59 protein-coding genes and 1 riboswitch (1 of these 60 running past the window's edge) are annotated in these 57,671 nt (G+C 49.2%); of the genes, 42 read left to right on the forward strand and 17 right to left on the reverse strand.

Annotated elements, in window-relative coordinates; all coding sequences use genetic code 11:
• The first annotated feature begins 477 nt into the window (after nt 1-477).
• From SB752_RS30030 to SB752_RS30040, 3 genes are all read left to right on the forward strand, one after another.
• Nucleotides 478-1,272 carry a dioxygenase family protein gene (locus SB752_RS30030; RefSeq protein WP_410719096.1) on the forward strand — a complete coding sequence of 265 codons (795 nt, stop codon included), beginning with the start codon at nt 478-480 and terminating at the stop codon, nt 1,270-1,272.
• Complete coding sequence (locus SB752_RS30035; RefSeq protein WP_410719097.1) at nt 1,272-2,156, forward strand: RNA polymerase sigma-70 factor; 885 nt, start codon at nt 1,272-1,274, stop codon at nt 2,154-2,156. Before SB752_RS30030 ends, SB752_RS30035 begins: the two co-directional genes overlap by 1 nt.
• Nucleotides 2,157-2,231: 75 nt before the next feature.
• Nucleotides 2,232-2,678 (forward strand): carboxymuconolactone decarboxylase family protein, encoded by a 447-nt coding sequence (locus tag SB752_RS30040; protein ID WP_410719098.1) that lies wholly within the window; start codon nt 2,232-2,234, stop codon nt 2,676-2,678.
• A gap of 54 nt (nt 2,679-2,732) precedes the next feature.
• Here SB752_RS30040 and SB752_RS30045 read toward each other — a convergent pair whose 3' ends face one another.
• Together SB752_RS30045 and SB752_RS30050 are read right to left on the reverse strand one after the other, a co-directional pair.
• Nucleotides 2,733-3,278 (reverse strand): pyridoxamine 5'-phosphate oxidase family protein, encoded by a 546-nt coding sequence (locus SB752_RS30045; RefSeq protein ID WP_410719099.1) that lies wholly within the window; start codon nt 3,276-3,278, stop codon nt 2,733-2,735.
• Between the two features lie 168 nt (nt 3,279-3,446).
• The gene (locus tag SB752_RS30050) at nt 3,447-4,442 is read right to left on the reverse strand and encodes a metal-dependent hydrolase (RefSeq protein WP_410719100.1); all 996 of its coding nucleotides are present in this window, start codon (nt 4,440-4,442) and stop codon (nt 3,447-3,449) included.
• A gap of 166 nt (nt 4,443-4,608) precedes the next feature.
• On the opposite strand from SB752_RS30050, the gene SB752_RS30055 reads away from it, so the two are divergent.
• The 4 genes from SB752_RS30055 to spoIIP all read left to right on the forward strand — a co-directional run bounded on the left by SB752_RS30055 (nt 4,609) and on the right by spoIIP (nt 7,563).
• Complete coding sequence (locus tag SB752_RS30055; RefSeq protein WP_410719101.1) at nt 4,609-4,893, forward strand: hypothetical protein; 285 nt, start codon at nt 4,609-4,611, stop codon at nt 4,891-4,893.
• A gap of 30 nt (nt 4,894-4,923) precedes the next feature.
• Nucleotides 4,924-6,030 carry an A/G-specific adenine glycosylase gene (mutY, locus tag SB752_RS30060; protein WP_410719102.1) on the forward strand — a complete coding sequence of 369 codons (1,107 nt, stop codon included), beginning with the start codon at nt 4,924-4,926 and terminating at the stop codon, nt 6,028-6,030.
• Between the two features lie 143 nt (nt 6,031-6,173).
• Complete coding sequence (locus tag SB752_RS30065) at nt 6,174-6,707, forward strand: RNA polymerase sigma factor (RefSeq protein WP_410719103.1); 534 nt, start codon at nt 6,174-6,176, stop codon at nt 6,705-6,707.
• Entirely contained in the window at nt 6,697-7,563 is an 867-nt protein-coding gene (spoIIP, locus tag SB752_RS30070; RefSeq protein WP_410719104.1) for a stage II sporulation protein P, read from the forward strand. The genes SB752_RS30065 and spoIIP overlap by 11 nt, the downstream gene beginning before the upstream one ends.
• Nucleotides 7,564-7,631: 68 nt before the next feature.
• Here the strand turns inward: spoIIP and SB752_RS30075 are convergent, their stop codons facing one another.
• The 6 genes from SB752_RS30075 to SB752_RS30100 form a co-directional block, all read right to left on the reverse strand.
• Complete coding sequence (locus SB752_RS30075) at nt 7,632-7,790, reverse strand: YrzI family protein (RefSeq protein ID WP_103109227.1); 159 nt, start codon at nt 7,788-7,790, stop codon at nt 7,632-7,634.
• Nucleotides 7,791-7,927: 137 nt separating this feature from the next.
• Nucleotides 7,928-8,080: a hypothetical protein gene (locus SB752_RS30080; RefSeq protein WP_410719105.1), complete on the reverse strand. Its 153-nt coding sequence runs from the start codon at nt 8,078-8,080 to the stop codon at nt 7,928-7,930.
• Nucleotides 8,081-8,563: 483 nt separating this feature from the next.
• Entirely contained in the window at nt 8,564-10,117 is a 1,554-nt protein-coding gene (locus tag SB752_RS30085; RefSeq protein WP_410719106.1) for a YcdB/YcdC domain-containing protein, read from the reverse strand.
• Nucleotides 10,104-10,640: an RNA polymerase sigma factor gene (locus tag SB752_RS30090; protein WP_410719107.1), complete on the reverse strand. Its 537-nt coding sequence runs from the start codon at nt 10,638-10,640 to the stop codon at nt 10,104-10,106. The genes SB752_RS30085 and SB752_RS30090 overlap by 14 nt, the downstream gene beginning before the upstream one ends.
• Before the next feature lie 12 nt (nt 10,641-10,652).
• Nucleotides 10,653-12,152 (reverse strand): YcdB/YcdC domain-containing protein, encoded by a 1,500-nt coding sequence (locus SB752_RS30095; RefSeq protein WP_410719108.1) that lies wholly within the window; start codon nt 12,150-12,152, stop codon nt 10,653-10,655.
• A gap of 160 nt (nt 12,153-12,312) precedes the next feature.
• Nucleotides 12,313-12,537 (reverse strand): hypothetical protein, encoded by a 225-nt coding sequence (locus tag SB752_RS30100; protein WP_410719109.1) that lies wholly within the window; start codon nt 12,535-12,537, stop codon nt 12,313-12,315.
• 220 nt (nt 12,538-12,757) lie between these two features.
• Here SB752_RS30100 and fabL point away from each other — a divergent pair, with 220 nt between their 5' ends.
• The 7 genes from fabL (at nt 12,758) to SB752_RS30135 (ending at nt 19,701) form a co-directional block, all read left to right on the forward strand.
• The gene (fabL, locus tag SB752_RS30105) at nt 12,758-13,513 is read left to right on the forward strand and encodes an enoyl-[acyl-carrier-protein] reductase FabL (RefSeq protein ID WP_213025756.1); all 756 of its coding nucleotides are present in this window, start codon (nt 12,758-12,760) and stop codon (nt 13,511-13,513) included.
• Between the two features lie 111 nt (nt 13,514-13,624).
• Nucleotides 13,625-14,038 (forward strand): GNAT family N-acetyltransferase, encoded by a 414-nt coding sequence (locus SB752_RS30110; protein ID WP_213025755.1) that lies wholly within the window; start codon nt 13,625-13,627, stop codon nt 14,036-14,038.
• Nucleotides 14,039-14,085: 47 nt separating this feature from the next.
• Nucleotides 14,086-14,622, forward strand: a complete 537-nt coding sequence (locus tag SB752_RS30115; protein WP_410719110.1) for a DUF402 domain-containing protein — start codon at nt 14,086-14,088, stop codon at nt 14,620-14,622.
• A 57-nt stretch (nt 14,623-14,679) separates the two neighbouring features.
• Nucleotides 14,680-16,458, forward strand: coding sequence for an ABC transporter ATP-binding protein (locus tag SB752_RS30120; RefSeq protein WP_410719111.1), 1,779 nt, complete (start codon nt 14,680-14,682; stop codon nt 16,456-16,458).
• Between the two features lie 30 nt (nt 16,459-16,488).
• The gene (locus SB752_RS30125) at nt 16,489-17,706 is read left to right on the forward strand and encodes an MFS transporter (protein WP_410719112.1); all 1,218 of its coding nucleotides are present in this window, start codon (nt 16,489-16,491) and stop codon (nt 17,704-17,706) included.
• 119 nt (nt 17,707-17,825) lie between these two features.
• Nucleotides 17,826-19,064 (forward strand): MFS transporter, encoded by a 1,239-nt coding sequence (locus SB752_RS30130; protein ID WP_410719113.1) that lies wholly within the window; start codon nt 17,826-17,828, stop codon nt 19,062-19,064.
• Nucleotides 19,065-19,155: 91 nt separating this feature from the next.
• Complete coding sequence (locus SB752_RS30135) at nt 19,156-19,701, forward strand: flavodoxin family protein (RefSeq protein ID WP_410719114.1); 546 nt, start codon at nt 19,156-19,158, stop codon at nt 19,699-19,701.
• Nucleotides 19,702-19,783: 82 nt separating this feature from the next.
• Here SB752_RS30135 and SB752_RS30140 read toward each other — a convergent pair whose 3' ends face one another.
• The 6 genes from SB752_RS30140 to SB752_RS30165 all read right to left on the reverse strand — a co-directional run bounded on the left by SB752_RS30140 (nt 19,784) and on the right by SB752_RS30165 (nt 28,899).
• The gene (locus SB752_RS30140) at nt 19,784-20,656 is read right to left on the reverse strand and encodes an NAD(P)-dependent oxidoreductase (RefSeq protein WP_410719115.1); all 873 of its coding nucleotides are present in this window, start codon (nt 20,654-20,656) and stop codon (nt 19,784-19,786) included.
• A gap of 33 nt (nt 20,657-20,689) precedes the next feature.
• Entirely contained in the window at nt 20,690-21,556 is an 867-nt protein-coding gene (locus SB752_RS30145) for a pyrroline-5-carboxylate reductase family protein (protein ID WP_410719116.1), read from the reverse strand.
• Between the two features lie 54 nt (nt 21,557-21,610).
• Nucleotides 21,611-22,291, reverse strand: a complete 681-nt coding sequence (locus SB752_RS30150) for a zinc metallopeptidase (protein ID WP_410719117.1) — start codon at nt 22,289-22,291, stop codon at nt 21,611-21,613.
• A 249-nt stretch (nt 22,292-22,540) separates the two neighbouring features.
• The gene (locus SB752_RS30155; RefSeq protein ID WP_410719148.1) at nt 22,541-27,073 is read right to left on the reverse strand and encodes a glutamate synthase-related protein; all 4,533 of its coding nucleotides are present in this window, start codon (nt 27,071-27,073) and stop codon (nt 22,541-22,543) included.
• A 245-nt stretch (nt 27,074-27,318) separates the two neighbouring features.
• Entirely contained in the window at nt 27,319-27,459 is a 141-nt protein-coding gene (locus SB752_RS30160; RefSeq protein WP_162837772.1) for a hypothetical protein, read from the reverse strand.
• Nucleotides 27,460-27,606: 147 nt separating this feature from the next.
• A complete protein-coding gene (locus tag SB752_RS30165) occupies nt 27,607-28,899 on the reverse strand; it encodes a glutamate-1-semialdehyde 2,1-aminomutase (protein WP_410719118.1) in 1,293 nt (430 codons plus the stop codon).
• 155 nt (nt 28,900-29,054) lie between these two features.
• Between SB752_RS30165 and SB752_RS30170 the strand changes: the two genes are divergently transcribed.
• From SB752_RS30170 to SB752_RS30195, 6 genes are all read left to right on the forward strand, one after another.
• Nucleotides 29,055-29,897 (forward strand): PP2C family serine/threonine-protein phosphatase, encoded by an 843-nt coding sequence (locus SB752_RS30170; protein ID WP_410719119.1) that lies wholly within the window; start codon nt 29,055-29,057, stop codon nt 29,895-29,897.
• A 90-nt stretch (nt 29,898-29,987) separates the two neighbouring features.
• Nucleotides 29,988-30,998, forward strand: a complete 1,011-nt coding sequence (locus SB752_RS30175; RefSeq protein ID WP_410719120.1) for an ABC transporter ATP-binding protein — start codon at nt 29,988-29,990, stop codon at nt 30,996-30,998.
• Nucleotides 30,991-31,785 carry an ABC transporter permease gene (locus tag SB752_RS30180; protein WP_213025745.1) on the forward strand — a complete coding sequence of 265 codons (795 nt, stop codon included), beginning with the start codon at nt 30,991-30,993 and terminating at the stop codon, nt 31,783-31,785. Before SB752_RS30175 ends, SB752_RS30180 begins: the two co-directional genes overlap by 8 nt.
• A 3-nt stretch (nt 31,786-31,788) precedes the next feature.
• Nucleotides 31,789-32,586: an ABC transporter permease gene (locus SB752_RS30185; RefSeq protein ID WP_410719121.1), complete on the forward strand. Its 798-nt coding sequence runs from the start codon at nt 31,789-31,791 to the stop codon at nt 32,584-32,586.
• A 314-nt stretch (nt 32,587-32,900) separates the two neighbouring features.
• Nucleotides 32,901-32,951: a putative holin-like toxin gene (locus tag SB752_RS30190; protein WP_231504337.1), complete on the forward strand. Its 51-nt coding sequence runs from the start codon at nt 32,901-32,903 to the stop codon at nt 32,949-32,951.
• A 359-nt stretch (nt 32,952-33,310) separates the two neighbouring features.
• A riboswitch (FMN riboswitch) is annotated at nt 33,311-33,467 on the forward strand.
• Between the two features lie 315 nt (nt 33,468-33,782).
• Nucleotides 33,783-34,394: an ECF transporter S component gene (locus tag SB752_RS30195; RefSeq protein ID WP_410719122.1), complete on the forward strand. Its 612-nt coding sequence runs from the start codon at nt 33,783-33,785 to the stop codon at nt 34,392-34,394.
• A 94-nt stretch (nt 34,395-34,488) separates the two neighbouring features.
• Here the strand turns inward: SB752_RS30195 and SB752_RS30200 are convergent, their stop codons facing one another.
• Nucleotides 34,489-35,238, reverse strand: coding sequence for a DeoR/GlpR family DNA-binding transcription regulator (locus SB752_RS30200; protein WP_410719123.1), 750 nt, complete (start codon nt 35,236-35,238; stop codon nt 34,489-34,491).
• A gap of 382 nt (nt 35,239-35,620) precedes the next feature.
• Here SB752_RS30200 and SB752_RS30205 point away from each other — a divergent pair, with 382 nt between their 5' ends.
• The 14 genes from SB752_RS30205 (at nt 35,621) to proS (ending at nt 50,700) form a co-directional block, all read left to right on the forward strand.
• The gene (locus tag SB752_RS30205; RefSeq protein ID WP_410719124.1) at nt 35,621-36,517 is read left to right on the forward strand and encodes a sugar phosphate isomerase/epimerase family protein; all 897 of its coding nucleotides are present in this window, start codon (nt 35,621-35,623) and stop codon (nt 36,515-36,517) included.
• Nucleotides 36,518-36,535: 18 nt separating this feature from the next.
• Nucleotides 36,536-37,345 (forward strand): ABC transporter ATP-binding protein, encoded by an 810-nt coding sequence (locus SB752_RS30210; RefSeq protein ID WP_410719125.1) that lies wholly within the window; start codon nt 36,536-36,538, stop codon nt 37,343-37,345.
• A 16-nt stretch (nt 37,346-37,361) separates the two neighbouring features.
• Entirely contained in the window at nt 37,362-38,156 is a 795-nt protein-coding gene (locus SB752_RS30215; protein ID WP_410719126.1) for an ABC transporter permease, read from the forward strand.
• Between the two features lie 29 nt (nt 38,157-38,185).
• Entirely contained in the window at nt 38,186-38,983 is a 798-nt protein-coding gene (locus tag SB752_RS30220; RefSeq protein WP_410719127.1) for an ABC transporter ATP-binding protein, read from the forward strand.
• A gap of 21 nt (nt 38,984-39,004) precedes the next feature.
• Complete coding sequence (locus SB752_RS30225; protein WP_410719128.1) at nt 39,005-39,769, forward strand: ABC transporter permease; 765 nt, start codon at nt 39,005-39,007, stop codon at nt 39,767-39,769.
• Between the two features lie 30 nt (nt 39,770-39,799).
• On the forward strand, nt 39,800-41,113 hold the full coding sequence (locus SB752_RS30230) for an ArgE/DapE family deacylase (protein WP_410719129.1): 1,314 nt from the start codon (nt 39,800-39,802) through the stop codon (nt 41,111-41,113).
• Nucleotides 41,114-41,148: 35 nt separating this feature from the next.
• The gene (locus SB752_RS30235) at nt 41,149-42,318 is read left to right on the forward strand and encodes an ABC transporter substrate-binding protein (RefSeq protein ID WP_410719130.1); all 1,170 of its coding nucleotides are present in this window, start codon (nt 41,149-41,151) and stop codon (nt 42,316-42,318) included.
• A gap of 42 nt (nt 42,319-42,360) precedes the next feature.
• Complete coding sequence (locus SB752_RS30240) at nt 42,361-43,371, forward strand: Gfo/Idh/MocA family protein (protein WP_410719131.1); 1,011 nt, start codon at nt 42,361-42,363, stop codon at nt 43,369-43,371.
• A 27-nt stretch (nt 43,372-43,398) separates the two neighbouring features.
• Nucleotides 43,399-44,925: an FGGY-family carbohydrate kinase gene (locus SB752_RS30245; protein WP_410719132.1), complete on the forward strand. Its 1,527-nt coding sequence runs from the start codon at nt 43,399-43,401 to the stop codon at nt 44,923-44,925.
• A gap of 12 nt (nt 44,926-44,937) precedes the next feature.
• Complete coding sequence (locus tag SB752_RS30250) at nt 44,938-45,759, forward strand: BtpA/SgcQ family protein (RefSeq protein ID WP_103110368.1); 822 nt, start codon at nt 44,938-44,940, stop codon at nt 45,757-45,759.
• Between the two features lie 78 nt (nt 45,760-45,837).
• On the forward strand, nt 45,838-46,941 hold the full coding sequence (locus SB752_RS30255) for a M42 family metallopeptidase (protein WP_410719133.1): 1,104 nt from the start codon (nt 45,838-45,840) through the stop codon (nt 46,939-46,941).
• Nucleotides 46,942-46,961: 20 nt separating this feature from the next.
• Nucleotides 46,962-47,693: an SDR family NAD(P)-dependent oxidoreductase gene (locus tag SB752_RS30260; RefSeq protein ID WP_410719134.1), complete on the forward strand. Its 732-nt coding sequence runs from the start codon at nt 46,962-46,964 to the stop codon at nt 47,691-47,693.
• 30 nt (nt 47,694-47,723) lie between these two features.
• Nucleotides 47,724-48,686 (forward strand): acetylxylan esterase, encoded by a 963-nt coding sequence (locus tag SB752_RS30265; RefSeq protein ID WP_410719135.1) that lies wholly within the window; start codon nt 47,724-47,726, stop codon nt 48,684-48,686.
• 547 nt (nt 48,687-49,233) lie between these two features.
• Complete coding sequence (gene proS / locus SB752_RS30270; protein ID WP_410719136.1) at nt 49,234-50,700, forward strand: proline--tRNA ligase; 1,467 nt, start codon at nt 49,234-49,236, stop codon at nt 50,698-50,700.
• 116 nt (nt 50,701-50,816) lie between these two features.
• On the opposite strand, the gene SB752_RS30275 is transcribed toward proS, so the two are convergent.
• Nucleotides 50,817-51,434 (reverse strand): helix-turn-helix domain-containing protein, encoded by a 618-nt coding sequence (locus tag SB752_RS30275; RefSeq protein WP_410719137.1) that lies wholly within the window; start codon nt 51,432-51,434, stop codon nt 50,817-50,819.
• 395 nt (nt 51,435-51,829) lie between these two features.
• On the opposite strand from SB752_RS30275, the gene bcp reads away from it, so the two are divergent.
• The 5 genes from bcp (at nt 51,830) to SB752_RS30300 (ending at nt 55,113) form a co-directional block, all read left to right on the forward strand.
• Complete coding sequence (bcp, locus tag SB752_RS30280) at nt 51,830-52,300, forward strand: thioredoxin-dependent thiol peroxidase (RefSeq protein ID WP_410719138.1); 471 nt, start codon at nt 51,830-51,832, stop codon at nt 52,298-52,300.
• A 37-nt stretch (nt 52,301-52,337) separates the two neighbouring features.
• On the forward strand, nt 52,338-53,390 hold the full coding sequence (locus SB752_RS30285; protein ID WP_410719139.1) for a M42 family metallopeptidase: 1,053 nt from the start codon (nt 52,338-52,340) through the stop codon (nt 53,388-53,390).
• A 9-nt stretch (nt 53,391-53,399) separates the two neighbouring features.
• Complete coding sequence (locus tag SB752_RS30290; RefSeq protein WP_410719140.1) at nt 53,400-54,161, forward strand: class I SAM-dependent methyltransferase; 762 nt, start codon at nt 53,400-53,402, stop codon at nt 54,159-54,161.
• A 45-nt stretch (nt 54,162-54,206) separates the two neighbouring features.
• On the forward strand, nt 54,207-54,758 hold the full coding sequence (locus tag SB752_RS30295) for a cob(I)yrinic acid a,c-diamide adenosyltransferase (RefSeq protein WP_289140861.1): 552 nt from the start codon (nt 54,207-54,209) through the stop codon (nt 54,756-54,758).
• Between the two features lie 70 nt (nt 54,759-54,828).
• Nucleotides 54,829-55,113, forward strand: a complete 285-nt coding sequence (locus SB752_RS30300) for a hypothetical protein (RefSeq protein WP_410719141.1) — start codon at nt 54,829-54,831, stop codon at nt 55,111-55,113.
• Here the strand turns inward: SB752_RS30300 and SB752_RS30305 are convergent.
• Entirely contained in the window at nt 55,110-56,012 is a 903-nt protein-coding gene (locus SB752_RS30305; protein ID WP_410719142.1) for a complex I NDUFA9 subunit family protein, read from the reverse strand. The two genes, SB752_RS30300 and SB752_RS30305, sit on opposite strands and share 4 nt — an antisense overlap.
• A 131-nt stretch (nt 56,013-56,143) precedes the next feature.
• Here SB752_RS30305 and nth point away from each other — a divergent pair, with 131 nt between their 5' ends.
• From nth to SB752_RS30320, 3 genes are all read left to right on the forward strand, one after another.
• On the forward strand, nt 56,144-56,833 hold the full coding sequence (nth, locus tag SB752_RS30310) for an endonuclease III (RefSeq protein ID WP_410719143.1): 690 nt from the start codon (nt 56,144-56,146) through the stop codon (nt 56,831-56,833).
• Between the two features lie 146 nt (nt 56,834-56,979).
• Nucleotides 56,980-57,414, forward strand: a complete 435-nt coding sequence (perR, locus tag SB752_RS30315) for a peroxide-responsive transcriptional repressor PerR (RefSeq protein WP_410719144.1) — start codon at nt 56,980-56,982, stop codon at nt 57,412-57,414.
• A 229-nt stretch (nt 57,415-57,643) separates the two neighbouring features.
• A protein-coding gene (locus tag SB752_RS30320) for a glycosyl hydrolase family 18 protein (RefSeq protein ID WP_410719145.1) crosses the window boundary here: on the forward strand, nt 57,644-57,671 show its beginning. Its footprint extends 1,733 nt past the window's final position; only the first 28 of its 1,761 coding nucleotides appear in the window; it begins with the start codon at nt 57,644-57,646; its stop codon lies off the right edge, out of view.

Genomic DNA, 57,671 nt, shown 5'->3' on the forward strand with positions numbered 1-57,671 from the left:
GATGAACCGCCGTATACCGAACGGTACGTACGGTGGTGTGAGAGGACGGGGGCTAGCCACCCCCTCCTACTCGATTTTCCCAAGGATATTCTTCTATACTACTAATGAGACAACCCTCAAAAATGCCAGGAGGAAATCAAAAGCTGGCGAGAGGAAACAGGAGAAAATGCGAAGCTCTTTGGGACACCTACCGAGGCGCAATGGATAAAGAGAAACACGTCTTTAAGCGTCCACCTTTGAGAAGCCCCCTGAAACGGCTACTTTGGACGCGGTTTCTCTTTAGAAATGGAGCCGTCCAGTGAATCAACCAAGCTAGTGGCCCAAGAAGCTGTAGCATTTTCTACTGTTTCCTCTCATCCACTACCCCCCCGACAAAAAAGGGGATAGTAAACACAACAAATATGCGTTATAATACTTACAAAAAGTAACTAAGTTTATAAAGTAAAGCTATATACCCTTCAGAGGAGAGTGTTTCCCATGATGCCATCATTTTTTATCGCACACGGCGCTCCGTTGCTTGCGATTGAAAACAACGTATATACACAAGCCATGAATCAATTGCCAAGTCTTTTGCCGCGCCGTCCACGGGCGATCGTTATGTTCTCGGCGCACTGGGAGGCTTTTGAACAAAACGTGGGGTCTGTAGATACCTTCCCGACGATCCATGACTTTGGCGGCTTTCCGCAAGAGCTGTATGAAATTCAATACCCAGCCAAGGGTGACAGCGAAATTGCCAAAGAAACAGTCGAGCTTTTGCAAAAGGCGGGTGTACCTGTCAGCTTCAATTCAACGCGCGGGTTGGACCACGGACATTGGGTAGTGCTGAGACATGTATTCCCGGATGCAGATATTCCGGTCGTCGCACTGTCCGTCAACCCAAATCTGACGATCGAACAGCAATATGCGATTGGAAAGGCACTGAGTCCGCTGCGTGAGAAAGACGTACTCATTATCGGAAGCGGCGGTACCGTTCATAATTTTTCTCACATCGACATGCGTGAGACATCAGGAGGCGCTTTTGAGTGGGCACTCCAGTTTGAGGAATGGCTGGAAGAAACACTTACCGAATGGAAGGTAGACGATTTGGCGAAATATCGTGAGCTGGCTCCTCATGCGGACAAGGCGGTTCCTGTATATGGCAGCGAGCATTTCGTCCCGCTGGTTTATGTTATGGGAGCAGCAGATGATGCTCGCTTTGCGAAGCGAGTGCATATGAGTTTCCGTTACGGCAGTCTCAGCCATACGATCTGGCAGTTTGGTGAGGCCAAGTAATGCAGGATCGCATGGAGGATGTTTATCAAGAGTACAAGGCCCTCCTGTTTTCACTTGCTTATCGTATGCTCGGGTCGATTACCGAGGCAGAGGATATCGTACAGGAGACGTTTCTTGCTTTTGCGCAAAATGACATCAACGACATTCACCATGTAAAAAGCTATTTGTGTAAGGCAGTGACCAATCGTTGCTTGGATACATTAAAATCCGCACGTTGGAAACGGGAGCAGTATGTAGGGGAATGGCTGCCTGAACCGTTCATGGATGTAAAAAGCGACAATGATCCCTTGCACGCAGTGATGGAAAAAGAGGCAGTTTCCTACGGCTTGCTCGTTTTGCTTGATACGCTCGCTCCAGTTGAGCGTGCTGTCTACGTATTGCGTACCGCACTTGACTACGATTATCGTACAATCGCCGAGATGCTGGAAAAAACAGAGGATAGCTGCCGCAAGCTGTTCAGTCGTGCCGGCCAAAAGCTCAAGGGAGCCGGCTTGCAGACAGAGGCGCAGCCGGAGCGATCCACCCGTTTGGTGGCACAGCTCATCCAAGCGATTTCTCAATCTGACGCCAAATCGTTGATACGTTTACTGACTCACGATGCTGTTCTTGTGAGCGACGGCGGCGGAAAAGTGAAATCGGCTATCCGTCCTATTTACACGGATCAGCGTGTCGTTGCTTTTTTACTTGGGATCTGGCCCCGGTGGGCACCCAGCTCGACGATGCAGGTTTGCTCTATGAACGGTCAGGACGGAATCGCCCTGATTTCAGATGGCGAATTGAAAATAACTTTCCAACTCGTTCTGCATCCAGAGGAGGAGCGGATCGAACGGCTTTACATGATGGTCAATCCAGAAAAATTATCCCATCTTGTCGCGAAAGCATGATTTTTTGTCACAAGATCGAGTGGGTAGTCGTCTTTGAGGGTGTAAACCAATAAAAAGGCGAGAGGAACGATGATCATGAAAGCTAGAATGAACTATCGCAACGCTAATCCACAAGCATTTCAAACAATGCTTCAGCTCGAAAAATTTGTGCAAGAGAGTGGTCTCGACAAAAAGCTTATCGAGCTGATCAAAATTCGTGCTTCGCAAATAAACGGCTGCGCTTTTTGCCTCGATATGCATACGAAGGATGCGCGCAAGCTGGGAGAGACAGAGCAACGTATTTACTTGCTGAATGCGTGGAGAGAATCCGCCGTATACACGGACGCGGAGCGCTCTGTACTTGCCTTGACTGAGGCTGTGACAGTCATTACGAATGGCGGAGTGTCCGATGAGGTGTATGCAGAGGTCAGAGAGCATTTTGACGAGGGCCAATGTGTTGCACTCATTATGGCAATCAATACAATTAATTGCTGGAACCGGCTTGCAATCACTATGGGGATGACTGCTCCAGCCAATCTGTAAAAAAGAGAAAGACACGCTTGCATACGATGTGCGAGCGTGTCTTTTTTTGTTTAGCTACACATCTATCTCCACTTTTCTTCCCGGGTAATACTGCATTTTCTCGGAATGAGGGTTTCCTTTTGCCGAAATGGACGTTGGTGTAATTCTGAAAATAGCGGTGGCACTCCCCATGGAGGAACGATACTTGAGCACATGCTGCAAGGACAAAGGAGCGGAATAGTAGCCAGGCACGTATTTGTCGATCATGGCTTGCATGGCGTCACGCATCTCGTCGGGCTCCTGTACACGTTCGATCGTGCCAGATATAAATACACTCATGTACATTGTATCCAGATTGGCAGGGACAGGATCAGCCACCGTGCCATACTCTTCACAGACACTAAAGCACACGCGATTATTGGCGTTAATCATCTCGATTTTTCGGCCTGAATCAGCGCCATGAAAGTAAATACAGCCATTCCACCAGGCAAAATTCAAAGGGAGTATGTACGGCTCGAGCTCGTTTGCTAAACCGAGATTACCGACCTTGGCTTGGAGTAAAAAGGCGTCAATTTGCTCTTGATCAGTAATGGTGCGTTTGGAATATCGGATGGGAATCATGGCAGGTCCTCCAGTCAGTTTACGATTTAAGATTGCTTGTAAAACGATCGTAATCGGTTTCTGACTTGGTATAAAGGGGCAATTTTGCACAAATGAAGCGGGTCAGATGAGAAAGACAAAGACCGCCCAAAGCTTTTGCTTTTTGGACGGTCCTAGGTTTTCATATATCTACCCTAACTGCCGATTGGAATCCAATTTTTTGCTGAGCTGATCCTCACCGCGATGAATCCAGCCGACAAACGAATCGCGAATGGTCAGATCAAAGCCGAGATACACAACAGCGACAAACATGTAATGACTTTTTCCTTGAAAGCGGGAGCGATAGCGCAGATCGATCCATTTTACCTCGTAGCCAAAGGGACGTTCCTTGGTCTCCACATGCACATGATGGGTGAAGGCGAGGAAGGATTGCACCTTTAAGCTTTTTTTGGCAGCAGCGATTCGCTCATTTTCGGGCTTGATGGAAAATGTGTCGAGAATGACGACATCTCCGGAAACAACCTCGCCTACGTACCAGTGGTGCTCAGTCTTGGCAACAAAAGTCCAGTACGTCCACGAAAGTGTAGGGATGATCGTGTAGGTCCCGGCTTTTCCGATGCGTTGTCGTACCAGCTCTGTCGTTCGTTTTTGAACCTGAACCCGCCAGTAGTAATAGCCGGCGATAATGATGTAAATCAGTAGAAACGACCTGCCCGGATCGACGCCCGAAGCCCAGAGCAAGAAGCCGACGAGGTGAGCGGCGAAAATGAACGGGTCAAAAATGAAGATGGCGTTGAGAGCGACCCATTTATCGCGAAACGGGTACAAGCCCTTGGTGCCATACGAATTGAACAAGTCAACGAATACATGCAGGCAAACCGCTAAAAAGATCCAGCTGAGCAGATGGAACCAGTGTGTTTGCGGCATAATTGCCTGTATGAGGACAAAAATCGCTCCTGTCCAGAGAAACAGTGCCGGAACAGAGTGCGAAACTCCCCGATGGTTGCGTATATAGGCTGCGGTGCCACGGAGGCGGACCAAGCCATCCAGATCAGGTGCTTGCGAGCCGATGACCGTGCCGATCATGACGGCTCCTGCGAGTGCCGGAGTAGAAGCTACAACAGGATCGAGATAGGCGAGACCGGCTAATCCAAAGCCCATGGCAAAGTGTGTGGCGGTATCCATGGAATCGTTGTCTTCCTCCCTTCCTTACAGGCTGATCTTTATTGTTTATTATAGCGCGCGGGACGATATATTTCCCTCATTCTGCTGAAAAAAATTGTGAGCTTGTTCCCATTGGGCGAGAAAGGTATGATGTAGGGGATAAACCTCGAAGGGGAGGGCGCCTATTGTGATCACTGTTTTTATCGAATATAAATTAGAGCCTGAAAAGCGCACCTATGGGATGCTGCTACTCGCTGATATCGCTGCCCGCATGGAAGGAATGGGCGCAAAGCAGTATCGCTCCTGGGAAGGTGTGGATCAGCCAGGATTGTTCGTAGAAGCCTTTGATGTAGATACGTTGGAGCAATACGAGCAAATCAAGGCAGTCCGCCTCGCAGATCGGGACTTTTGCAACTGTGTGGCGGGAGCGGGCAAGCTGAATGTGTGGGCTTTTCGTGCAGCTGAGCTATAGCTTTTAACAAAAGGAGCAGACAAAAAAGAAATGGCTAGGAAAATAGAAACCAGTTTGCAATATACACTACCGGAAGAATTTCACGTATTCGGATTCGCCAAGGATTTGCTAGCCTGGTACGACTCTCAGAAGCGTGATTTGCCTTGGCGCATTAACCGCGATCCTTATCGTGTCTGGGTATCTGAAATCATGCTGCAGCAGACTCGGGTAGAGACCGTTAAACCTTATTATGCAAATTTCATGGAAAAATTTCCGACCGTAATTGATCTGGCCAAGGCACCAGAGGAAGATGTGCTCAAGGCATGGGAGGGGCTTGGTTATTACTCCCGCGCTCGCAATTTGCAAGCGGCTGCGCGCGAGGTAACGGTGCGTTACGGCGGTGTCGTGCCAGATACACCTGAGGAGATCGCGACGCTAAAAGGCGTTGGTCCGTATACAGCAGGAGCGATCCTCAGCATCGCGTATGAAAAGGCCGAGCCAGCCGTAGATGGCAATGTGATGCGGGTATTTTCTCGCTTGCTGTATTTGACCGATGATATAGCGAGGCCAGCCACACGAATCAAAATTGAGCATCTCGTAAGGCAAGTCATTCCTGTCGGGAGAGCTGGAGATTTCAACCAGGCATTGATGGAGCTAGGTGCGATGGTCTGTGTTCCACGGACGCCGCAATGCCTGACCTGTCCGGTGTTTGATTACTGTATGGCACGTCAGGAAGGCGTTCAGGAGGAGCTGCCGATCAAAGGCAAGGCAAAGCCGCCACGTCCTGTAAGCCTGCAGGTTGGTGTCATCGTGCGTGATGGCAAGGTATTGATCAACAAGCGTCCGGAGCAGGGGCTCTTGGCTGGGATGTGGGAATTCCCGATGGTGGAGTCCGATGCAGACAAGGACACAGCCAAACGCGAAGCACTTGCCAATGGACTGCGCGAGCGATTCGGTATCGATGTCGAGGTGCTGGAGCCGATTGGCGAGGTTCAGCATATTTTCTCCCACTTGCAATGGAACATGCAGGTCTGGTCCTGTGACTGGATTGATGGTGAGGAATTACCGACTCATGCCCGTTATGAAGCATGGGAAGAGCTGGACTCGTATACATTCCCCATGGCTCATCACAAGATCAGGCAGTTGCTGCAGAGATAATTAGATAGGTCAGCATGAGTAGAAAAGCTGTCGAGAGCATCTCGGCGGCTTTTAGTTTTATCTGACTCTTTTTAAAAAGTATTGTAACCTTTTTCTGAATTGTTCGACTAAAGAGTATCCCAATAAGAAGGGAGTGTCTCTGGTTGCAGGATCAAGCCCGTCTTTCGGAACAGATTAGGTGCATCTATGAGCAGTACTACAGAGATGTTTATCATTTTTTTCTACTGTTCACCGGAACCAAAAGTCAGGCGGAAGATCTAACTCAAGAAGTGTTTATCAAGGTATTAAAAGCATTACCTGCATTCGAAAAGCGATCGTCAATTAAGACATGGGTACTTTCTATTGCAAAGCATACAGGGATTGATCATTATCGCAGAAAAAAACTGATTCACTTCTCCAGCCAGCTTTTGCGCATCCTTCCTTCAAAAAATGGTCTGCCAGAACAAGCACTCGTAGAAAAGGAGGAGCGTGCGAAATTAGAACAATCCCTGTACAAGCTCAAGGCAAAATATCGAATAGTCATCATCCTTCGTTGTGTGAATGAGCTGAGTGTGAAGGAAACGGCCGAAATATTGGGGTGGAGCAAAGGAAAGGTAAATGTCAGCTATCATCGGGCATTAAAACAACTAAAGAGTGAGTTGTTTTTAGAGGAAGGAGAGTCTTTACATGCCAAATAAAGACAAGCTGGAGAAGCAAATCAAGGAATTGGCAGAAGAGCCGGACAGACAGTTTGTCGCGAGGCTGGGGGTGAAGCTGGTGAAGCAGGCAAACCAGATGGAAGCAAAAAGCGGAGCGCTGCGATACTTTAGCGTAGCATGTGGTATTATCACATGTCTGTTGCTGATTGTTACCCTCAAATTAAACGCAGAGTCCGAGGCTCCTGCCACAGTTGGAGAAGCGAATTCTCCCTCTGTTTTGATCTATCACACACATAGCCAGGAGTCATTTGTTTCTGAGACAAAAACATCTACTGAGATTCATTCTTTGAATGATCCACACCACAATATTTCGCTAGTAGGCAAAAGGTTGGCAGATGCCTTACAGTCAAATAAGGTAAGTGCAATCCAGTCGCCCATTGACTTTGCAAACGAGGCAAAAAACCAGCAAAGAGACTTCAATGAGCTGTATTTGATGTCACGTGAAAACGTAAAAGAGATGTTAGCGATTCATTCAGACATCCAAATGGTTTTAGATGTTCACCGTGACAATAGAAAAAGAAACATGACCACCCACAAGATCAATGACACCGAAGTGGCAAAAATCAGGCTGGTCATTAATCACTCCCATCCGAATTGGGGACGAAACCTGGACTTCGCACAAAAAATTAGCAAAAAGGCACAGGAAATGTACCCGGAGTTTCCTATCGAGGTGCTTGAGCAAAAGGGCATGAGTCCCGTCTACTGGAATCAGGATTTACATCCACATGCCGTCCTCGTTGAAATAGGCGGGATGGAGAATACGTTAGAAGAAGAATACGCGTCAGCGGACATACTCGCCAAAATCTTGGCAGAGCTTTTGCGCGAAGCAGACTAAAAATGAAGAAGATCACGTCCCAAAGAGACCTGATCTTCTTTTTTTTGCTTTTTAGCCGTCCACGTATATTAGCGATACAAATACTCAGGAAATTGCATCGCGATTTGATGCTTTTGCTCTTCCCACTCGGCAATTGCTTTCTTTTGCAAATAGTGTGCCTCCTGTTGCTCAGGAGTCACTTTCCGTTTCTCGATTATGATGGTGAAAAAAATCATCGGAATGTACATGAATGTATCCCTCCCATCCCTGTAGTGTGGTGCAGTCAGCTGCCATCTATCGCTTTGACTCCTGTAAATCTCATCATCTGACGTCTTTGTTTGGTTTTCATAAAAAAATCCCTCCTCAACGTAATTGTTTACCAAAATTAGATGTGGCTAATCAATTGTGCAGCTTGAATCGCGTGGGCTTCCGCACGCTCCTCAAGGTACCGTGTACGAGCGTACGTAGCAAGACGTTGCTCAGCATTTACGTGTTTGCGTTCAATCTTGATTGTGAACAACAAAAAGTTCAGTATCATATCCGATCACCTCCCTTCTAAGGGTAAAAATTGAATTCCATCCATTTTTTGATTTATAGAGAAAGAAAAAGACCACGGGCAAAACGCCAGCGGTCTTTTGGGAACACAAAGAAAATGAAAGACCACAAGCAACAACGCCTGTGGTCGGATATTTGACGAAAAGGGAATGTTTAAGATACGAATAACAACTACGATTCGTCGGTCCAGGAGGCGCTGCCATATTTAGTTGTAACAACGATAAGACGATCATAAACAGCAGAAATGGGTTGTAGTACATTCATCATCATCATTTGTCGCAGCCTCCTTTTCTTTCGTAGTGTTTTAGAACGTACTCTAAGAATATGGGAATTTCTTCTTGAAGTAAAGCACTTTTTCACCTATTTTCAAAAAGTAATTATTTTCTGACAATTTTTCATTTCTGTGAACAGGTTACAAAAAGTGGCGAAGCAAGCGAAACGCCACTTTTTGCAAGATAGGGCAGATTCATTTTTGCTGGTACACGAGCTGTGGAGCATCAGTTGAGTTTTCGTCATCCGAAGCCTTTTTCGGCCATATATAGACCAGCTCAAGCTTGTGCTGTGTCAAGTACTCGGAGATGGCAGCTTCTCTGGAGGTGGCTTCAAAGGACAGTGGCGGATTTTTGGAGGCATTCTTGCTGTATTCCATTCCGACGACTTTCCCGCTCTGATCAAGCGTAACGTGATAGGTACGACCCTTGAGCGGGATTCCGTCTACGAAAGCGCCAAAGGTGTACTGAATTTCTCGTTCATTCCAGCTTGATCCAAGGTAGCCAACCGCCGTTATCTGCTTGTCGAGATAACGTTGTAGATAGTTAATCGCCTTTTTTTGATCATCTTCTCGTGGGGCTCGCTTCGTTCCGGTGGTCTCATCCCCGGTTTCCTGAACATGATAGGCGGTCAGCAGGCCATTTGGGCTTATTTGAGCAGTAATCGTTTTATCAGCTCCAGCCCATGTGTATTCCGTTCCCGATCCTTTGCCATACGAGATGGAAGTGGGAGATGTGCCTCGCTCTCCATCAAAGGTGACGCCGAATTCCTGTTGAAGAAAAGTGATAACGTCATTCACAGAATGTACCGCGAGCTTTTTCCCTTGTGATTTCACAGGGATAGATGATTTGGGGGACGGAACCTGTGATAGTTGCTCCGGCTTTACGAGCATTTTTCCTGTTTTCGCATCCAAATAGCCGGGAAAATCCAGTTCGTAGCGCTTGGTCAGTGCGCCATTTTTGTCGTACCGATAGACAGGCTGCATCGTGCCTGCAATGATTTCCAATGCCTCTTTTTCAGAGAGAATGTTTTCCGGGGGAGGAAATTGAGACAAGTTGCGCTGCTTCTCAGGCAAACGATTGAATGTAAAATAGCTTACCGTATTATGCTCTACGCCTACCGAATAGCTGTCGTTATAAAAGGGAACACCATGAATCATACGACTGAAAACAATTTTCCCTTCCTTCAGATCGGTCTGCTTGTTATTAACCGTGTATTGCTGGCTTTCATCTCCGAGCATTTCGTTTAAATAAGCCTGGGCAATCTGGAGTGGAGGGGACTGCTTGTCTGGCTCGTCGTTATACTGCTCAGCGGGTGGCTGCTCTTTTACGTTAACTGTTGGCGAATTGGCTTGTGCTTCGGACACTCCTGTGTTGGCTGGAGGTGTTGGCACTTGTGCTTTTGTTTGTGTTTGCTCGGCAGGTTTAGGCTGCTCCGCGACATGGGTGGTAGCTGCTGGCTCTTGTGGATGATCAAGAGGTAGAGAAGCGATATTCGAAATTGCTGGGGCGGTAGATGCCTGCGGTGAAGGCTGCTGCCAAGGCATTGCTGTAACCCAGCTTCCCAGTAGTATGACGGCTGCTGCTGTTGCCGTATGAGTCAAGATGCGGCGATGACGTATCCGGCGTTTTACAGCGGTCGCTTCTTTTTGCAGTTTTTCATCCAAGTAAGCAATATATTCCGGTCGTGGTGACTGCTCCAGCTCAGGCAATCGCTTCAGTTGTCGTTCCAGTTCCTCAAACGAATTCATTTTGCCACCCTCCTTCCTTAGGTTCGATCATATAACGCTGGAGCTGTTTTAATCCGCGATGATAATCTACTTTTACTTTTGCTTCTGAAATCGCCAGAAGCTCTGCTGTTTCCTTGATGCTATATCCTTTGATACTGCGTAAAATAATGACCATACGATAGCTGGGCTTTAGCTTTTGCAAAGCTTTTTTCAATTCTACCAATTCTTCCTTGTGCGCTAGCTCGGCTTCTGGCACGCCCTCAGTTGTGACGATATTGCGCAGGAGTTTTTCGGAAAAGAACAGCTTCAGCTTTTGCTTGCGGTAATAATCGATAGCGATGTATTTGGCGATGGAAAACAGCCACGTCTTGATCACTACGCGCCCATCATAGCTCGGGAGTGAGCGCAACAAGCTCGTAAACACCTCTTGGGTCAAGTCCTCGGTCTCGTTTTGATTGTTTGTGAAATAGAGTAAAAAGGAGTAGACGTCCTTGTAGTGAGTCTGATAAATAAGACGAATTCTCTCGCTAAGCTCGTCATGCAAAACACTTCCTCCTTATTCGTTCTTCGGCACGATGATTTCTCCGGTTACGGCATTGATCTTGCTCAAAGAATAGCCTTGTGGAGCCTGATAGGTGAGGACAGCCTGCTTTCCGTTGTCTTTCGGATAGAAGTAAATCAGTTGCAGCGGGTTGTCCTTCAAAAATGCTTTTGCTGCTTGTTCTGCAGAAACAATCTTTATACCCTCAGATGGCTTGGATGCTAATGTAGCCTTGGTTAATCCAAAAAAGTCAGTAACTTGTTCCCCGTACACATTGACTGTAAATCCGTGAGACAGATTTGGAATTCCTTGATGTACCGGAACAAAGGTGAACATATTTCCGCGCCAGTTTTCACCGCGGTGATTTACAATTTCCATCAATTCATTTGTACCGCTAGGCAAATATTTTTCTACTTCTTTGATTGCCAAAAGTCTAGCTTGCTCGCGTGTCACGTTTTTTGCTGCATTCTGATCAGTATCGATGGTAAAGTAGGTGACAATTTCCCCGGTTGTTGCATCCGCTTGGACGAGTGCTTCCTGTTCGGTTCCTTCCTTCCACCAAAAACGTTTCTTTGTTTGATCCCGTGTAAATTCTTCCCGGATCTCTGCTGCCGTTGCTTTGATGCCGCGTTCTTTTTTCAAATAGGAGGCAGCCTCTTCCTTTGTTTTTACAGAAAAGGCTGTTCCACTTGGTGTTACTTTAATCAGTGGACCTGGGGTATCGTGTTTTGCTTGTTGAATTTCCAGATTCTTTCCTGTCTTGGCATCGATATACCCGGAGAACATGGGTTCATAGATGAAAGTATCACCGTCATGGGAGAGAGTCATCATGCTAGCAACCATTGATTCCATCTCTTCTACTGGAATCGCGTCTTTCGGGTCGTCAAACTCGGTTTCTTCCACGGGCGGCACTGGATAGTTAAAGTTGGAATCAGGCACGGGAGCTTGTCCACCCTCGGTAATTCGCCCAGCTGCGTCTACCGTTATTCGCAGGCTTTGACTAGGGTAAAAGAGACCATTTACGCTTTTGGAGAACGGGATGCCGAGCGTATGAGAGAGGTACGGATTATAACGATATCCCCGCATGTCTTCTCCATACCATTGCTTGAGAAAGGCAGTAGCCTGCTGGACAGCCTGTTCTTTCTTTGCCAGGCTCTCATCCGTATTTGCATCTTTTATTAAGCGGAACCGCTTTAATTCACCCGTTTTTTTATCGAACCAAAGCACGACGTTTGGCAGGATATTTTCTTCGTCTTCGGATTTTTTCAGCAAAACGCGAACGGTGTTATCGCCGCTTTCATCAATCGTCACAGTTTTATACGGATAGTCGCCCAAGTAAGGCAAAAGCGTTTTGGCCTTGGCTATAGAAGCATCAATCGTTTTCATAATATCCGCTACAGCCCCGGATTGAGCCTTCTCTGCTGTTTTATTGCTCTGCTGTGTCGCGTAAATAGGTGTTGCCGCCAGTAGACTGGTGGTTGCCAGCAGGCAGACGAGTTTGATCATTTTCTTCATGAATGGTTATCCCTCACTTTCTTCTGCCTACTTATCCGTAAAAAAGAGAAAAAGGTTACAAGATTGCAAAAGAAATTTTTTCGAAGGCTATTATCATTTTACAGGAAAGGAAAAAGAGCAGATCCTCATTCAAGAGAATCTGCTCTGCCTTTTTCTACTATTAATCATAAATCGGAGTTGATGAGTGGTCCCAACCCCCGCTATCACCGTTGATCGGTCCGCGTGATTCGAGCTCCCGGATTATTTTGATATGAAGCGAGGCGCCCTCTGCACTAAGATAGAGAGCTAATTGAGAAAAAATATGCTGATGATACAAAAGCTCGTTCAGCTCCCAACGTTCAATCGGCTCCAAAGTTAATTCGGACAGGTCTCGTCCTATGTACATTCGTTGTCCTCCTCCGCAGGCAAATAGACAGCTCGATCAGGTGAAATAGCTGTATTTATTGATGATGCTCGTATAGTATGGCTTGCCTACAGTAGTTCCAATCACTGGTACAAAAACGGCACTTGTAGAAAAAGCCGAACGGGAGTTGTATAATAAATGAGTGGTTTTAAGTTTTAGTACCTGCTGTTAATAGTTGGTCTGATTAGGAGGCAATACTTTTATGAATACAAAAAAAGTAGCATTAGTAACCGGGGGAACGAGAGGGATCGGAAAAGCAATTGCTATGCAGCTGGCTGAACAGGGCTATGATCTCGTCCTGAATTATCTCCGTAACCGTACAGCGGCCAAAGAAGCAGCAGCTGAGCTGGAAGCAAAGGGTGCACGTGTGCACTTGATTAAAGCAAACGTAGGTGATGTGGCAAAAATCAAGGAGCTATTCGCAGAAATCGACCAGGAATTCGGTCGCCTGGATGTATTCGTGAATAATGCGGCATCTGGTGTTCTTCGTCCATTGATGGAGCTGGAAGAAAGCCACTGGGATTGGACGATGGAAATTAACAGTAAAGCGCTGTTGTTTTGTGCACAAGAAGCGGCAAAACTAATGATCAAGGGTGGCAACGGCGGAAAAATCGTCAGCCTGTCCAGCCTCGGATCGATCCGTGTTCTGGACAACTACACAGCAGTAGGCGTGTCCAAGGCAGCGGTAGAAGCGATCACTCGTTATCTGGCTGTTGAGCTCGCTCCACATAACATTGTCGTCAACGCCGTTTCCGGTGGCGCAGTAGATACAGATGCTCTCAAGCATTTCCCGAATCGCGAAGAATTGCTCGGCAGCTCTGCAGAACGTACACCTGCTGGTCGTATCGTAGAGCCGGAAGATTTGGCGAATGCAGTTATGTTTTTACTCTCAGACAAGGCATGGATGGTTCGTGGACAAACACTGATTGTAGACGGCGGAATTTCTCTTTTAACCTAAAATTTTACTGATGCGAAAGCTTGGAGTTGGAGACTTTGACGTGTTACCACACAAGACAAAGTTGTCCAAGTGTTGTACAATAGAGCAAGAAGGCTACGAAGGAGGCAACGTATGCTGATTCGTCCGTTTCGACTCGGTGACTATTCGGCTATCACAAGGATTTGGCAGGAAACGGGTTTGGACCAATCGGAGACGGAGTCGTTGAACGACTTGGCCCAACAGCTGGCATGGGACAGCGATCTGGTTATGGTTGCAGAAATGGAAGGAAAGGTTGTCGGAGTCGTAGTAGGCACCATCGATGGTGCTCGTGCTTACTTTTACCGGCTTGCCGTTCTTCCCGAGATGCAAGGCAGTGGCATAGGACGCGAACTCGTTGCCGCGATTGAAAAACGGTTCAAGCAAAGAGGCGTCAATAACGTTCTGATTATGGTCAACCAGGCTAATCCCGAAGTCCTTCCGTTTTACCTTTCGCTTGGCTATGAAGTACAAAAATATGTTACACTTTCCAAAAAGCTCTCTTCTTAAGGAGGCTTGTCCCCATTCAGATAGAGAAGAGAAGAAAGGGGAGAGTCATGTCACCAACTCCGGGCTCCAATATCCGCATTGAAAGCTATAAACACGACCATTCGTTGCACCGCATATGGGACAAATCCACGCTGATTCATACCAGTGATGCGGTGGTGATTGGGGGAAATGATCGGGTCAAGGTGACAGAATCAGACGGACGGGAGTGGCGTACGCGCGAACCGGCCATTTGTACATTTGGACGAGGACAGTGGTTCAATACCATTGCCATGATTCGCGACGACGGCATTTACTATTATTGCAACCTTGGTTCACCCTTTAGCATGAAGGGTCAGTTGCTCAGCTACATAGACTATGATCTCGACGTAAAAGTGTTTCCCGACATGACGTATTCAATTCTCGATGAAGAGGAGTTTCTGCTGCATTCCAGACAGATGAACTACCCTCCGTTTGTCGTGGAAAGAGTACAGACAGCGCTGCGAGAAGTATTGGATTGGGTAAGCGCACGTCGTGGTCCATTTCAAAGCGGCTTCGTCCAGCGTTGGTACGAGCGTTATCTTTTAGTACGAGATGATGAGGAATAATCCCTTTCCCGTAAATTCGGGGGAGGGATTTCCTTATTTGCAAAGGAGGTATGATGCTTGAGCATACGCCGCTACATGGCATATGTGTTGCCTTATTGGAAGCAGATTTTGGGTACCGTTTTCATTGGCATTATTAAATTCTCAATCCCACTCGCTTTACCGCTTCTCATCAAGTATGTCATTGACGATCTTTTGCCTAGTCCTCTTCCTCAAGAGGAAAAACTCACACAGCTTTTCTGGCTGATGCTTGGAACGTTCTTGTTGTTTACGGTTGTTCGCGCTCCTGTGGAATACATCCGGCAATATTACGCGCAGTGGGTATCCAGCCGCATTTTGTTTGATATTCGCAATCAATTGTTCTCGCATTTGCAAAGACTTTCGATGCGTTACTACAACAACACCAAGACAGGCGAGGTCATTTCTCGGGTAATAAACGATGTAGAGTCGACCAAAAGCTTTGTAGAGACAGGCTTGATGAATCTATGGCTGGACACGATTACGATCGTCATGACGCTGGGGATCATGTTTTACATGGATGTCGAGCTGACGATTGTCGCCATCGTAGTCTTTCCGTTGTACAGCATTTCTGTCAAATTTTTCTATAAGCGCTTACGTCAGCTGACAAAGGACCGATCAGCCGCATTGGCGCATTTACAGGGGCATTTGTACGAGCGTGTGAATGGCATGTCTCTGATTCGCAGCTTCGCCTTGGAAGAGCATGAGAGCAAGGAATTTGCCAAAGAAAACAATCACTTTTTACATAAAGCTCTGACTCATACGCGCTGGAATGCCCGAACCTTCTCCGTGATCAATACAGTTACGGATATTGCGCCTCTGCTCGTCATCGCCTATGCAGGATATCAGGTAATCGGGGGAAACATGAGTGTAGGGACACTCGTTGCGTTTTATGCGTATTTGGATCGGCTGTATACACCGCTGAGACGGTTGGTCAACTCGAGCACAGTCCTGACACAGGCGATTGCTTCGATGGACAGGATGTTTGAGTTTATTGATGAGACATATGACATCGTAGACAAGCCAAATGCAGGGGAGCTGCCGGTCGATCCCGCAACCAAACGAATCCGTGGAGAAATTCGCTTTGAGAATGTTTCCTTTCGCTATCGGGAAGAAGGACCACTTGTCCTGCAAAATGTTGATTTAACGATTGAATCAGGCGAGACGGTAGCGATCGTGGGCATGTCCGGTGGCGGGAAGTCGTCACTGATCAGTCTGTTGCCACGCTTCTGGGATGTGACAGAGGGGCGAATTACGATTGATGGTGTTGATGTTCGGGACGTTAAGCAGCGGAATTTGCGCAATCACATCGGGATGGTTCAACAAGACAATATATTGTTTAGTGAATCGGCAAAAGTAAACATTTTAATGGGCAATCCGGATGCAGACGATCAGTCCGTCTATGAAGCAGCGAAAGCAGCGCATGCCCATGATTTTATTACGGCCTTGCCGGATGGCTACGATACGGAGCTGGGGGAGCGCGGTGTCAAGCTTTCCGGAGGACAAAAGCAACGGATCGCCATCGCCCGTGTCTTTTTGCGTGATCCGGGCATTCTGATATTGGATGAAGCGACATCTGCCCTCGATTTGGAATCGGAGCACACGATTCAGGAGTCGCTATCGAGATTGACAAAAGGGCGGACGACAATCATCGTCGCGCATCGCTTATCGACGATTACCCACGCCGATAAAATCGTTGTCATGAAAGAAGGACAAATTGTTGAGCAAGGGAAGCATGAGGAATTACTTGAAAAAAGGGGCGTTTACCATGGCCTGTGGAGTGTACAAGATTTAGGGAATGCAACCGACGAAGTATCGTAGCAGCTAAGCAGAGGGAACGGGGGGAATCCGATGGAGATATGGCGCCGCAATTTATATGTTTTATGTGGGTCGTTGTTCGTCGTGATGGTAGCGATGAGCATGATCATGCCCTTTTTACCTCTGTACATTCAGCAAGATTTCGGGATAGAGGATCCGCATGAAGTAACTGCTTGGGCAGGCATTATTTTCGGAGCCAACTTTTTAACGGCAGGTCTCGTGTCCCCGATCTGGGGAAATCTGGCGGATAAGCACGGGCGTAAGATCATGATTTTGCGCTCTGGCTATTTTATGTCGATTACAGTAGCGTTGACCGGGTTTGCCGGAAGCGTATGGCAGTTGCTGGCACTGCGTTTAATCAACGGTTTGGTGGGAGGAATTATTCCTGCGAGTACAGCGCTAGTCGCCTCGTCCGTGCCAAAGGAGCAGATTGGCTGGGCACAAGGTATGCTGCAATCCTGTATTACGGCGGGAACCATCATGGGGCCGCTGTTTGGCGGGCTTTTGGCAGAGCGCATCGGTTTTCGAATGATTTTTGTCATCACGGGATGCTTGCTTTTGCTTGCCACGCTGGTGATTACTTTTACGGTAAAAGAAAACTTTGTGCCGCCAGAGAAAAAGGATCGCTCCAGCCTGCGTGAAGATTTTCATATGATATTTTCTTCCAAAGAGCTGCCTGCGCTCTTTTTTGTAACGGTTATGATCCAGTTTGCTTTGTTCAGCATTATTCCTGTCTTGCCGATTTACATCGCTCAGCTGCTCGGATCAGAAGGAGCCAAGGTAGCGTTGTGGGCAGGACTTGTGCAGGCAGCTATGGGGATTGCCAACGTATTCGCTTCACCGCGCTTAGGAAGATTGGGAGATCGCTATGGCTCGCAAAAGGTACTCCTGGGTGCATTGCTTATGTCAGCGATCCTGTTCATTCCACAGGGGCTGGTTGCAACCGTGTGGCAGCTCGTATTGCTGAGATTCCTGCTTGGCTTGTCACTAGGAGGACTGTTGCCTTCTGTCAATTCGCTCTTGCGGCGAGCGACGCCTGTACATATGGTGAGTCGCGTATACGGCTACAATAACAGCTTTGTCAGCATTGGCAGTATGCTTGGGCCGATGATTGGCGGTTTTCTGGCGGGCTATGTAAGCATCAGCGGGGTCTTTTTCATGACCAGTGCCTTTTTGTTTATCAATGCCGGCTGGGTGTATTACAGCTTTTTTAAAAACAAATCTATGCAGCAGACAGATTCCGGAATATAATGAGAGAAATTTGAAGCAAACGAGGTGCACCTCCATTGTGATGAGTTGTCGGTGGAACTAATTTTTTATTCCAACAGGACAATTAAATAAAGTCCTGAACCGACAGGAGGCCTCACACCGTGTGGAATAGACGGTTTATTTGCCTCTGGGCGGGTCAGACTCTGGCCAATCTGGGGGATGTTTTTTATATTGTCGCGTTTATCTCAGTCATGTACGCGGCTACTAACTCTGTGATGTACACTGCTTTTATTCCAGTGGTCAACGTGACGTCACAGTCACTTTCCAGCTTCCTCGCTCCGTTGGTTTTCCAGCACTTGTCCCTGCAGCGGATGCTTGTGCTGTCTCAAGGGCTCAAGACGATTTTGCTGGCTATTGCTTCTTTCGTCGTGGCGATGGGAGTAGGCGAGCAAAAGCTAGTGATCTGGCTGCTATTCATACTTGCGGCTATGATTGCCTTTATGGATGGTTGGGCAAATCCAGCCCGCAATGCCCTTGTCTCACGATTAGTTGATCGTTCCGAGCTGATGCGTGCGAATGGGCTTTTGGCAACCTCAGATCAAACGGTACATTTTGCTGGTTGGGCGGCAGGAGGGCTGCTAGTTGCGTGGCTGGGGGCAAGCGTTGTGCTTTTAGGAACAGTAGGAGCTTATGTGGTGGCAACAGTAGCGATGCTAGGTGTTGCTCCTGCAAAGGATGGCAAAAAGGAAGAAGACAGCCAGTCCGAACCACGGCAGGTTAAAACGAATTGGCTCACAGGCTGGAGAATCATTCGGGATACGCCATCACTGCAGCTGCTGGTTGCCATGGATATCGTAGTTGGGATGTCAGGTGCAGCCTGGATTTCGGCGATATTGCTGCCTTTTGTTCTTGATGAATTGGGAAGTAGCGAGGCATGGTGGGGATACATCAACGCTGGCTACATGCTCGGAGCGATTACTGGCGGAAGTGTGCTGCTAATGCTCGCTCATCGGCTCAAGCGTCATCTGTATAAGGCGATCACGATCGGGACCATTTGTTCAAGCTTGATTACCTTTGCATTTGGTAGCAGCACGTATCCGATTGTTGCCCTGCTGTTTTCCTTTTTGCTGGGACCTTTTCTGGAAATGTTCCTGGTCAGTAAACAGACGATTCTGCAGCAGCAAACAGAGGAATCGGCATTGCCGTATGTATTGTCCGCAAAAGGGACGATTGACATGATGGTATTTGGAGTCTCGTCTCTTATCATGGGAGCGTTTGCGGAATGGATGGGAACGAGAGCGGTGTATTACCTTTCTGCTGGGCTTTTGATTGTCGGCTTTTTGCTTGCATGGAAGCTGTATCAACAGGCGAACCGGCAAGCTCGTGCTTCTATATCGTAAGTGTCACCCTCTGGCAGAGATTGCCGGAGGGTTTTTTGATACAATATAGGTGAGAAAACAGATGGGAAAAATGGAAATGGAGTGATTGGAATTGAAGATTCTCGTTTTGCACGGCAGCTCAAGAGAGGAAGGAAACACCGAGCAATTGACCAATTTGGCTTTGCAGGGAATTCCTCATACAAGCATTCGTTTGCGAGAAAAGGAGATTCGCCCGATTCACGATCAAAGACATGATGCAGACGGCCTCGCTTCCGTTGCAGACGATTATGATGAAGTGATCGAAGCTGTGATGGCGCATGATTTTATCATTTTTTCCACTCCGATCTATTGGTACGGCATGTCTGGCTACATGAAAAATTTTGTGGATCGCTGGTCGCAAAGCTTGCGGGATAAGCGCTATTCTTTCAAAGAATCGATGGGGCAAAAGCGCGCGTATGTGATCACGACAGGCGGCGATCACCCTCGTCTAAAAGGACTTCCGCTGATCCAGCAATTCCAATACGTTTTGTCTTTTGTGGGAACAGCATATGACGGCTATCTCATCGGCGAAGGCAACAAGCCAGGAGATATTTTAGGGGATAAACGAGCGATTGAAGATGCAAAGCTGTTGAATGAATGGCTGAAGTCACAGCAATAAAAATGGTTGAATAGAAATTGGTGAATCATAAAAGAAGACCGGAATTCGCTTCCGGTCTTTTAGCGTTTTCAGAGCCAATTAACTACTTGGCGGCTACAACTTCCTTTTTCTGTTCCAAATGCCGGATAATCGCCATCAAATCCATTTCACCGAGCCCGCCCTCCAAAGCCTGACGGTAGCTCGCATTCGCCGTATCTGCCAAAGGCGTGGATACGCCCGCTTCCTTTGCGAGTCGGAGGTCTTTTGCCATATGCTTCAAAGCAAAGGCAGCCGGGAAATCATCGGCGAGTATCGAGGCAGCTTTTCCGCGGATGAGAGGGGTTCCTACCGCACTTTCCGAAATGATGTGAAGCATTTGCTCGCTGCTAATCCCAAGAGAGCGAGCAAAGAGCAATGTTTCAGAAACACCCTGCACAGTAATTCCAAGCAGCAGATTGATCGCGAGCTTGGCGGATGTGCCTGATCCGTTCGGCCCCAGGTGCAGCGCTACTTTGCCGAGCTTGTCCAGCATCGGTTTTGCTTCCTCGTAATCCGCCTGCTGGCCGCCAACCATAATGACGAGTGTGCCGTCCTTGGCAGGACCTACGCTTCCCGAGACAGGGGCATCAAGAAAGCGCAAACCTACTTTTTTTGCCTGCTCAGTCAAAAAGCGAGATGTATCTGGTGCGATGGTACTCATATCTACTGCCAGCTTTCCTTTGACTGCGGCAGAAAGCAGACCATTTGCTCCTGTATAAATCGCTTTTACAGCGTCATCATCACTGACCATTGTAAACAAGATATCGCACTCATCGACCAACTGTGCAAGTGTCGCTGACTGTTTAGCCCCAAGAGCCAGCAGGGGTGCTGCTTTGTCCGGTGTCCGATTCCAAACATACAGGTCATAGCCTGCTGCAAGCAAATTGCTCGCCATTGGAATCCCCATGTTGCCGAGTCCAATCCAACCGATTTTCACTGTCACTTTCTCCTTTATCTCGTTGTCGATTTGCTACTTCGCAATTTGTTGTTGCAAGAGCTCCTTGAGCATTGCATGCTTGGACTCCGTCATAGCAAATAGCTCGTCGAACCCGCCAGGAAGAGTTTTGTCCAAGACACGCAGTCCTTCTTCTGTAATCCCGCCTTTGGTCGCTACTTGAGTGATCAGCTGATCAAAGCTTAGCTGTTCATTTTTCAAAAGCAGAGCGGTGCCGAGCATGGTCTCTACCAATATGCTGCGTGCTGTTTCGATGTCCAGCTGTGGTGTCTTGCGTACAGCTGCCATGGCAAAGGATTCGAGTATTCCTGCAATCAAGCCTGGAGCGCTGCTGCTGATGATGGTGGCAGTCTCGATGACGTCCTCTGTTACTTCTTGCGCAGTGCCGATTGCGGAGAGCAGGCTTACAAATTCGCTGCGCTGCTCAGCACTCACTCGGGTGCTGCACGTAAATAAAGAAACACCATGTAACTCCTGAGATGTCACGGTAGGGATGACTTTACTTACGGGGCCCGCGTGGCTTTTTTCTAGATCAGAAATACTCACGCCTGCCGCTACGGAGATGACATGCTTTTCAGCAGAAACGACTAGGCCACCGAGGATCGGCAAAATGTCCAGTGGCTTGGTGCACAGAAAAATATGGTCTGCTTGCTCACAAATCTCCTGCGCATTCTGGGCAACCGTGATACCGTACGCAGCTTGTAGTATTTCCGCTTTTTCGCGTGTGCGGTTGTACACAATCACATTTTCCGGTGAAATGACGCCGCTTTTGCACAAAGCCTTCACAAGCATTTGTCCTATACTGCCTAATCCAATAATTCCGATGCGCATCGCAACAACCTCCCTTCGTATTGTATCGCAGCCTATGTAAAAAAGGTACAATCTCCCGGAAAGAGAGACTGTACCTTAGGTTTTCAAAAGGTTCGATTCAGATGATTAGTCGTCAGATCTGTTGAAGATCATGATGTACTTCGCCAGCTCAAGAACAGAGATCAGAGCAGCGGCAACATAAGTCAGGGCTGCAGCACCGAGAACCTTGCTCGCGCCACCTTCTTCGCTATTGCGGATGAAGCCCATGCTGACCATCAGTTCCTTGGCGCGGCTACTTGCGTTGAACTCAACTGGCAGTGTGATCAACTGGAAGGCAACCGCTGCGGAGAAGAAGATAATCCCGAACAGCAGAAGACCTGACATTTGAAGCAGGAGACCACCAATCAAAAGCAAGGGAGCCACACCAGAAACGAGATTCACAACTGGAAAAATGCGGTGACGTGCAACCAGCATCGGGTACGAAACCTTGTGCTGGATCGCGTGGCCAACCTCGTGACAAGCTACCGACAAAGAGGCGATAGAGTTGCCGAAGTAAACGGGGTCAGACAGGCGCACCACACGCGACATTGGATCGTAGTGGTCAGTAAGTGTACCTGGGATATGCTCTACTGGAACGCTAGTCAAGCCGTTTGCATCGAGCATACGTCTGGCAGCTTCTGCCCCAGTGAGACCGGAGGAAGTAGGGACATCAGCGAACTTGTTAAAGGTCCCTTTAACCCGAAATTGCGCCCAGAGCGACAGTCCGAATGCGATAAAAATTAGAATATCCATGGGGTGGAATAACATTGAACATTCACTCCTCATTTTAATCTATTCAAAAGTGCAAACCATACTCATTCAGTGTGTCCCATATCCATGTATACGAATAAGCATCGTGGTGGTTTCATTATTTATTGTACAATCTCTGACCTTCATTGACAATATTAACGTATGTTTATATGTACACAAAAACACGAGAATGAGCTGGCTGGAGATATTAAAAAGCACTCCCCCGTTAGTAGGGAGGAGTGCAACTAACTTTTTAAGCAAATAGAATCACTCTGTGGACACAGACGGATCGGCCTGCTCTTTCTTCGGCGAAATCATGATAAATTGGGAATCCGCTTCGTCGATCCATTTTTGCACACGGCCAGCCGTTTCGTATTGCTCGGTGGCAAGCAGCTCTTCCTTGTAATGACCAAGCAGCTCCTGCACATCGCTGACTCCCTGCTGATCCAGCTTGTAGAGGAAGACCTTTGCGCCTTTGGCGATGCGGCGCTCCAATGCTGCCTGGTCAAAGCCCATTTCCGGGTTAAGCCTGAGGTAGATGACACCGCCCGTCATCCCTGCACAAATCCAAGGACCTGGATCACCCAGGACAACCGCGCGTCCATTGGTCATGTACTCGAAGGCAAAGCCCTTCAGATTCGCACGTGAGCCAATACCGCCAAGCTCATCCTGAATCGGCTCCGTAATCTCTCCACCAAAGACAACATCGGCACCGGAGAGGCGGATGCAGGCACGGGAATCTGCGTTTCCTTGAACAACGAACAGCCCTTTTTGCGCCCCATAGCAAAAGCTTTTTCCGACAGAACCGTTCACATAAGCACCTTGAAGCCCTTTTGCTTTAAGGACAGAGACGCGGCCACCAAAGCTCGTTTTACCGACACCATCCTGTGCGCCACCCTCGACGCGGATGTTGACGCCTTGGACATTGTACGCTGCCAAACCATTGCCTGGCACACTCCCTGCGACAAAGTTCAAGGATACCTCTGGCAGCGAGGTGTAGCTGCCATCGAGATGGTTTTCTACCCGAGCTCCTGCCCAGCGACTGCCCAGGACACGCTCTCCCGAGAGAATACTGGTGAACGTCTCCTGAATAGGACGATCTGCATTGAAATAACGGCTCTCGGCTGCATTCGTCAAAGCACCTGCTGCTACAAGGACGCGCTCCTCGTTTTCTTCCGTCTGGGCAATAACTGCAGCCTTATACAGCGGGTGCAGCGCCAGCAGTGCCGTCAGATCAATTTTCTCCAGCAGACGCTTCTGAACCAACAGATCAGAGCGGCCTACAAGGTCTTGGGTACGGGTAAAGCCGAGAGCAGCGGTAATGCGTCGTACTTCCTCGCCAAACAAGGTAAAGAACGTTTTCAGCCCAGATACTGCAAGATCAGCCTGACGCGGTACGAAGCGGCGCAGTCCTTTTTCATGAGCTTCCTCTACATTGTCGATTTGCGTAGCGATGCCGACGTGGCATGTATCCAAATGGCAGCCACGGCAAGTCGTACAACCTACGGCGATCATGGCGAGAGTTGCAAAGCCGATCCGGTTGGCACCAAGCAGCATCAGCTTGACAACGTCCGCGGCACTTTTTACACCGCCATCTGCCCATAGCTCCACCTGATCGCGAAGTCCAGCTTCCAGGAGTGCATTGTGAGCTGCTTTGACCCCGATCTCTGCTGGCAAGCCCACGTGCTGAAGCGCATGGACACGGGCAGCACCTGTACCGCCATCGAAGCCGGAGAGGGTGATATAATCTGCGCCTGCCTTGGCTACACCGACAGCAATCGTTCCGATGTTTGGCACAATCGGCACCTTCACGCAAATTTTTGCCTTGTCATTGGCGGTTTTCAGCTCGGTGATCATCTGCGCCAAATCCTCAATCGAGTAAATATCGTGGTTGTTGGAGGGCGAAATCAGATCCGAGCCGATTGTGGCGTTACGAGCCGCAGCGATTTTTGCAGTTACCTTGGAGCCTGGCAGGTGACCGCCTTCGCCTGGCTTTGCGCCTTGACCGATTTTGATTTCTAGTAGATAAGCGGCGTTTGCCAGCTCTACATTGATACCAAAGCGACCGGACGCGACCTGGATGCCGCGAGTATGCCGATAGCGACCTAGCATATCCTTGATCTCGCCGCCTTCGCCGTTCATACAGATCATACCCAGCTGATCGGCTGCTTCTGGATAAGCGCGGAAGGCCGTTTCATTTTGCGAGCCAAAAGACATAGACGAAATCAAGAATGGCAAGGAATGCTCACCAACACTGATATCGACCTGCTCAGGATTGATCTGTTCTTTTGCCTGCTCAAAGTCAAAGTCAGCAACGTGACGAATCGCGATAGGATTGTCCCGCTCGTTTTCATCCAGCTTGAGGGCATAGTCAGAGTAAGGGATGTCGCCAGCTGCCATTTGACCGATCAGCTTCCATAGACGTGGGAAGATATGGAAGGTTTTCGATTCACGTGCTGTTTCACTAGAGAAGTCGTGATGGCGGCGGATGCTGTCCTCTTGCAGGTCAGTAAACGAGACACCTGCCTGCTCGGACCCGCAGAAGTTGACGATGCCAAGCGCTTCTGCTACATCCTGGCGCAAACCGATGGAAGAAAAGAGACGCCCGTAGCCACGCAGCTCGTGGATGCCGATGGTAGAAATGACTTTTTCCAACCCTTTGTTCAGCGCACTGTACAAATTGCTAGCAGACACATCGCCATTTTTGGCAGCAGCTGTTGCAAACATCAGGTAAGGCGAGACAGCATCAGCGCCAGAACCGATGGACAGCGCCAGATCATGCAACGAGCGGATCGCCCCGGATCGCAGAATCAGACTGGCTTTACGACGCAGGCTGATGCCTTCTTGGTCAAAGGAAGCCTTGAGAGCCTGATCGACAGAAGCGATGACGAGCAGCGGGTCCATCCAGTACTTTTCTTGCTGATGAGCGTCTGTATCATCGAGAACGAGCAGAGCCGCACCGTTTTTGACCGCTTGAATCGCAGTCTGGGTAAGCTGCTTCAGTCCTTGCGCATAGCCATCCTCTGCGGTGAAATAGGTGGATAGAATCGCAATGCTGGCTGGATGGTTGTTAAAGTGATGGATAACCTGCTCCAGAGAAAGGGTATGTTGATCGGCAGCCGTTTTTTGCAAGGCTTGCCCTTCTACGAGTAGCGGCGAAGGCAGCTCGATCCGCTGGTACGATCCCGCTTTGGAAGAGAGAGGGACACGCGCGCCAATGACGACACGAGTGGAGAAGTGCTCCATCTCACGGTCGCGGTCAATGGCAGGGTTGGTCACAACCGCTACACTTTCCTTGATAAAATCAGCGAGGTTTTGACGTTCCTTGGAGAGCGCGCCCAGTGGACCGTCGTGACCAAGTGAACGAATTGGTTCCACACCGTTTGTGGCCATCTGCTCAATCAGCTGCACCTGCTCATGATCCCAGCCATATGCACTGTAAATGGAAGAGGTCGGAGCGGCGATTTCTGGTTCTGTAGCAAGAACCTCTGCTTCATATAAGTAGTGCAAATGTTGCCGTGAGCCTGAGCTTTCGATTTTTTGCGAAAAGCGCTCATAAATGATTTGCTGGAGCTGATGATGCGAGAGAACCTCCACCTGTTTTCCAGGATTGAGGACGACACCAACCTTTTCACCAGGAGCAAGCGATTTTGGCTCACTTGCCATTTGATGCACTGGGATCACACCCTGCTCTGACGAGAAGTACAGTGAGGTAGGGCCTTCTACCATCCAGAGCGGACGCAGACCAAGGGCATCTACGCTAAATACGCATTCGTTGGAATAGCGGGAAACGATACCGGCAGGACCTTGGGAAAAATGCCCCCATGCCTGGCGCAGATAAACATAGAGATCCTGGAGATGAGCGGGGAGCAGCTTCATTTCATGGTGAATCGGAGGAAAGACGACTTCCATCGCTTCAAAAAGGCTGAGTCCATACCGATGAATAAACGTCTCGATGGTCCGATTTACATTTTGCGAGTCACTGCCGCCATCGACGAGTGGAACACCCAGCATCTGGGCTTCCTCTTCCAGTTTTCTGATCGTATTGATTTCTCCATTGTGGCCGAGCAAGGAAAAAGGCTGAACCCGGAAAAAGTTGGACAACGTATTGGTGGAATAGCGATTATGACCGACAGTAACAGAGGATTGAAACTGTTCATCTGCCAGGTCGACAAAGTACGTTGGTAAAATGTTTGCGGCCCCCATGACCTTGTAGGCACTGCTTACAGGACTGAGGGAAGCGACATGCACATTGTGCGCAGACTCAATCGCTGTATGAATTTCAAAAAGCTGCTTGCTATATTCTGCTTCGGACAAGCCATCTGGAGCAGATACGGCTAGTTGCCAGAATATTGGCTCATCTTTCCTCCCGTTTTTCCCGAGCACGTCCGAGTTAACGGCATTTTCATGTTCAAGCAAAAGAGTAAGCTGATTGCCTGTAAACAGCGCCCGGATTTCGTCCTGAACTAGCTGTGCATCATGACCTGTTCGTGGGACAAATATATGAGCGACGGCAAATCGAGGATCATGCGCTAAATCCCCATCCAGACCTGCCTGATGCAAATATCTCGACCATAATGTGCGGGGAATATCTGTCAAGATTCCACAGCCGTCACCTTCGCCGTCAATAAAGCCGGAGCGGTGCTCCATTTGAATCAGGGAGCGAATGGTCTCGTCTACATTTTTTCTCGTAGGGATACCCTGTTTTTCGATGATACAGATGATTCCGCAGCTATCATGCTCCATGCGATGATAATCGTGGAATTGTTCAATGGTTTCTTTCTGGTCTCTGTTTAGCATGATTTCTCGGTCAGTTGTGACTGACCATCCACCTCCTATAAACAATTCTGAAACTTCTAAAAATATTGTGGTGTTAAGAATAGCATGAACATTCGCTCAGTGCAATAAAGCGAAAAGGGGCAAATCGTAATGTAAGCGTTTTACCTTTAAGAAAAGTTTTTTTATCGATCGAAACGCCAGTGTATCAACGACAAAAAATAGACACATTCCCTTGGTAATTGGTGGAATGTGCCCGTTTTAGGTGTCTAACGATCGTGATTTTGTGTTTTGTGATGCTCCGTTTTTCGAGGGTTTTGGAATCCTTTTACTTCGAGCATTTTACTGCTCATCTTGGAATCCAGCGTTTTTTCAGGAGCTTGCGGATAGCTCTTTTCGCCTTTTGACACCAGGATCTCCTCCTCAGAAGAATACTGACGTAACATCCGTTAGTATGACCGAAAAAAGAAGCCCATGACGTTGGCAATGGTTGGTTGCCAGTCATGGGCACAGCTCTGATGTCGTTTAAAGGCTCAAAATCGCTCCAGTTTAAACATTTAAGCCTGCAATTTTGCAAAAGAACGGTCTACCGCAGCGATGGTCTTTTGAATGTCTTCCTCGGTATGGGCGGTCGTGATAAACCACGCTTCGTATTTGGACGGAGCGAGGCAGATTCCCTCATCAAGCATGAGACGGAAGAAACGGGCGAAAAGCTCGCCATCGGCTTTTTGTGCAGCATCATAGTCATGGACAGGCTCGTCTGTGAAGTATACAGCCATGGCGCCTTTGACACGATTGAGCTGAATCGTTACGCCATGCCTATCTGCTGCTTCACGAATACCAGTTTCCAGGATTGCACCCAGTCGTTCGAATTCATCATAGACACCGGGCTGCTTCAATACTTCCAGGCACGCGATTCCAGCGCGAATGGAGGCTGGGTTGCCCGCCATTGTTCCGGCTTGATAAGCAGGGCCGAGCGGAGCTACCTGTTCCATAATTTCACGACGTCCACCGTAAGCGCCGATCGGCAGACCGCCACCGATAATTTTGCCAAGTGCAGTCAAGTCCGGCTCTACTCCGAGCAGGTTTTGTGCGCCGCCGTAGCAGAAACGGAAAGCCGTGATCACTTCATCGTATACGACGAGGGCACCTGCTTCATGCGTCAGTCGGTTCACTTCCTCCAGGAAGCCAGGCTCAGGTGTTACGATTCCGAAATTACCGACAATCGGTTCGACCAGTACGCATGCAGTCTCGCTGCCCCATTTTTCAAGCGCCTCAGCGAATGCTGCCTTATCGTTAAACGGAACGGTAATGACTTCGCTAGCGATGCTTTGCGGGATGCCTGCGCTGTCTGGAATGCCCAATGTGGACGGGCCAGAGCCTGCAGCCACCAGCACCAGATCAGAGTGACCGTGGTAGCAGCCAGCGAATTTGATAATTTTTACACGGCCAGTGTAAGCACGAGCTACACGGATGCAGGTCATGACAGATTCCGTACCGGAGTTGTTGAAGCGGATGCGTTCCATAGAAGGAATAGCCTCGCGAATCATGCCGGCGAAGGTAACTTCCCATGGAGTAGGCGTGCCGTACAACGTGCCGTTTGACGCTGCCTCGCAAATTGCTTTGGTTACGTGCGGATGAGCGTGACCAGTGATAATCGGCCCGTACGCTGCCAGATAGTCAATATATTGATTCCCGTCCACGTCCCAGAAGTATGCTCCCTCAGCACGTTCCATTGTGACTGGGGCCCCTCCGCCTACGGCCTTGAAAGATCTCGATGGGCTGTTTACGCCACCAAGAATCACATCCAAAGCTTGGTTGTGCAGCTCTGCGGATCGTTCACGTTTCATGCTTAATCCCTCTTTTCTTGTCCCAAAAGTCCTTCATTATCTTACCACAGCGAATGACTGGGTGGGTATGGACCAACAGCTCTGAATGTGAAAAAGGAAAAAATGATACAATTTTTGGGCAAATCACAACACACACATAAAGGCGGTTGTCCACTATGAAAGTCGAGTGCATTTCGATCAAGGGTAGCGGCAAAAGCAACGAGGATGCTTATGTTATTTCACAGGCCAAGCACGTATTTGCAGTGGTAGACGGTGTTTCTGCTCTCGTCCCTTATGAAAATGAAGCGGGGCAGACGGGGGGAGCTATTGCCGCTGAGCTCGTAAAGCGCCAGCTGGAGGCTTTGCCAGAGGAAGTGGCTCTGCATGATTCACTGTGTATGGCGAATGATGAGCTGCGTGACTGTATGGGCAAAAGTCAGATCGATGTAACGCAGAAGGAAACGCTCTGGGGTGCAGCGTGTGCAGTGGTTCGAGTAGGGGAGGCGCATATTGAATACGCGCAAACAGGGGATTGCATGATTTTTGTTGTTTATGCAGACGATACAGTACGCCCCTTGACGCATCTGCAGGTCAATCATTTGGAGAACAAGGCTTTTGCCAAATGGGAGGAAGGAATTGCCCAAGGTGTAGGGACCCGCACCGAGCTACTGGAACGATGTATGGACACACTCGTCCACAATCGGTATCAGGCAAACACACCAGGCGGATACGGTGTATTGAATGGGGAGACTTTTGCTCGGGATTTCATCGAATACGGACGTGTGAATCGGATTGCTGTTAAGGCATTGGTGCTTTTGACAGATGGACTTTTCATGCCGCGCCCTTATGGAGGAGTCGAGCCAAATTGGGAACAGACTGTTTTGCCGATCGTTCATAAAGGACTGCAGCGATATACCGACGACCTATTGGCACTGGAAAACAGCGATCCAGAATGCACTAGCTACGTTCGCTTTAAAAAGTCGGATGACAAGACAGGTATTGTCCTGTATCTGGAATAGCAGTTTTGTGCAGTTTGCCTTTTGCACAAATTGAATCGCTCATATACACTAACAGGTGTTGTGCAACCGAGTAAAAAAGGACGGTTTTCCATGATTCAAGTTAATCATTTACAAAAGGAGTTTCGCATCCATCAGGCCAGATCAGGACTTGGTGGTGCTTTTCGCGATTTGTTCAGCCGCGAATACAAAACAGTAAAAGCGGTGGACGATCTTTCCTTCACGGTAGAGGAAGGCGAGATGTTTGCGCTGATTGGGGAAAACGGCGCCGGTAAATCGACGACGATCAAAATGCTGACGGGAATTCTGACCCCCAGCGATGGCGATATCGTGATTAATGGCTATGTTCCTTTCAAGCAGCGTGAGGAATACGTGCGCTCTATTGGGGTCGTTTTTGGACAGCGCTCGCAGCTGTGGTGGGATTTATCCCCACTAGAGTCGTTCCGTCTGTTAAAAAGCGTCTACAAGGTAGATGAGGTGGAGGGAGAAAAGTGGCTGAATCGTTTGATTGAGGAGCTGGAAATTACACCCTTCGTCAGTCAGCCAGTTCGTAAGCTGAGCCTGGGCCAAAGGATGCGGTGTGAGGTAGCCGCCTCTCTGATTCACAAGCCGCGTCTGTTGTTCCTGGATGAGCCGACAGTCGGGCTGGACGTTTTGGTAAAGCAAAAGATTCGTGAGTTTCTGCGCAATTTGAACGAGACGGAAAACATGACGATTTTGCTCACTACCCATGACGTTTCAGATATTGAGGCCCTGTGTAAACGCGTGCTCGTTATGGACAAAGGAAAGCTGATTTTTGACGGACTGCTAAATGACCTGAAGGAAAAATGGGGCAATGGCACTGAGGTGTCGTTCCAGATGAAAAAGCGCACGTCGGCAGACGATCTACGACATGCTTTGGGGGATATGCCCTGTGAAATCGAGCAGGTCAACGAATATGCCCTTCGCGTAAAAGTGGCGCGTAGTCAGGAAATGCTGCCGTTTGTTTTGTCGACAGTCATGTCTGCGTTTGAGGTCAGTGATGTCAAAATCCTGGAGACGAGCACGGAGGAAATTGTGCGCAATATTTATTCGACAGACAGCGAGGTAGTAAGCCATGCGTAAGCTTTACATGGAACTGATTCGCATGCGTTTTTTGACCATGCTTGCCTATCGGGTAAATTACTACAGCGGCATCATCATTTACGCCATCAATATTGGAGCGTACTACTTTTTATGGGGAGCGATCTACGGCGGACAGCAGCAGCTTGGAGGTCTTTCCGTCGAGCAAATGACGTCCTATGTCGCGATCGCCTGGATGTCCCGAGCGTTTTACTTCAATAACATCGACACGGAAATAGCCCAGGATGTGCGAGAGGGTAAGGTCGCGATCGAGATGATCCGGCCGTATAACTATCTCACGGTGAAAACGGCGCAGGCATTTGGTGAAGGGATTTTCCGGTTCCTGTTTTTTGCGGGTCCTGGTATCTTCCTCATAAGCCTGATCATACCGTTCAGCTTCCCGGCCACGGCAACAGGGTGGGGCTTGTATCTCATCAGCTTGATGTTCGCCTTTTTGATTAATACGCAGGTCAATCTGCTGACAGGCTTGTTCACATTTTTCCTGTTCCGAAACGACGGGATGATGCGTGCAAAACGGGTAGTTGTCGACCTGATGTCCGGTCTCGTGCTGCCTATCAGCTTTTTCCCGGGCTGGGCTCAGACGGCTATGGACTTTTTGCCGTTTCAAGCAATCAACTATTATCCGAGCCTGATCTTTACAGGTGCAATCACCCCGTCACGGGCGTGGGAGCTGATTGGATTTCAGGTCATCTGGATGTTCGTGATTCTGGTTCCCATCTTGCTTCTCTGGCGCAGAGCCAAAAGCAAGCTGGTCGTGCAAGGAGGGTAGATCATGCAAAACATCAAGCATATCATAGGCATTTTCGCAGACTACCTGGGGCAGTATTTCAAAACAAGACTCGCCTATCGTGCTGACTTTCTAGGCGATCTCGTATCCAACCTGATCTCAGAGCTGATCAATCTGGTGTTTATTATTGTCGTGTTTACACATGTTCCGATGATGAAGGAATGGACGCGCGATGAAATCATTTTCATCTACGGATTCTTTTTGGTTCCGTATGCTCTGTTCTCCATGTTTTTCGGCTTCTGGGATTTCAACGAGCGCTATATCATCCGAGGGGAAATGGACCGTATTTTGACCAGACCGATACACAATCTGGCACAGGTCTGTCTGGAATCGATCGCACCAGACCGGATTTTTGGAGTCATTACCGGCTTGATCATCATGGGCTATGCGGCGATTCAGCTGAAGCTGTCGTTTTACTGGTATGACCCGCTGATTTTTATCGGACTCGTCATTAGCGGCGCGCTCATCTATGGAGGCGTGTATACAGCCATTGCCGCCGTCAGCTTTTTCTCCGACTCGCGGACGGGGATTGCCCCGATGATTTACAACATTCAACAATACGGGCGCTATCCGGTTGATGTGTACAACAAGGTCATTCGTTTTGTGCTCACCTATGTGCTGCCCTTTGCCTTTGTCGGAGTCTATCCGGCAGCGTACTTTTTGCGCAAAGAGGTTTGGTATACGTATGCGGCACTTACGCCACTGATGGCTGTGATTTTCTTCGGGGTGGGCCTTTTAGTTTGGAACTGGGGTGTCACAAAGTACAGGGGAGCGGGGTCGTAAACTCACTTAGGCTGCCGAGGAGAAATCGGCAGCCGCTTTTTGAACGTATAGGAATTTGTAAGCGAATGACGCTTATAAATTCCGGAGTGCTTGAAAACATTCCGCTAAACGCGGTCGCTCTTCCTTGAGGAAGCCTCGATAGAGGTTTTCTTATGAATTCATTTATAATGGGAATTGTCTTTTGCTAATACTTCTCGTAAAATTAAGACAATTCAATAGGACGGGCTCACTCAAGGGTGGTCGGCTCACTCTCTCACTTTTTACAGCGAGGGGGTGATGCTATGGAGGTTTTTGAAGCGTTGACGCTCATGTTTATGTTTGGCATGTTCATCCTCGCTTTGTTAACTTACCTTAAAAAGAAATAGACCGCCCTTGAGCTTACCAGGCTAGGCGGTCTTTTCGCTATAAGCAAGTGTGAGCCGATCCCTTGTGGGAACGTCTATTGATGTAGCCGTAGGTGCGCCAACACCTACGGTTTTATTTATATCCGATTCAGAAAAGAAAAATTCATTATGCAAACCAGTAATTATACAACAACTATAACATGACGAACGGGAGTCGTTCAATAATTGAGTGTGGAAAATAGATAAGAAACGGGTGAATGACGGATAAATCGAGATAATTCCAACTAAATATATGGGGAAAATGAGCAAAAGTGTCGTTTTGGCACTTTCCACTATTGTCAAATCAAAAAACAGCAGTATAATATGCTGTATACAACTTCACATTCCTTCGGGGCAGGGTGAAATTCCCGACCGGCGGTGATCATGCTTATGTAGCGTGTTAAGCCCGCGAGCCTCCCTAGCTGTCAAAAGCGACGGAGTGCAGGATCTGGTGAGATTCCAGAGCCGACAGTACAGTCTGGATGGGAGAAGGATGACGACAGTACGTTTACCACACGTGCTTGTTTGCCTGTGCAAACGGGATGAGACGCAGGGGTGATTTGAGAAAAATTTGCCCGCTTGTTTCTCGTACCTAGTTTTTGCGCGAGCTATTTGTCATGCGCTTGTACCAGCCCTGAGGAGATATTATCCTCAGGGTTTTTTCGTATAAGTGCAGCCGAGGCTCTGCCAAAAGCCATGGCGTAGCCAGGTTTTTGAATACATGTTGCGACGATTAGCATTCAAAGACGTGTGGATTCACGATCACTGTTGCCATTCCTCAAGAAGGAGAAAAAAACTTGGGAGATGGTACACATGAAAGAAACAGCGCTGCATACTTCACGCTCGCGCTCAACTCAAAAGCTGGTAACGATTCCGATGCTGGCTGCGGTTGCTTTTATTCTGCAATACCTGGAGGTTCCGATTCCGCTGATGCCTAGCTTTTTGAAGCTGGATTTCAGTACGCTGCCAGCTTTGATCGGGGGACTTATGTTTGGTCCCGTAGCAGGCGTCATTATCGAAGTAATAAAAAACACACTGCACATGCTCTTGAAAAATACAGATGGACTGATTATTGGTGAAATCTCCAACGTGATTGCGGGTGCGTGCTTTATTTTGCCGGCGATCTATATGCAACGCCTGGGCAAAGGGAAAAAAGGCTTCCTGACAGGTCTTGCTTTGGGGACACTGCTGATGACGATCGTTATGGCGATTGCCAATGCGTACGCGCTCTTGCCGGCTTACGCTGTGCTGTATCAAATGCCGATTGAACAACTGCTCGCGATGTTCAACGCGACAAGCATCTGGTCGCTTGTCTTGGTAGGTATCGTGCCGTTTAACCTTTTCAAGGGAGTAGTCATCTCGTTGATTGCGTATCCTGTGTTCGCCAAACTGGCACCGAGATTGCAAGTAAGAACAGAGAAATAACGATAAGCATATTGGATGTGAGGCCTCTGTCCCGATGTGGGACGGAGGTCTTTTTTGTTGATGCAAGGCCTGGCCAATGAAAAGCCGCACAATTTTACACCAGAACAAGCTTCCCGTTAAAATGAGCCATTTCCTGAAGAATTGTGCCATCGTCCTGATTCGTGATCATGGTTGTAATATTATCCATTTCGCAGACTGTCACCAACGAGGATTTGCCGAACTTGGTTTTATCCACTAGCGCGATGACTTCCTTGGACTTGGAGATAAAGCAGCGTTTGACCTCGGCGTCCTCTAGACTGTAATCGGTTGGCCCCGAGTTGAGGCTGATTCCTGCAAGCCCCATGTAAAAGCGATCGTAGTTGAATTTCAGAACGGTGTCCTTGGCAATTGAGCCTACCATCGACATTTCCGATTTTCGCAGCATGCCGCCTACAAAGTAAACCTGGTGCTGGCTTTTCGCCAAGATGGAAGCAGCTTGAAAGGAATTGGTAAATACCGTTAAATTATTCTTTTTCAATAGCTCTTTGGCAAATTCGGCTGCTGTCGTGCCGACGTCGATGGCGATTACTTCGCCTTCACTGACTTGTTCCGCAGCGTATTTGGCGATTTGCTTCTTCAGCTCCAGATGCTGCTTGTGCCGCTGATGAAACATCGGCTCAATCGAGTTGCTAGGAAGGGCTGCACCGCCCCTTTGCCGGATGATCAAGCCGTCGTTTTCCAATTCGGACAGGTCGCGGCGTACTGTAACGGTGGAGACTGCCAGCAGAGAGGCGAGCTCATCTATCGATAGGGGGGATCGGCGGTTCAAATGCTCCAGTATTTCTTTGGCACGTGGATTTTCCATCTTCGTATAACCTCTCTCAATTTTAATGATTAAATAAAGGAATAAATGAAAAGTTTCGATTTATATGATTAATTTTGATCATGAAATGATAATATCATGATTCAAATTATAAATAAATGAAGACTTTCTGAATAATAATCCTAATCGATAAATTTCAACAATTTTATCTACCATCCATGAAAAACAGCGAGAGGACAAGGGGTAGATACAAATTATTTTACAAGAAGCAGGTGCAATATTTTGTTGACATGGATTGAAGAAGAGAATATTCTGAAAAATATAGATCAAAAAATATCAATATTTAAACTAATTGATCGTGATTTTATCATGGAAGCAGTTTTTTCTACCTAACATTCGATTTCGATAGAAAGGGAGTGCTCACGTGCATTGCAAAATCAAGAAAGGCATTAACATATGGTCATTTCCTGAACGAATGAACATCGTGGACTGTATGAGATTGGCGAAGGAGGCAGGCTTTGAAGGAATTGAGCTGGCGCTGAGCATGAAAGGCGAGCTGAGCCTGACAAGCAGCGACGAAGAAATTCTTCGCTTGAAACAGGCGGCAGATGAAATCGGGATCGTGATCAACAGTCTGGCTACGGGACTGTACTGGCAGTTTTCCTTGACCAGCAATCGTGAAGATATTCGGGAGAAGGCAAAGGAGACGGTAAGACGACAGTTGGACATCGGAGCCTTGCTCGGTGTCGATTGTATATTGGTATGTCCGGGAACCGTCGGAGTGGATTTCACCCCTGATGAAGTGGTGCCGGATGCCAGTGAGATCGAGTTTTTTGCCGGTTCAGAGGTAATCGATTACGATGTCGCCTATGACCGTGCGCTGTCAGCCTTCATCGAGCTTGCGCCATACGCGGAAGAGAAGAAGGTCGTGATCGGGGTAGAGAACATTTGGAACAAGTTTTTGCTCTCTCCGCTGGAAATGCGGGACTTCATCGACAAGATTGGATCGCCGTGGGTACGCGTCTTTTTCGATGTCGGCAATGTGATCGCGTTTGGCTATCCGGAGCAATGGATTCGCATCTTGGGCAAGAGGATCGTAAAGGTGCATTTCAAAGATTATCGACGAGACGCAAAAGGCCTGGCTGGCTTTGTCGATTTGCTGGCTGGTGACGTGGACTATGTGCGGGTGGTGGATGAGCTTGTCGCTCTGGACTACGACGGATGGGCAAATGCCGAGATGTGTCCGGTGTACAAATGTTACCCTGACCAGATCATCTACAACACTTCAGCTGCAATGGACAGAATATTGCGAATTAATTAAGGTGTGGAGGTGCGAAGTGTGTCAAAAGTGATCATGCGTGTGAATGCGCTTTCGAAATCATTTTCGCAAAAAGGCGCGGAGCTGCGTGTACTAAACCAGATCAGCATGGACATTCACGAGTCGGAATTCATTTGTGTGATTGGTCCTAGCGGTTGCGGCAAATCTTCCTTTTTGAAATGCGTAGGGGGTATTCAGCCTCCTTCGACAGGAACGATTGTGCTGAATGGGGTGACGTATACACAGGGCATTCCATCCCACGTCCTCGGTAAGTTCGGCTTCGTCTTTCAAAGCAATAACCTGCTCCCCTGGCGCACTGCGGAGAAAAACCTCAGACTCATGCTGGAAGTGCTGAAGGTCAAGGAATTTGACTGGGAGCAAAGAATGGACGAGATGCTCCAGATCGTAGGCTTGGCCCAATACAAAGATGTATACCCCCATGAACTGTCCGGGGGGATGAGGCAGCGGGTCGGGATCGCTAGAGCTCTTGTCCATAACCCGGAGATTCTGCTGATGGATCAGCCGTTTGGCGCCTTGGACGCGATCACAAGAAAGATGCTGTCCTATGAAATGCTGAACATTTGGAAGCAAACCAAAAAGACGATCATCATGGTGACCAACAACGTGGAGGAAGCGCTCTTGCTGGCCAACCGCATCTTTGTCTTCTCGCCCTTGCCCGGAGAAATCGTTTCCGAGATCGAGGTAGACATCCCACTGGAGGAACGGGGACAGGACATCGCAAGCAACAAGCGCTATATCGAGCTTCGTACCTTGATCAACCAGGTGATTCGCCAGGGGCATGCTGCCGAAGCAAAGCGTCTGGCAACCTAGCTGAGGGGGATTGACATTGGAACTCATACGCACGAAAAGCAAGCCAGTCCAGAGAGACCGTGCATCGATCATGCACTCATTGTCTCCCATTCTTTTGTTTGTAGGCTTGTACTTGCTGCTCGAAATCATCATCCGAACTGCTGGCATTTCCAGAACTGTATTGCCCACGCCTACGGGAATCCTGGTGGAGACGATCCGGAATTTTGGTTCTGATATCTGGCCCCATTTTGTCTTTACCTTAAAGGTGGTCGTGATCGGCTTCATCGTAGCGACGATCCTCGGGATGACGCTGGCAGGCCTCTTTTCCCAGTACGATCTGATTGTCAAAGCCGTCTCGCCGTTTATTATCCTCTTGGTCGTGACGCCGATGATCACGATTGTTCCGCTCTTCATGCTATGGCTGGGGTTTGACCCGAACATTCGCATCCTGGTAGTGATTTTGCAGGCGGCTCCGATCATCATGCTAAATACGCTGTCCGGGTTCACCTCTGTGGAAACGGAGAAGCTGGAGCTGATGAGATCGATGGGCGCAGGCAGGCGGCAGACTTTTTTCAAGCTGATTCTGCCCAATGCGATGCCCCAGGTGTTTACCGGTATCAAGCTGGGCTGCATCTTTTCCACGATTGGCGCGATCAGTGCGGATTTCGTGGGGGGGTCAGTCGGACTCGGATTTCGCATTCTCCAGTATTCCGGCCTGGTGATGACAGAGATGACGTACGGAACCATTCTCATCGTTGCGCTCATCGGGATCATACTCTATCAATTGGTCAGTTTTGCGGAAAGCAAGTTCATCGTGTGGCGTAAAAAATGAGGCAGCTTATCGGATCGGGGGGAGATCACGTGCAAAATCCCAAAATCAAACTGGTCGATGTCACGAAGGTCTTCAAAACACGCAGCAAAGACATCGTGGCCGTGCGAGATGTGAATATGGAAGTGTATCCTGGAGACTTTGTCGCAATTCTTGGTCCCAGTGGCTGTGGCAAATCGACGATCATTCGGATGCTCAACGATATCATTCAGCCCTCATCGGGAGAGATGTACATCGATGGGCAGAAGATCACAGGGAGGAAGACGAGCAGGGACCTGATGAAAAAAATGGGCTTCATCTTTCAACAGCCCAACCTGTTCCCGTGGCTGACCGTGCGCCAAAATGTCGCTCTGCCGCTCAAGGTATTCGGCCTGCAAGGGAAGGAGTGGGAGCAAAACGTTGATAAGCTGATCGAAATGGCCGGCTTGAAGCAGTACGAGCATGCCTATCCGGCTGAGATTTCCGGCGGAATGATGCAGAAGGCCGGCGTGATCCGGGCGATGGTTCACGAACCAGAAATCCTGCTCATGGATGAGCCGTTCGGGGCGTTGGACGAACTTACGCGAGAGCAATTGGATCTGGAGCTGTTGACGATTTGGGAGCAAACCGGAAAAACGATCATTTTTATCACGCATGAGGTGGAAGAGGCGGTATTGCTCGCTTCCAGGGTGTATGTAATGGCGACCAATCCGGGACGGATCGTGGCGGAAGTAGAGATTGATCTTCCGAGACCGAGAACGTTGGAAATGATCGATCATGAGAGGTTCATTACATATGAGATGGAACTGACGAGCATGATTGGAAAAGTGGAACTACGGCATATCAAGTAATTCGGAAGGGAGGAACGTTCGTTGCAGAAACAAGTGACCTCATCGAATGCAACTAGCGTACTCGCGCCTGTCATCATGTTTTTCATCCTGTTCGGAACCTGGCAATTTGCCGCCGTGGGCTTTGATATTCCGCGCTGGATCTTGCCGAATCCCGTGTCGATCATAGAGACGATGTTTGTTTCGTTCGGCGAATTTGCACCGCATATAGGGATCAGCATTGTGACGATCGTCTGTGGTTTTTTGGTCGCAGTGCCTATCGGAATTTTGCTGGCTGCGCTCATCACCAATTTCAAGATGATCGATACGACGCTCTCACCATTCGTTATTTTCCTTGTGATTACGCCGTTGATTACGCTTGTCCCGCTTTTGATGATCTGGTTTGGCTTTGGTATCGAGGTGAAAATGCTGGCGGTCGTTATCCAAAGCTTCCCGATCGTCATGATGAATTCGGCGACTGGCTTCAACAATGTGGAAAACATCCGCCTAGAGTTGATGAAATCACTGTGTGCGAGCCGTTGGCAGACGTTTACGATGGCGATTTTGCCCTCTGCACTTCCCAATGTTTTTACGGGCATTAAATTGGCCAGTATCTTCGCGACCATCGCAGCGGTCACCTCCGAATTGATCGGCGGCAACATCGGGATCGGCAGCCAAATCATCAAGTATTCCCAGTACATGCAGACTGAGAAAGCATTTGCCTGCATTTTCTTCACGGCGATCATCGGTACGACCTTTTACGGCTTGATTAATCTCGTGGAGCGAAAAATCGTCCGTTGGAAAATCTGACGGTTGCGATGGAAATGAGGTGAGTAGTGCGTGAGCAGCAAACAGATAGTGTTTGAATATTTGGATAATAACAAGGATGAGCTTGTCGAATACGTGAAATCGCTCGTACGGATTCCCTCGATCAACCACACGTTTGGCGGCGATGAGAAAACCGTTCAGGACTGGCTGGCTGACAGTCTGCGCTCTCTTGATTTTGCAGAAGTAGAGCAATTCGCTGTAGACGCGGAGCAGGTCCGGCCCAATGTCGTGGCGGTGATGAAGGGGACGGGTGGCGGAAAAAGTCTGCTGTTCAACGGTCACATGGATGTCGTTCCCATCGCAGAGCCGCATAAATGGCGCAGTGATCCATTCGAGCCGCTCCAACAGGGGAACAAAATCTACGGGCGCGGCACGAGTGATATGAAAGGCGGTGTTTCTGCCGCGATCTGGGCGATGAAAGCGCTCAAGGCGTGCGGGATTCCCTTGCGCGGTGATGTTCTGCTGCAAGCCGTCACGGGCGAAGAGTCGAACGAGGCAGAGGAAGTCGGGACTGTACAGTGTCTGAAGCGAGGCTATGCCGCAGATTTTGCAGTCGTCTGCGAGCCTACCGATCTGGAGCTGCATACGGCCTCTGTCGGACTGTTTTTCTTTGAATTGATTGTGGAAGGCAAGGCCGTACATATTTCAGCCAGAAACCAGGTCTTGTTTCCACAGCCGGCAGGCGTTCCGAGCGGACCCACAGTTGGAGCCGATGCCTTCAAGAAATCGCTCCCGTTCGTGAACTACTTTTATTCTCTTGAGGAACAGTGGAATCATCGCTATCGGGACGCGGTGCTGGGTGCTGGTGGCAGTCCCGGACACGATGTGCAGGGAGTGGGCTTGTTTACGATCAATCCTTCGTTTATCGAGGGCGGCGAATACCTCGGCTCTGTCCCTGCCAAAGTAAAGCTCACGTACGGCGTCTGGTACCCGGATCAGTTGGTGAAAAAAGAAGAGCTGTGGGAGGAGATCAGAAGGGGCGTAGAAGCGCTGGCCTCGACGGATGATTTTCTGCGTAAACATCCTCCGAAGCTGACCGTGCCTGTGCTTCAGGAATGGCAAGGCTTTCATGTTCCCGCGGATCATGCAGGCGTACGCGCGATGATGACGGCGATCGCGGACGTGGAGGGATGTAAAGCCGTTCTGTCCGGCTTCCGAGCCGTTTGCGATGCCACCTATTTGAACAAACACGGTTTACCTGCTGTTGTGTTCGGGCCAGGTTCGCTGAGCTGGTCGGTTCACGGAGAGAACGAGTACATCAAAGTAGACAGCCTTGTGGCGGCGGCCAAAGTATACACCAGCATGATGATGGATTGGTGTCAATGATTCAAGACATAAATGATCCAAGGAGGGTTCCAAAGATGAGAAAGGTGCAAATCACGCTGTTAATCGCTGTGCTTTGGTTAGTGGCAGTGCTAGCTGGATGTGCGCAAAACAGCACGCAGCCGGGGGGAAGCAATTCTTCGGGAGGAAACACATCTGGGGGGCAAGGCACTGGCACGGCGCCGGGGACCAATACCGCTGCTCCTGCTGCTGGCAATTTGCAGAAGGTGACGGTCGTTGTGCCGCGCACGGTCGAAGTGTTGGATGATGCGCATATCTGGTCCGCGATCAAGATGGGCTATTTTGCCGAAGAAGGTTTGGACGTGAAAATCGAACAGTCCTTTGGTACGACAGATACGAAAATGGTAGCGCTCAAAAATGCGCAATTTGCTTTGCCTTCTCCGAATTTCCTGTTTATGGGAATTGAAAACGGATTGCCGCTCAAAGCCGTTTTCCAAAACGACTCCATCAATATTTTTGGCATGGCTGTCCGATCAGACAGCGGGATCAAAACCTGGCAAGACATGAAAGGCAAAAAAGTGGCGCTCGGGGATGCGGCTTGGGCCAATATCATTAATCCGACACTGATTGCTGCCGGGCTTGATCCGGAAAAGGATGTCGAGTATGTAGTTGCCGGGGAGAATCGCTTCCAGATGGTGCAGGAAGGCAAGCTGGACATCTTGTTCACATGGGTGGCGGAGTATTCGCAATTGAAAGGCCAGGGATTTGATTTTGAGTACATCGACGGTAACGAGATTCTCCCGTATACCTCGAATCCGCTCGTAACCAATGCCGAGTACCTCACCGAAGATCCGGAAATGGTGCGCAAATTCGTGCGCGCGCTGGCAAAAGGAATGTACTTCGTGAAAATGAACCCTGAAGCGGCAGCCGATCTCACGTTGGAACAATTCCCATCGATCAAAATTCCTTGGGACGGGGCTGTCGGTGCGATGATGGGCCGAGTGTATCAAGGCTTCGGGCTAAGTGAAGCTGACCAGCAGAAGATCGTGGATGGAGGCATCGGCATCGCGGATATGGACAAATGGAAGCTCAACATGGATTGGGCTGTGAAAACCGGCATCATCCAAAAAGAAATTCCGCTGGATCAGGTAGTGACCAATGACTTTGTCGATACGACCTGGGATAAGTCCAAGGTGGAGGCCGATGCGAAAAATTACGTGTTCAAGGTAAAAGACAAGTACCAGTAAGCCCGTCTCGCCTTTAACGCTTACAGGGAGGGGAGAACAAAGATGCACAAGATCGGAATTTTAGGAGCCGGATTGATTTCCAGAAGTCACGCCGAATCGATTCGTACGCAAAATGGCGCGGTGTTAACAGCGGTGGCCGATATTCGCGAAGAGGCTGGGCAGCGCTTTGCCGAGGAATACGGCTGCGCCTACTTCCAGGATGCCGAGGAGATGCTGAAGCACGCAGACGTGGAGGTAGTGATCATCGCCTTGCCAACCTTTTTGCATGGCAAGTATGTGGAATTGTGCGCCCAATACGGCAAGCATGTGCTGTGCGAAAAGCCGGTCGAAATGACGGTAGAGGCCACAGAGCGCATGCTGGAGCAAGTGAAGGACGCCGGGATCATCTTCATGGTCGGGCAGGTTGTCCGCTTTTGGAGCGGATACACAGAGATCAAGGAGCTTTACGAAAGCGGTGAGCTGGGGCAGGTTCACATGGCTTTTGCCAGCAGATGCTCCACCTTGCCGGACTGGGGAAATGAATGGCTGCTGCATCCGGAAAAAGGAGCAGGAGCGATCTGTGACATGCATGTCCATGATGTCGACTTCCTGCGCGATCTGTTCGGCGAGATCGATTCCGTGTATTGCCTCGCGAGCAAAGACCATACGGGATGCTGGAATCACGCCATGTCCTCGATTTCCTTCAAGAGCGGCGCAAAGGCGGTTGCCGAAGCGGCGTTTACGATGTCCGACGGATATCCATTCACCATGTTTTTCAAAGCGGCCGGGACAAAAGGGACCGTAGAGTTTACCTACAGGGCAGGCTACAACATCGGGGAACGGGATGCTTCCACCTCAGAGCTGCGTCTCTACCAGAAAAATCGACAGCCCGTCATCTGCAAGCTCGAGCAGCATGATCCTTACGCGAGACAGCTTCAATACTTTTTGTCTTGCGTGGAAGCAGGAGAGCAGCCAGCGCGCGTGCCGCATCATGAAAACCTGGAAGTGATCAAGGCCATCGCAGCCATTCGCGAGTCAGCCGATACAGGTAAAATTCTCTCGCTTACCAGTTAAACCTTGTGGATACGGCAGGTGGTCAAGATGTCTTACGTAATGGGAATTGATATTGGAACCTATGAGTCCAAAGGCGTTCTGGTTGACAGGGAAGGTCGCAGTGTCGCTTACCAGTCTTTGCCCCACTCCCTGGAGATTCCGCAGCACGGCTGGGCAGAACACGACGCTGAAAAGACGTGGTGGCACGCAGTGAAAGCCTTGTCCAAAGCGTTGATTGTCGAGGGACAAAAGAGCGCCGGTTTTCACGCTTCTCTGATCGAAGCTGTCGGAATCAGCACAATCGGTCCTGCTGTGGTACCGATTGATCATAACGGCAACGCGCTGCGCAAAGCGATTCTCTACGGGATCGACACGCGAGCAAGCAAAGAAATTGACGAGCTGAATCAAAAAATCGGCCCGGCCGAGATATTGCGAAAAGGGGGCCACTATTTGTCCTCGCAATCCGCCGGAGCCAAAATCCTCTGGATTCGCAACCAGGAGCCCAGCGTGTACGACCAAACCGCCTGCTTTCTCTCTGGCAATGGCTATCTGGTGTATAAGCTGACCAAAGAACGTGTGATCGATGCCTACACGGCATGTGCCTTCTCGCCTTTGTTCGACTTGCAAAAGCTCGACTGGGATGATGAGCGCTGCGCCTATGTAACCGAGCGGGAAAAGCTGCCGCGAATTGTGTGGAGTCACGAAATAGTCGGCTGCGTGACGCCGGAGGCCGCAGAAGCGACAGGACTGTCGGCGGGAACCAAGGTGATCGCGGGGACTGCGGACGCAATGTCGGAGTCAATCAGCGTGGGTGCGGTAAACGAGGGCGACATGATGATCATGTACGGTAGCTCAACATTTTTCATCCAGGTGATTGCGGCGCAGACCCAGACCGAAAAATTCTGGCCCTCTGTACACGCAGTACCGAATCTTCATACGCTCACGGGTGGGACATCGACTGCGGGCTCCATCACCAGATGGTTCGTCGATCAATGGCTCCAGCCGGGAGAATCCAGGGATGAAGGGTATACTCGCTTGACGCGTTTGGCGGAACAAAGTAAACCAGGTGCAAACGGACTGATCATGCTGCCGTATTTCAGCGGCGAGCGCACACCGATTCATCATCTGCAAGCCCGCGGCACTTGGTTCGGCCTGACCCTGAAGCATACGACTGGAGATTTGTACCGGGCGATTCTGGAAGGGATCGGCTATTCGATCCGCCACAACATCGAAGAAATGAGACTTGCGGGATTTCCGCCGAGCAAGCTGGTGGCGATCGGAGGCGGTACGAAAAACCGGCTCTGGCTCCAGGCGGTCAGCAGCATTTGCTGTGAGGGGCAGTACATCCCCAAAGTGACCTATGGAGCGGCATACGGAGATGCTTTTCTGGCAGCGCTTGGACTGGGCTGGTACGACAGGCTGGAAGAGATTGAATCGTGGGTGGAATATACAGAAGTGATCCTGCCGCAGTCCAAAGACGCGGAAATCTATGAAAAGTATTATCGCTTATACCGTGAGATTTACGAACAGACCAAAGGCAGTATGGATGCGTTGTCATCCATATCAAAGGACTAGGAGGGTCAAAAGATGACTTGGTTAAAAGAAGTGATCGGGACTGAGAAAGCCATTATTGCCATGTGCCACTTTTTACCGCTGCCGGGTGATCCTTATTTTGATCAGGAAAAAGGGATGGAGTACGTCATTGAAATGGCTCGCAAGGATTTCCTAGCGTTGCAGTCCGGCGGCGTAGATGCTGTGTTGTTTTCCAATGAGTTCAGTCTGCCATACCTGACAGATGTCAAAACGGAGACAGTCGCCGCCATGGCCCGGATTATCGGGGAGCTGATGTCGGATATCCAGATTCCGTTCGGTGTGAACGTCCTGTGGGATGCCAAAAAATCGCTCGATCTGGCTGCCGCGACAGGTGCCAAATTCGTCAGGGAAATTTTTACAGGCGTGTATGCGAGTGATTTCGGCATGTGGAATACAAATGTCGGAGAGACGATCCGCCACCAGCATCGCATCGGTGCCAAGGATGTCAAGCTGCTGTTCAACATCGTGCCGGAAGCGGCAACATACATGGCTGACCGCGAGATCGAGAGCATCGCCAAGTCGACGGTCTTCAACAATCGGCCGGATGCATTGTGCGTTTCGGGACTGACAGCGGGAGCGGAGACAGACTCCGCTATCCTGAAGCGTGTCAAGGATACAGTTCCTGATACAGTCGTTTTGGCCAATACCGGGATGAGGATGGAGAATCTGGAGCAGCAGCTATCGATTGCGGATGGGGCAGTGGTGGGAACGACGTTCAAGCATGACGGAAAATTTGAAAATCACGTCGATCCGGAGCGGGTCAAATCCTTTATGGATAAGGTAAAAGCGTTTAGAAGCCAGATTGTGTATTCGTAAAAAACGACGCAGAGTGAAAGCGGGAAGTTTTGCCGTTTTTGCTCTGTGTTCGATTTTCAAAAGTGGGAGCGGTGACAGATGACATCAGACTATTTGACGCACATAGCCCAGCGGCTGCAAGGATTGACACAGGTCGTTTCGCCAGCCGGTTACGAGGATGCGATGATTCGCAAGGTGCAAAGCGAATTGCCGAAAGGCTTGCATGAGGTCAGCGTGGACAATCTCGGGAATGTCATTGTTCAGGTCAATAAAATAGATGAGCCGAACCCCTTCAAGGTGATGGTATTTGCCCATATGGATGAAGTCGGATTCATCATCAAAAAAATCGAAGAGGACGGATTTATCCGCGTAGAGCGCCTGGGAGGCATTCCGGAGAAAAGCATGCTGGGACAAAGCGTGATCGCAGAAACCCCAGAAGGCAGAATAATGGGCATCATCGGTACGAAATCGCACCATCTGACGAAGCCGGAGGAGAAATTCAAGCTGCCCCAGGTGCAGGAAGCCTACCTTGATTTTGGCTTTCGCAGCAAGAGTGAAGCGCTGGAAGCCGGTGTGTTTGTCGGAATGCCAGTTGTCTACGCCAGACAATTTTTCCGCCGCCACTCTCTTGCCTTCAGCAATGCGATTGATAACAGGGCGGGGTGCCTGATTCTGCTCGAGCTGATCGACCGGCTTGTTGGTAAGTCGCTCCCATGCGAAGTGGTCATTGTCTTTTCCGTCCAGGAGGAGTTTAATTTACGCGGCGTGATTCCGGCGGTAAGGGCGGTCAATCCCGATGCTTCGATCACATTGGACCTGGTCGTAGCCGCCGATACACCTGATCTGAAGGGAACCGCCGATATCCGCCTGGGAGAAGGGCCGTGCCTGAATTTGTACAGCTTCCATGGCCGAGGAACCCTAGGGGGGCTGATTCCTAATACGAAGCTCGTGAGCTTTGTGAAAAAAGTGGCGGACGCACAGGATGTGTCTCTCCAATACTCGACATTCATGGGCGGACTGACGGATGCGTCGTTCAGCCAGTTGGAGAACGCCGGGATTCCGATGATCGATCTCGCTTTTCCTACCCGCTATACACATGCGCCTGTAGAAGTGGTTGATCTTAATGACTTGACTGCACTGATCAAATTGCTGGAAAAGCTTGTTCCCGCATTTCATGCCGGAGTGGATTTGAAGAGGGGCTAAGCGGGATGGGAGGGGCTTGGATGACCGAAGAGGGACGCGTTGTTTTGATTACTGGTGCGAACAGAGGGATCGGTATGGCGATTGCCCACAGATTTCGGCAGACGGGGGACCGTATCGTCATCCTGGATATAGCAGAAGAACCGAGCCGGGAAGCGGCGGAGGTGACCGCAGGCGGCAGCTATTTTGCTTGCGACGTAACGGACAAAGCTGCGGTAGACGATGTGATGGAACGTGTTTTTGCGGAATACGGCTTTGTCGATGTGCTGGTGAATAATGCCGGGGTACAGCGAAGAAAAGGGTTTCTGGAGACGACAGAAGAAGATTTTGATTTGATTTTCAATGTAAACGTCAAGTCCATTTACCTGGTATCGCAGCCCATCGTCCGGCGCATGATCGAAAGGGAGCGCGGCTGCATTTTGAATATGGCCTCGATGGGCGGAAAATGGGGAGGAGCGGACGAGTCCGCCTACTGCGCGAGCAAGGCAGCCGTCATTGAATTGACCAAGACGATGGCAATGGCGCTCGGTCCCCACAACATTCACGTCAACAGCGTCTGTCCAGGAATCATCATGACTGAAATGGCCAAGACGCTTTCTGCCGAATCTCTAGAAGCCTGGCGGGAAAAATCGCCGCTGGGTCGTCTCGGTTCTCCCGAGGAAGTAGCGGAAGTATTTTATTTCCTGAGCTCGCCTGCTGCTCGTTATATGACCGGACAGGCGATAAACGTGACAGGCGGCATGATCATGTACTGATCGCTGCTGCCGAAATGGGGAGGAAAACAGATGGGACAGCCGTATGATATGCCTTTGGACCAATTGCGGGAATACAGACCAGCGCTGACCAGGCGCGACGACTTTCCCGCCTTTTGGGAGGAGAGCAAGCAGATGCTGGCACAGGTGCCGAGCGATCCGCAGCTCACAGCCATGGAGTATCCGGCAGATGGTGTTCGGCTGTACGAGCTCAGCTTTGCCGGTTTTGGGCATGCGCGAATTCGCGGGTACTACGCGGTGCCTGACCGAGCGGGACAGCATCCGGGGCTGGTTATGTACCACGGCTACAATTGGAGTCATGACGGACAAATCCATGACGTGGTCAACTGGGCCTTGCACGGCTATGCCACATTTGGCATGCTGGTGCGCGGTCAACAGTTGAGTGAGGACAATAGTGTAGCCCCACACGGGAACTCGGCTGGTTGGATGACCAAGGGCATATTATCCAAAGAGACGTATTATTATCGCGGGGTATACATGGACGCGGTGCGAGCTCTCGACGTGCTGGCAGAGCGCGAAGAAGTGGATGCTTCTCGCATCGGGGTGACAGGGGGGAGCCAGGGAGGGGCCCTGAGTCTGGTCGCTGCGGCCTTTTCCGCTATTCCGCGCATCGTGGTGGCGGAATACCCGTATCTGAGTCATTTCCGGCGATCGATCGACATGGCGCTTGCCGGTCCGTATCTGGAGCTCAACGAGTTTTTTCGCCGCAACAGTGCACGCGGGATCGAGGATAAAGCAATGGATACGCTCTCTTACTATGACGTAATGAACTTGGCTCCCTTGGTTACATGTCCGGTGCTGGTCTCGATTGGCTTGGTCGATGAGATCACGCCTCCGTCCACGGTGTTTGCCGCCTACAATCATTTGCAAACAAGGAAAAAGCAGATCCGGGTCTACCGATATTTCGGCCACGAACCGAATGCTGCCTTTCATTGGGAAAAGCTGAAATGCTTGCGCGAGCATTTGACTCATTAGGGACTCTAGGCAAAAGCCATTCATTTTTTGTCCGTGAGTGCCTATACCACAAATTGACAAGAGCAGCGGAACTTGTTAACATATTATGTTAAAGAAAGCTTGCGAACACACAAAGGCAATGAAAGGACCCGCAGCTATCCCCTGGTCACAGAGAGTCAGCCCTAGTCTGGAAGGTTGATACACAGGCATACCTGCACCCCATCCTCAAGCCGCTGGCGAAGAGCCATGCCGGATGCCCCGCCGTTATCGGGACTTTTGAGTGGGTTGAGCGCTAGACGCTTCAATCAATCAGGGTGGTACCGCGGATGTTTGATCCTCCGTCCCTATATTGGGATGGGGGATTTTTTGCATTTTTTAAGGAGGTTCAAAAAGTCCGGGAAACATAGCTGTCGAATTGCTGCGTTGCATTGCCCCTCCGCTGCTCACGTAGACTAACCTACGTTCCGCTGCTCGGGTCTGCTGCGCCTTGCACTTCTCTGCTCTGTTTGTCCTCCTTTTTGAACAAGATTAGGGAGCAGTTCAAAAAGTCCGAGAAGGAGCGTAGACGATGAAAGAAGAAAAAGCATTTGTAAAAGAAATTACGCCACAAGCGGAAGACTTCTCACGCTGGTACATCGACGCGATCAAGAAAGCCGATTTGATGGATTATACGCCAGTGCGCGGCTGTATCGTTTTCAAGCCGGACGGGTTTGAGCTATGGGAGAGAATCCAGGAGGCGATGAACAAGCGCTTCAAGGAGACGGGCCACAGGAATGCTTATTTCCCAATGCTCATTCCAGAGTCTTTTTTCCAGAAAGAAAAAGAACACATAGAGGGCTTCAACCCAGAGCTGCCGTGGGTGACGGAGGCTGGCGGGGAACCGCTTGAGGAAAAGCTCGCACTGCGCCCTACCTCGGAAACGATTATTGGTCATATGTACAGCCAGTGGATTCAAAGCTACCGTGACCTGCCAGTACTCATTAATCAGTGGGCGAATGTGTTTCGTTGGGAAAAGCGCACGATGCCTTTCCTCCGTACATCCGAGTTCCTCTGGCAGGAAGGTCATACCGCACACGCCACAGAAGAAGAAGCGCGTCAGGAAACGATGCAAATGCTGGAGATTTACCGCGAGGTCGTCGAGCAGGAGCTGGCGATTCCGGTTTGGAAGGGACAAAAAACGCCAAGTGAACGCTTCGCAGGAGCCGTAGATACGTATTCCATCGAAGCGATGATGAAGGACGGAAAAGCTGTGCAGGCAGGGACCTCACACTATTTGGGGGATAAATTTGCACGTGGCTTTGAAATCAAGTTCCTGGATCGTGACAACCAATTCAAATACGTTCACACTACCTCATGGGGAACATCGACACGTCTGATTGGTTCCATGATCATGGTGCACGGGGATGATCGCGGTCTGGCTTTACCACCGCGCATGGCGCCTACGCAAGTCATTATGATTCCGGTCGGTCCAATGAAGCTGCGCGAAAAGGTGATGGAGGCGTTCGATCCACTCTTTGACGAAATAAAAGCGGCAGGCGTGCGTGTGCGTGCCGATCTGCGGGAAGAGACGCCAGGCTGGAAATTCAACGAGTGGGAAATGCGCGGAGTGCCTTTGCGTCTGGAGCTCGGACCACGTGATGTAGACAACGGTCAGGTCATTCTTGCCCGCCGCGATACGGGAGAGAAAGTAACGGTATCTCTGGAGGGCATCGCGCAGACAGTGGCCGCGCTACTGGAAGAGATCCAGCAAAACATGTTCCAAAAAGCGCTGGAGTTTCGCGAGCAGAACTCTCATCTGGGCATCGAGACGCTGGAGCAATTGTCAACTCACATTGCCAAGAGCGAGAGTGAAAATACGACGAGCGGCTGGGTGCTGGCAGGCTGGTGCGGGGATGATCAATGCGAGTCCAAAGTGAAGGAAGAAACCAAGTTTACTTCGCGCAACATTCCATTTGAGCCACCAGTTATGAAACAAAACTGCATTTGCTGTGGCAAAGAATCGCAGCATACTGTCTGGTTTGGTCGCGCTTATTAATTCAGAAAGATAAAGAAAAGGGTGCGTCTGGCGAAAGAATCGCTGGATGCACCCTTTTGCATTCAAGGCTGCGAAAGAATACCATCGTTCATAGATGGTTTTCTCAGCTGACTTGATTATTCATCTGAATCGTCAAACGGTTCTTCTGGATCATCTGTCGGATCTGCAGGAGTTAATGGAAAAAGAACATCGAAAAACTTGAATTTGCGACGTCCATCTTCATTTTTAAAGCCTTTGTACTTGTGAAGCAGTTCACTAATGTCGTCAACCAATTGATTGCGCTCTTCTTGACTTAAATAAAATTCAGTCAAATTGAACGCGAAGGTATGCTTGTACTCTTTACGAACATCCCGATCACTGGCAACAAAACGGTTTAGTGTGCGCATGAGATCCTTTTCCGTCGTGCGGAATGGAGTAAACATCACGTCGCTCAATTGCTGTGCATTTTCTTCAATCATGAGTTGAAGCTTTACCTGAATCACCTTGGCAACCGGCTCGTAGTATTTCTCAACAATGGAACCTTTTACACGAGTATCTACCTGTTCCAACAAGCCAACGCGCACGAGCTCTTTCACATGGTAGTGAAGGCGAGCTGCGTTTTCGCCCAATTCTGTAGCGATTTGTTTGGCTGTCCGTGGCTCCAGATCCTCGAAAAGTTCCAAAATTTTAACACGTTCGGCTATAGCAAGGGATTTTAAGGCTTCCGGGTCCGTTACTTCAAAAAACTCTTTCATGCATTTCTCACCATCCAACTGACTAGGCCAAATTTTTGTGTAGAATATTTAAGTACTTCGCAGTGTGAGTGCTACATAGCTTAAACGTTCCGAGACGTACAACAACCTGACTAAATCGAGGTCATTCCTTTATATGGTTGACTCGATAAAGGTTGTCTTACTAAATCAGAAAGTCTAAACTTCATGAACACGCATCCTGATTTAGCAAGAATAACCTTCCGCTAAAACGCGGTCGCTCCCCACGAGAAGCCTCAATACAGGTTTTCTTAATTTTTCTTAATTAATTCTAGCGTTTTCTGGTCGAAAGCGCAACGTGTATACAGATGAAGTGACTGTCAGCTTGTGGTAAAATGGGACAAGTAAATTCCAGGTCAAAAGTAGAAAGAAGGGATAGCATGACCGCGATCGGACAGGCCGCGCCTCCTTTTACGTTGCAGGCAAGCGACAATCAAACGATCTCACTTTCCCAGTTTCACGGAAAAAATGTTGTTCTTTATTTTTATCCAAAGGATATGACGCCGGGTTGCACGACGGAAGCATGCGATTTTCGTGATTTCCACCCTAAGTTTTCCGAGCTAGATACGGTTGTGCTGGGGATTAGCCCAGATACGGTGAAGTCGCATGACAAGTTCATTGCCAAGCATGAGCTGCCATTCACGCTTTTGGCAGACCCTGATCATGAAGTGGCGGAAGCGTACGGGGTATGGGTGTTGAAAAAAATGTACGGACGGGAGTATATGGGAGTCGAGCGCTCTACGTTTGTTATTGATAAAGAAGGCAATATTGCAAAGGTATGGTCGAAAGTAAAGGTAAAGGGACACGTACAAGAAGTGCTCCAATTCATACAAGAAGAGTTGCAAAAATAAAATTCAATTGTCGCAGCTGCGAATGGAGGAACGGAAGATGAGTGTGTCAACACAGTATGTAGTCGAATCCTTTTGCCAATTAGCCAATATTGCAAGTCCTTCTGGTCACACTGCAAAAGTTATGGCGTGGGTCGCAGGGGAGCTGGAAAAGCTGGGGGTTGAATTCAAACGCACCAACAAAGGAGCGATTATTGCCACTGTACCAGGCGCAAACGAAGAAAAAGCGCGTTTGCTTACAGCGCACGTCGATACTTTGGGTGCCATGGTCAAGGAAATCAAAGGCAACGGTAGACTGAAGCTGACCTTGATCGGTGGTTTCGAATTCAATGCAGTAGAGGGTGAGCACTGCGTAATTGAAACTGCCAGCGGTCGCTTGGTGACTGGCACCATCCTGTCTACAAAGGCTTCCGTGCATGTGTACGGACGGGAAGCAGGAAAAGCCGAACGGACAGATGCAAACATGGAAGTTCGTCTCGATGAAAAAGTGACCAGCAAGCAGGAAGTACAGGCGCTTGGCATTTCTGTTGGCGATTTTGTTTCATTCGATCCGCGTGTGACGGTAACGGAAAGTGGATTCATCAAATCTCGCCACATCGATGACAAGGCGAGTGTAGCAATTTTATTGGGCGTGCTGAAATCATTGCGTGAAACAGGCGAGAAGCTGCCTTACACAACGTATTTCTTTATCAGCAATAATGAAGAAATCGGTTACGGCGGCAATTCCAGCATTCCGGCAAACGTCATTGAGTATTTGGCAGTCGACATGGGAGCAATTGGTGACGGTCAGACGACAGACGAATACTGCGTATCCATTTGTGCCAAGGATTCCTCGGGACCTTATCACTATGGATTGCGTACACATTTGACCAAGCTGGCGGAAGCAAATGGGTTGAATTATCAGGTAGATATATATCCATTTTACGGATCAGATGCGAGTGCGGCGCTTCGAGCTGGCTATGACATTGTTCACGGCTTGATCGGTCCGGGTGTAGACGCTTCTCATTCCCACGAACGGACGCACACAGAAGCACTCGACAATACAGCGAAGCTTGTAATGGCGTACCTCCAATCAACCGAACTGCAAGCATAGGAGGACCGTATGGGCAATATGTATCAATGGGCTGATTATTACGATTTGACGCAGCTGGGCGTAACCGGTGACGTCGATTTTTACATGGAGCAGGCACGCAAGGCAGGTGGCAAGGTGCTTGAGCTCGGCTGTGGAACCGGACGAATTACTATTCCTCTGGCACAGGAAGGAATCGATACTACGGGCCTCGACCTTTCTACAGAAATGCTTGCCAGAGCAGAGGAAAAGGCAAAGGAGCAAGGAGTCACGACAGGCTTGAAGCTGCTGCAAGGAGATATGCGCAGCTTTAATTTAGGTGAAACTTTTTCACTCATCATGATTCCGTTTCGCTCGTTTCTCCACCTGCTGCACATTTCCGAGCAGATGAAAGCTCTGACATGTATACGCAAGCATTTGGCACCGGGCGGCAAGTTCGTGCTGAACGTGTTTGTGCCAAAGATCAATCATTTTTATGAAGAAAATGAGAAAATGTCGCTGCGAGGAACCTACAGACTGCCTTCGGGAGAGGAAGTAGCGATGTGGGATTATACACGCTATGATCACTTTCAACAATTGTCTGAAGTGACCCGGACCTACGAACGCACAAATGCACAAGGGCTCGTGACCGAGCGAGTGACAGGGCGGTTTAATTTGCGCTACATTTTTCCAGCAGAGCTGCATCATCTGCTGCGTCTAAACGGCTTCAAGGTCACACAGCGTTATGGCTCGTTTGCCAAGACTCCGTTTGATGCCAGCAGTTCCGAATTGATCGTAGTCGCAGAAGCTTTGTAGTTGTCGCTTTCCACAGGAATCCCGAAATGATGGAGGGGTATATGGATGAAAATTTACACGAAGTCAGGAGACAAAGGCGAAACGTCACTTGTTGCAGGTGTTCGTGTACCGAAGTTCGCAGATCGTGTAGAAGCATATGGTACGTGTGATGAAGCGAATTCGCAAATCGGGCTCGCCTTATCCCTGTTGCCACAAACAGACGAGTGGAAGGAACTGAATGAAGTCTTTCATCTCATACAAACAAAGCTTTTCCATGTAGGAGCAGAGCTGGCTACACCAGAAGGCAAAAAAGTTGGCTGGCCACTTGGGGAAGAGGACGTTACGTTCCTCGAAGAACAGATTGATCTGCTGGATGCCGGATTGCCTCAGTTGACCAATTTTATTTTGCCTGGAGGTCATCCTGCTGCTGCTGCTTTTCACGTGGCTCGGACAGTAGTCAGAAGAGCGGAGCGAAAAGCCGTTCACGTAGCGACACAGGAGCAGGTAAACAAGACAGTCATCAAATACCTCAACCGCTTATCTGATTACTTGTTTGTGGTAGCGCGTCACGTTAACAAGCAGTTGGATGCTGTAGAAAAAACATTGCACGAATCCTAGGCATTAGCGAAGAGCCCCTGTATATCTCAGGGGCTTTTTCTCAAATGAGCAGGAACGAAAGGAGTAAAAAGTGAAAAAGCTCGCTCTCGCATTTGTATATTCTGCATTGCTTAACGTCCTGTATTATTTGGTTTTGCCCGTCGTCAGCGGTGTGCTGCTTACCTGGCTGTATGTGCCGGACGTAGTCTTTGCCTATGATTCCGTGGAATACCTGCAAAATGAGGTAGTGTTTGGCCAAATAAGCGATTCTTCGTTTGCATGGTGGCAAAGCCTTCCGTTGACGCTTGCTCTCGGGATGGTGATCAGCTTGGCATTTATGGCCATCAGACAACGGCTTCGTCAAAAGAGAGCCTAGCGCAAGTAGGTAGCAATTCCTTCTTGAAAAGAAATCTTTGTCGTCGGGAATGTATCATACAGGAGCTTTCCATCATTGCAGGCGTTTCCTTCAAGCAGCATGGTCAGCTGCGTATTCGTGATCGGGAAAAAAGAGAAGCCTTCCATGAGGTTTACTAAGGGCTTCATTAGTCCGAGTGGAATATGAACCTTGCGAACGCTCTTTTTCCCAATCGCCTCTCCGATAGCATCCAGAATTTGTCCATACGTGAGAGGGGCGGGTCCACCCGTCTCATAAATTTGATTGGTAGATGCGGGCAGGGTCAGCGCCTGGACGAACACATCTGCTACCGTTTCCCGGGCAACGGGCTGCAAGGGATAAGATCCGTTTCCAATTACAGGGGTGACGGGCAGGCGTACCAGATCAGCCAGCATATTCACGAATTCATCCCCTGGTCCAAAAATGACGGACGGGCGGAAAATGACGTAAGGTATTCCACTAGCTTGTACGAGCTGTTCTGCCTCGTATTTGGTACGATGATAGGCACTGGTTGCATTTTCGCGGGAACCAAGAGCACTCATATGGATAAAACGGCTAACCCCAGCTTTTTTGGCGGCTTCGAGAACGTTTCGGGTGCCCTTGACATGAATTCGTTGAAACGTAACGCCTTTTCCAGGCTGCTCCCGAATGATTCCGACCAGATGAATAATGGCATCACAGCCCTCCATCGCCTGAGCAAGTGAATGTGGATCAAGCAGATCGCCACTTGCTTCCGTGATAAGCGGGCTATTTTTGTCTAAACCGTGCTTTCCCGTAGAACCCGGTCTCGTCAAGCAAACGGTATGGTTCCCACTTGCTTGCAGCCGAGCCACCATGCCCTTTCCTACAAATCCACTGGCACCAGTCAGGAATACCTTCATTCGAATCCCCTCCCGTAAAATTCTTCCAAGCCCATTGTACCTCATGCGACGTCCTCCATGCCAAGCGAACTTCCTGCCAATTGCCGAGTTGACGCAGATCGGTATAATGTAGGGAAAAGGGGGACATATCTATGGCACAACGCAAAGTACCCGTCGCGGAAATTTTGGATGAGCTGCACGAGCTATATCCAGACGCGCATTGTGAATTAAACTATACGACCCCGTTTGAGCTATTGATCGCTACGATTCTTTCGGCACAATGCACGGATAAACGGGTGAATGAGATAACCGAGCCGATGTTCAAGCAATTGAACCAGCCTGAGCATTATCTTCATTTGACACAGGAAGAAATGGAAGAGCATATAAAAGGGCTCGGATTGTATAAGAATAAGAGCAAGAACATCCTGGAGACCTGTAGAATCTTGTACGAAAAGTACAATGGTGAAGTTCCGCAAACGCATGCTGAGCTTGAAGCGTTGCCTGGTGTTGGTCGAAAAACAGCCAATGTCGTGCTGTCCAATGCGTACGGAGTTCCGGCTATTGCCGTCGATACGCATGTGTTTCGTGTAGGCAATCGTCTGGGGCTAGCCAAGAGTGACAATGTCGATGAAGTAGAGCGCCAGCTGATGAAACGGATTCCGCGTGAAAAATGGTCGGATGCCCATCATTGGTTGATCTGGCACGGACGACGGGTATGCTCGGCACGCAATCCACAGTGTGGACAATGCACGCTGCAATCCATGTGCAAATTTGCTGCCGCCGAGGCGAAAAAGACGAAAGCGAAGCCTGCTGCTAAGAAAACGACAAAGGCGAAATCCTGATTTCCACCTTCTTCATCTTCAAATTACGTGTAATGCATATTGACAGTTTTCGCTGACTAGACGTACACTTATTTAAAGTAATTCTAATCAATGACAAAGAAGTGAACTATTCTTTTGTCTTGCGAAAGACTGTGGGGTGTAACAATATGGCACAGCGTGTAGAAAAGGCTGTTGAAATCCTCAAGAACACCGGGGTTCGGATGACACCTCAGCGCCATGCAATTTTAACGTATTTGCTGGAGACGATGACTCACCCGACGGCTGACGAAATATACAAAGCTCTCGAAGGCAAATTCCCCAATATGAGTGTTGCTACGATCTATAATAATCTGCGGGTTTTTAAAGATGCAGGATTGGTTACGGAGCTCACCTACGGGGATGCGTCCAGTCGATTTGATGCCAATGTTGAAGAAGATCATTATCACGCGATCTGCTCAAGCTGTGGCGCGATTCGAGATTTCCACTTCCCTTATTTGCGGGATGCGGAAGAATCGGCTTCAAAAGATATCGGCTTTCGCGTGACGGGTCATCGCATGGAAGTGTACGGTATCTGTGAGTCCTGTCAAAAGAATCCCCACTAAGCAATGCTTTTCGAGAAAACACCTTCTGCAACAACCGGATACCCAGTTGCTGCGGGAGGTGTTTTTGTGTCGGTATGTGTAACGTTTTGGATTTTCGCACGTCTTTCTTCTAGGTATAGGTTTCTATAAGCATTGAGGCTTATTCGAGTTTTGCCAGAATGTAAAAGGTTGTGAATTCATTGAACGCTAGATATGATCGGAATTATTTCTTTGATGGGAGGTCGCGTCCATGAGCTTGGCAGTAGGGATGGCTCCTC

Origin of the sequence: Brevibacillus sp. SIMBA_040 (genome assembly GCF_046535075.1) — a bacterium.
Taxonomy (GTDB): Bacteria; Bacillota; Bacilli; order Brevibacillales; family Brevibacillaceae; genus Brevibacillus.

Coding starts and splice junctions, on each gene's coding strand:
- proS (WP_410719136.1), top strand. CDS start 49,234: ATGAAAGAAGAAAAAGCATTTGTAAAAGAAATTACGCCACAAGCGGAA.
- spoIIP (WP_410719104.1), top strand. CDS start 6,697: ATGCCAAATAAAGACAAGCTGGAGAAGCAAATCAAGGAATTGGCAGAA.
- SB752_RS30150 (WP_410719117.1), bottom strand. CDS start 22,291: ATGTTATTCCACCCCATGGATATTCTAATTTTTATCGCATTCGGACTG.
- SB752_RS30255 (WP_410719133.1), top strand. CDS start 45,838: ATGACATCAGACTATTTGACGCACATAGCCCAGCGGCTGCAAGGATTG.
- SB752_RS30075 (WP_103109227.1), bottom strand. CDS start 7,790: ATGTACATTCCGATGATTTTTTTCACCATCATAATCGAGAAACGGAAA.
- SB752_RS30200 (WP_410719123.1), bottom strand. CDS start 35,238: ATGGAAAATCCACGTGCCAAAGAAATACTGGAGCATTTGAACCGCCGA.
- SB752_RS30125 (WP_410719112.1), top strand. CDS start 16,489: ATGGAGATATGGCGCCGCAATTTATATGTTTTATGTGGGTCGTTGTTC.
- fabL (WP_213025756.1), top strand. CDS start 12,758: ATGAATACAAAAAAAGTAGCATTAGTAACCGGGGGAACGAGAGGGATC.
- SB752_RS30185 (WP_410719121.1), top strand. CDS start 31,789: ATGCAAAACATCAAGCATATCATAGGCATTTTCGCAGACTACCTGGGG.
- SB752_RS30030 (WP_410719096.1), top strand. CDS start 478: ATGATGCCATCATTTTTTATCGCACACGGCGCTCCGTTGCTTGCGATT.
- SB752_RS30295 (WP_289140861.1), top strand. CDS start 54,207: ATGAAAATTTACACGAAGTCAGGAGACAAAGGCGAAACGTCACTTGTT.
- SB752_RS30080 (WP_410719105.1), bottom strand. CDS start 8,080: ATGATACTGAACTTTTTGTTGTTCACAATCAAGATTGAACGCAAACAC.
- SB752_RS30040 (WP_410719098.1), top strand. CDS start 2,232: ATGAAAGCTAGAATGAACTATCGCAACGCTAATCCACAAGCATTTCAA.
- mutY (WP_410719102.1), top strand. CDS start 4,924: ATGGCTAGGAAAATAGAAACCAGTTTGCAATATACACTACCGGAAGAA.
- SB752_RS30290 (WP_410719140.1), top strand. CDS start 53,400: ATGGGCAATATGTATCAATGGGCTGATTATTACGATTTGACGCAGCTG.
- SB752_RS30050 (WP_410719100.1), bottom strand. CDS start 4,442: ATGGATACCGCCACACACTTTGCCATGGGCTTTGGATTAGCCGGTCTC.
- SB752_RS30305 (WP_410719142.1), bottom strand. CDS start 56,012: ATGAAGGTATTCCTGACTGGTGCCAGTGGATTTGTAGGAAAGGGCATG.
- SB752_RS30095 (WP_410719108.1), bottom strand. CDS start 12,152: ATGAAGAAAATGATCAAACTCGTCTGCCTGCTGGCAACCACCAGTCTA.
- SB752_RS30275 (WP_410719137.1), bottom strand. CDS start 51,434: ATGAAAGAGTTTTTTGAAGTAACGGACCCGGAAGCCTTAAAATCCCTT.
- SB752_RS30240 (WP_410719131.1), top strand. CDS start 42,361: ATGCACAAGATCGGAATTTTAGGAGCCGGATTGATTTCCAGAAGTCAC.
- SB752_RS30235 (WP_410719130.1), top strand. CDS start 41,149: ATGAGAAAGGTGCAAATCACGCTGTTAATCGCTGTGCTTTGGTTAGTG.
- SB752_RS30245 (WP_410719132.1), top strand. CDS start 43,399: ATGTCTTACGTAATGGGAATTGATATTGGAACCTATGAGTCCAAAGGC.
- SB752_RS30100 (WP_410719109.1), bottom strand. CDS start 12,537: ATGTACATAGGACGAGACCTGTCCGAATTAACTTTGGAGCCGATTGAA.
- SB752_RS30285 (WP_410719139.1), top strand. CDS start 52,338: ATGAGTGTGTCAACACAGTATGTAGTCGAATCCTTTTGCCAATTAGCC.
- SB752_RS30045 (WP_410719099.1), bottom strand. CDS start 3,278: ATGATTCCCATCCGATATTCCAAACGCACCATTACTGATCAAGAGCAA.
- SB752_RS30175 (WP_410719120.1), top strand. CDS start 29,988: ATGATTCAAGTTAATCATTTACAAAAGGAGTTTCGCATCCATCAGGCC.
- SB752_RS30195 (WP_410719122.1), top strand. CDS start 33,783: ATGAAAGAAACAGCGCTGCATACTTCACGCTCGCGCTCAACTCAAAAG.
- SB752_RS30110 (WP_213025755.1), top strand. CDS start 13,625: ATGCTGATTCGTCCGTTTCGACTCGGTGACTATTCGGCTATCACAAGG.
- SB752_RS30180 (WP_213025745.1), top strand. CDS start 30,991: ATGCGTAAGCTTTACATGGAACTGATTCGCATGCGTTTTTTGACCATG.
- perR (WP_410719144.1), top strand. CDS start 56,980: ATGGCACAGCGTGTAGAAAAGGCTGTTGAAATCCTCAAGAACACCGGG.
- SB752_RS30170 (WP_410719119.1), top strand. CDS start 29,055: ATGAAAGTCGAGTGCATTTCGATCAAGGGTAGCGGCAAAAGCAACGAG.
- SB752_RS30115 (WP_410719110.1), top strand. CDS start 14,086: ATGTCACCAACTCCGGGCTCCAATATCCGCATTGAAAGCTATAAACAC.
- nth (WP_410719143.1), top strand. CDS start 56,144: ATGGCACAACGCAAAGTACCCGTCGCGGAAATTTTGGATGAGCTGCAC.
- SB752_RS30155 (WP_410719148.1), bottom strand. CDS start 27,073: ATGCTAAACAGAGACCAGAAAGAAACCATTGAACAATTCCACGATTAT.
- SB752_RS30260 (WP_410719134.1), top strand. CDS start 46,962: ATGACCGAAGAGGGACGCGTTGTTTTGATTACTGGTGCGAACAGAGGG.
- bcp (WP_410719138.1), top strand. CDS start 51,830: ATGACCGCGATCGGACAGGCCGCGCCTCCTTTTACGTTGCAGGCAAGC.
- SB752_RS30085 (WP_410719106.1), bottom strand. CDS start 10,117: ATGAATTCGTTTGAGGAACTGGAACGACAACTGAAGCGATTGCCTGAG.
- SB752_RS30265 (WP_410719135.1), top strand. CDS start 47,724: ATGGGACAGCCGTATGATATGCCTTTGGACCAATTGCGGGAATACAGA.
- SB752_RS30035 (WP_410719097.1), top strand. CDS start 1,272: ATGCAGGATCGCATGGAGGATGTTTATCAAGAGTACAAGGCCCTCCTG.
- SB752_RS30165 (WP_410719118.1), bottom strand. CDS start 28,899: ATGAAACGTGAACGATCCGCAGAGCTGCACAACCAAGCTTTGGATGTG.
- SB752_RS30250 (WP_103110368.1), top strand. CDS start 44,938: ATGACTTGGTTAAAAGAAGTGATCGGGACTGAGAAAGCCATTATTGCC.